Source organism: Cellulosimicrobium sp. 22598 (assembly GCF_052044445.1).
GTDB lineage: Bacteria > Actinomycetota > Actinomycetes > Actinomycetales > Cellulomonadaceae > Cellulosimicrobium > Cellulosimicrobium cellulans_G.
This window is the reverse complement of record NZ_JBQEMZ010000005.1, coordinates 1-57,146: the sequence shown is the minus strand read 5'-3', so window position 1 is coordinate 57,146 and position 57,146 is coordinate 1. Positions and strand designations below refer to the sequence as shown.

Annotated in this window: 48 protein-coding genes and 1 tRNA gene (1 of these 49 running past the window's edge); 23 read left to right on the top strand and 26 right to left on the bottom strand. The window is 75.2% G+C overall.

Annotated elements, in window-relative coordinates:
• Together ACTJIY_RS07065 and ACTJIY_RS07060 are read left to right on the top strand one after the other, a co-directional pair.
• Positions 1-96, top strand: partial view of a universal stress protein gene (locus tag ACTJIY_RS07065; RefSeq protein ID WP_440673980.1) — the 3' end only. Its footprint begins 858 nt before the window's first position; only the last 96 of its 954 coding nucleotides appear in the window; the start codon falls outside the window, past its left edge; its stop codon occupies positions 94-96.
• 50 nt (positions 97-146) lie between these two features.
• Complete coding sequence (locus ACTJIY_RS07060; RefSeq protein WP_440673979.1) at positions 147-1,922, top strand: ABC transporter ATP-binding protein; 1,776 nt, start codon at positions 147-149, stop codon at positions 1,920-1,922.
• Positions 1,923-2,097: 175 nt separating this feature from the next.
• Here the strand turns inward: ACTJIY_RS07060 and ACTJIY_RS07055 are convergent, their stop codons facing one another.
• Positions 2,098-3,960 carry a VaFE repeat-containing surface-anchored protein gene (locus ACTJIY_RS07055; protein ID WP_440673978.1) on the bottom strand — a complete coding sequence of 621 codons (1,863 nt, stop codon included), beginning with the start codon at positions 3,958-3,960 and terminating at the stop codon, positions 2,098-2,100.
• Positions 3,961-4,197: 237 nt separating this feature from the next.
• A complete protein-coding gene (locus ACTJIY_RS07050) occupies positions 4,198-6,273 on the bottom strand; it encodes an ABC1 kinase family protein (RefSeq protein WP_440673977.1) in 2,076 nt (691 codons plus the stop codon).
• 119 nt (positions 6,274-6,392) lie between these two features.
• Here ACTJIY_RS07050 and ACTJIY_RS07045 point away from each other — a divergent pair, with 119 nt between their 5' ends.
• On the top strand, positions 6,393-6,725 hold the full coding sequence (locus ACTJIY_RS07045; RefSeq protein ID WP_253055346.1) for a cupin: 333 nt from the start codon (positions 6,393-6,395) through the stop codon (positions 6,723-6,725).
• Positions 6,726-6,814: 89 nt separating this feature from the next.
• Here ACTJIY_RS07045 and ACTJIY_RS07040 read toward each other — a convergent pair whose 3' ends face one another.
• Positions 6,815-7,297 carry a hypothetical protein gene (locus tag ACTJIY_RS07040; protein ID WP_440673976.1) on the bottom strand — a complete coding sequence of 161 codons (483 nt, stop codon included), beginning with the start codon at positions 7,295-7,297 and terminating at the stop codon, positions 6,815-6,817.
• 113 nt (positions 7,298-7,410) lie between these two features.
• Between ACTJIY_RS07040 and ACTJIY_RS07035 the strand changes: the two genes are divergently transcribed.
• The 7 genes from ACTJIY_RS07035 (at position 7,411) to ACTJIY_RS07005 (ending at position 15,557) form a co-directional block, all read left to right on the top strand.
• Positions 7,411-8,469 carry a LacI family DNA-binding transcriptional regulator gene (locus ACTJIY_RS07035; RefSeq protein WP_440673975.1) on the top strand — a complete coding sequence of 353 codons (1,059 nt, stop codon included), beginning with the start codon at positions 7,411-7,413 and terminating at the stop codon, positions 8,467-8,469.
• Positions 8,470-8,567: 98 nt separating this feature from the next.
• Positions 8,568-9,734: a Gfo/Idh/MocA family protein gene (locus ACTJIY_RS07030; protein ID WP_253055343.1), complete on the top strand. Its 1,167-nt coding sequence runs from the start codon at positions 8,568-8,570 to the stop codon at positions 9,732-9,734.
• A 71-nt stretch (positions 9,735-9,805) separates the two neighbouring features.
• Entirely contained in the window at positions 9,806-11,017 is a 1,212-nt protein-coding gene (locus ACTJIY_RS07025) for a dihydrodipicolinate synthase family protein (protein WP_440674033.1), read from the top strand.
• Between the two features lie 295 nt (positions 11,018-11,312).
• Positions 11,313-13,634: a heavy metal translocating P-type ATPase gene (locus tag ACTJIY_RS07020; RefSeq protein ID WP_440673974.1), complete on the top strand. Its 2,322-nt coding sequence runs from the start codon at positions 11,313-11,315 to the stop codon at positions 13,632-13,634.
• Positions 13,635-13,726: 92 nt separating this feature from the next.
• On the top strand, positions 13,727-14,197 hold the full coding sequence (locus tag ACTJIY_RS07015; RefSeq protein ID WP_440697226.1) for a hypothetical protein: 471 nt from the start codon (positions 13,727-13,729) through the stop codon (positions 14,195-14,197).
• Between the two features lie 65 nt (positions 14,198-14,262).
• Positions 14,263-14,862: a DUF305 domain-containing protein gene (locus ACTJIY_RS07010; RefSeq protein ID WP_440673972.1), complete on the top strand. Its 600-nt coding sequence runs from the start codon at positions 14,263-14,265 to the stop codon at positions 14,860-14,862.
• Positions 14,863-14,960: 98 nt separating this feature from the next.
• Positions 14,961-15,557, top strand: a complete 597-nt coding sequence (locus ACTJIY_RS07005; RefSeq protein ID WP_440673971.1) for an alpha/beta hydrolase family protein — start codon at positions 14,961-14,963, stop codon at positions 15,555-15,557.
• A gap of 17 nt (positions 15,558-15,574) precedes the next feature.
• Here ACTJIY_RS07005 and ACTJIY_RS07000 read toward each other — a convergent pair whose 3' ends face one another.
• Complete coding sequence (locus ACTJIY_RS07000; RefSeq protein WP_353707659.1) at positions 15,575-16,111, bottom strand: rRNA adenine N(6)-methyltransferase family protein; 537 nt, start codon at positions 16,109-16,111, stop codon at positions 15,575-15,577.
• A gap of 158 nt (positions 16,112-16,269) precedes the next feature.
• Here ACTJIY_RS07000 and ACTJIY_RS06995 point away from each other — a divergent pair, with 158 nt between their 5' ends.
• On the top strand, positions 16,270-17,016 hold the full coding sequence (locus ACTJIY_RS06995; RefSeq protein ID WP_440673970.1) for a hypothetical protein: 747 nt from the start codon (positions 16,270-16,272) through the stop codon (positions 17,014-17,016).
• A 4-nt stretch (positions 17,017-17,020) separates the two neighbouring features.
• Here ACTJIY_RS06995 and ACTJIY_RS06990 read toward each other — a convergent pair whose 3' ends face one another.
• The 4 genes from ACTJIY_RS06990 to ACTJIY_RS06975 form a co-directional block, all read right to left on the bottom strand.
• Positions 17,021-17,227, bottom strand: a complete 207-nt coding sequence (locus ACTJIY_RS06990; RefSeq protein WP_440673969.1) for a hypothetical protein — start codon at positions 17,225-17,227, stop codon at positions 17,021-17,023.
• Between the two features lie 302 nt (positions 17,228-17,529).
• Positions 17,530-17,602, bottom strand: a tRNA-Thr gene (locus ACTJIY_RS06985).
• Positions 17,603-17,714: 112 nt separating this feature from the next.
• Positions 17,715-19,262 carry an alpha/beta hydrolase gene (locus ACTJIY_RS06980; protein WP_440673968.1) on the bottom strand — a complete coding sequence of 516 codons (1,548 nt, stop codon included), beginning with the start codon at positions 19,260-19,262 and terminating at the stop codon, positions 17,715-17,717.
• A gap of 89 nt (positions 19,263-19,351) precedes the next feature.
• Positions 19,352-19,945, bottom strand: coding sequence for a hypothetical protein (locus ACTJIY_RS06975; RefSeq protein WP_253055336.1), 594 nt, complete (start codon positions 19,943-19,945; stop codon positions 19,352-19,354).
• Positions 19,946-20,074: 129 nt separating this feature from the next.
• Here ACTJIY_RS06975 and ACTJIY_RS06970 point away from each other — a divergent pair, with 129 nt between their 5' ends.
• From ACTJIY_RS06970 to ACTJIY_RS06960, 3 genes are all read left to right on the top strand, one after another.
• The gene (locus tag ACTJIY_RS06970; protein ID WP_353707587.1) at positions 20,075-21,313 is read left to right on the top strand and encodes a low temperature requirement protein A; all 1,239 of its coding nucleotides are present in this window, start codon (positions 20,075-20,077) and stop codon (positions 21,311-21,313) included.
• Between the two features lie 150 nt (positions 21,314-21,463).
• Positions 21,464-21,838, top strand: coding sequence for an SHOCT domain-containing protein (locus tag ACTJIY_RS06965; RefSeq protein WP_440673967.1), 375 nt, complete (start codon positions 21,464-21,466; stop codon positions 21,836-21,838).
• A gap of 37 nt (positions 21,839-21,875) precedes the next feature.
• A complete protein-coding gene (locus ACTJIY_RS06960; protein ID WP_440673966.1) occupies positions 21,876-22,865 on the top strand; it encodes a TIGR03557 family F420-dependent LLM class oxidoreductase in 990 nt (329 codons plus the stop codon).
• Positions 22,866-22,920: 55 nt separating this feature from the next.
• Here ACTJIY_RS06960 and ACTJIY_RS06955 read toward each other — a convergent pair whose 3' ends face one another.
• Together ACTJIY_RS06955 and tmk are read right to left on the bottom strand one after the other, a co-directional pair.
• Positions 22,921-24,057, bottom strand: coding sequence for a DNA polymerase III subunit delta' (locus tag ACTJIY_RS06955; RefSeq protein ID WP_253055316.1), 1,137 nt, complete (start codon positions 24,055-24,057; stop codon positions 22,921-22,923).
• Positions 24,054-24,809: a dTMP kinase gene (tmk, locus tag ACTJIY_RS06950; RefSeq protein WP_440673965.1), complete on the bottom strand. Its 756-nt coding sequence runs from the start codon at positions 24,807-24,809 to the stop codon at positions 24,054-24,056. The genes ACTJIY_RS06955 and tmk overlap by 4 nt, the downstream gene beginning before the upstream one ends.
• An 89-nt stretch (positions 24,810-24,898) precedes the next feature.
• Here tmk and ACTJIY_RS06945 point away from each other — a divergent pair, with 89 nt between their 5' ends.
• Positions 24,899-25,609, top strand: a complete 711-nt coding sequence (locus tag ACTJIY_RS06945; protein WP_440673964.1) for an HAD-IA family hydrolase — start codon at positions 24,899-24,901, stop codon at positions 25,607-25,609.
• 65 nt (positions 25,610-25,674) lie between these two features.
• On the opposite strand, the gene ACTJIY_RS06940 is transcribed toward ACTJIY_RS06945, so the two are convergent.
• Complete coding sequence (locus ACTJIY_RS06940) at positions 25,675-26,190, bottom strand: MarR family winged helix-turn-helix transcriptional regulator (protein WP_353707585.1); 516 nt, start codon at positions 26,188-26,190, stop codon at positions 25,675-25,677.
• Between the two features lie 88 nt (positions 26,191-26,278).
• On the opposite strand from ACTJIY_RS06940, the gene ACTJIY_RS06935 reads away from it, so the two are divergent.
• A complete protein-coding gene (locus ACTJIY_RS06935) occupies positions 26,279-26,488 on the top strand; it encodes a hypothetical protein (RefSeq protein WP_440673963.1) in 210 nt (69 codons plus the stop codon).
• Between the two features lie 87 nt (positions 26,489-26,575).
• Here ACTJIY_RS06935 and ACTJIY_RS06930 read toward each other — a convergent pair whose 3' ends face one another.
• The gene (locus tag ACTJIY_RS06930) at positions 26,576-27,658 is read right to left on the bottom strand and encodes a Gfo/Idh/MocA family protein (protein WP_440673962.1); all 1,083 of its coding nucleotides are present in this window, start codon (positions 27,656-27,658) and stop codon (positions 26,576-26,578) included.
• A gap of 136 nt (positions 27,659-27,794) precedes the next feature.
• On the opposite strand from ACTJIY_RS06930, the gene ACTJIY_RS06925 reads away from it, so the two are divergent.
• Positions 27,795-28,697, top strand: coding sequence for an ABC transporter ATP-binding protein (locus ACTJIY_RS06925; protein WP_440697225.1), 903 nt, complete (start codon positions 27,795-27,797; stop codon positions 28,695-28,697).
• Positions 28,694-31,381, top strand: coding sequence for an ABC transporter permease (locus tag ACTJIY_RS06920; protein ID WP_440673960.1), 2,688 nt, complete (start codon positions 28,694-28,696; stop codon positions 31,379-31,381). The genes ACTJIY_RS06925 and ACTJIY_RS06920 overlap by 4 nt, the downstream gene beginning before the upstream one ends.
• 69 nt (positions 31,382-31,450) lie before the next feature.
• On the opposite strand, the gene ACTJIY_RS06915 is transcribed toward ACTJIY_RS06920, so the two are convergent.
• Entirely contained in the window at positions 31,451-32,848 is a 1,398-nt protein-coding gene (locus ACTJIY_RS06915; RefSeq protein ID WP_253055309.1) for an MFS transporter, read from the bottom strand.
• 1 nt (position 32,849) lies between these two features.
• Complete coding sequence (locus tag ACTJIY_RS06910) at positions 32,850-33,404, bottom strand: MarR family winged helix-turn-helix transcriptional regulator (protein WP_440673959.1); 555 nt, start codon at positions 33,402-33,404, stop codon at positions 32,850-32,852.
• Between the two features lie 88 nt (positions 33,405-33,492).
• Here ACTJIY_RS06910 and ACTJIY_RS06905 point away from each other — a divergent pair, with 88 nt between their 5' ends.
• The 3 genes from ACTJIY_RS06905 to ACTJIY_RS06895 all read left to right on the top strand — a co-directional run bounded on the left by ACTJIY_RS06905 (position 33,493) and on the right by ACTJIY_RS06895 (position 36,030).
• Positions 33,493-34,005 carry a PadR family transcriptional regulator gene (locus ACTJIY_RS06905; protein ID WP_440673958.1) on the top strand — a complete coding sequence of 171 codons (513 nt, stop codon included), beginning with the start codon at positions 33,493-33,495 and terminating at the stop codon, positions 34,003-34,005.
• The gene (locus ACTJIY_RS06900; RefSeq protein ID WP_440673957.1) at positions 34,002-34,739 is read left to right on the top strand and encodes a hypothetical protein; all 738 of its coding nucleotides are present in this window, start codon (positions 34,002-34,004) and stop codon (positions 34,737-34,739) included. The genes ACTJIY_RS06905 and ACTJIY_RS06900 overlap by 4 nt, the downstream gene beginning before the upstream one ends.
• A gap of 145 nt (positions 34,740-34,884) precedes the next feature.
• Positions 34,885-36,030 carry a glycerol dehydrogenase gene (locus ACTJIY_RS06895; RefSeq protein WP_440673956.1) on the top strand — a complete coding sequence of 382 codons (1,146 nt, stop codon included), beginning with the start codon at positions 34,885-34,887 and terminating at the stop codon, positions 36,028-36,030.
• Positions 36,031-36,048: 18 nt separating this feature from the next.
• On the opposite strand, the gene topA is transcribed toward ACTJIY_RS06895, so the two are convergent.
• From topA to ACTJIY_RS06880, 3 genes are all read right to left on the bottom strand, one after another.
• A complete protein-coding gene (gene topA, locus ACTJIY_RS06890) occupies positions 36,049-38,811 on the bottom strand; it encodes a type I DNA topoisomerase (RefSeq protein ID WP_439159022.1) in 2,763 nt (920 codons plus the stop codon).
• Positions 38,812-38,974: 163 nt separating this feature from the next.
• Positions 38,975-40,108, bottom strand: coding sequence for a phosphatase PAP2 family protein (locus ACTJIY_RS06885; protein ID WP_440673955.1), 1,134 nt, complete (start codon positions 40,106-40,108; stop codon positions 38,975-38,977).
• 62 nt (positions 40,109-40,170) lie between these two features.
• Complete coding sequence (locus ACTJIY_RS06880) at positions 40,171-41,898, bottom strand: ABC transporter substrate-binding protein (protein WP_440673954.1); 1,728 nt, start codon at positions 41,896-41,898, stop codon at positions 40,171-40,173.
• 136 nt (positions 41,899-42,034) lie between these two features.
• Here ACTJIY_RS06880 and ACTJIY_RS06875 point away from each other — a divergent pair, with 136 nt between their 5' ends.
• Positions 42,035-42,742 carry a TetR/AcrR family transcriptional regulator gene (locus ACTJIY_RS06875; RefSeq protein ID WP_253055303.1) on the top strand — a complete coding sequence of 236 codons (708 nt, stop codon included), beginning with the start codon at positions 42,035-42,037 and terminating at the stop codon, positions 42,740-42,742.
• Between the two features lie 92 nt (positions 42,743-42,834).
• Here ACTJIY_RS06875 and ACTJIY_RS06870 read toward each other — a convergent pair whose 3' ends face one another.
• From ACTJIY_RS06870 to ACTJIY_RS06860, 3 genes are read right to left on the bottom strand one after another with little or no spacing between them, the layout of a single operon-like run.
• Positions 42,835-46,488, bottom strand: a complete 3,654-nt coding sequence (locus ACTJIY_RS06870; RefSeq protein ID WP_440674032.1) for an ATP-binding protein — start codon at positions 46,486-46,488, stop codon at positions 42,835-42,837.
• A complete protein-coding gene (locus ACTJIY_RS06865; RefSeq protein WP_253055302.1) occupies positions 46,488-47,255 on the bottom strand; it encodes a DUF4194 domain-containing protein in 768 nt (255 codons plus the stop codon). The genes ACTJIY_RS06870 and ACTJIY_RS06865 overlap by 1 nt, the downstream gene beginning before the upstream one ends.
• Positions 47,252-48,931 (bottom strand): DUF3375 domain-containing protein, encoded by a 1,680-nt coding sequence (locus ACTJIY_RS06860; protein ID WP_439159026.1) that lies wholly within the window; start codon positions 48,929-48,931, stop codon positions 47,252-47,254. The genes ACTJIY_RS06865 and ACTJIY_RS06860 overlap by 4 nt, the downstream gene beginning before the upstream one ends.
• 399 nt (positions 48,932-49,330) lie before the next feature.
• On the opposite strand from ACTJIY_RS06860, the gene ACTJIY_RS06855 reads away from it, so the two are divergent.
• On the top strand, positions 49,331-50,032 hold the full coding sequence (locus tag ACTJIY_RS06855; RefSeq protein ID WP_440673953.1) for a vitamin K epoxide reductase family protein: 702 nt from the start codon (positions 49,331-49,333) through the stop codon (positions 50,030-50,032).
• Positions 50,033-50,165: 133 nt separating this feature from the next.
• On the opposite strand, the gene ACTJIY_RS06850 is transcribed toward ACTJIY_RS06855, so the two are convergent.
• The 6 genes from ACTJIY_RS06850 to ACTJIY_RS06825 form a co-directional block, all read right to left on the bottom strand.
• A complete protein-coding gene (locus ACTJIY_RS06850; RefSeq protein ID WP_440673952.1) occupies positions 50,166-51,662 on the bottom strand; it encodes a S1 family peptidase in 1,497 nt (498 codons plus the stop codon).
• A 118-nt stretch (positions 51,663-51,780) separates the two neighbouring features.
• A complete protein-coding gene (locus ACTJIY_RS06845; protein WP_353707574.1) occupies positions 51,781-52,752 on the bottom strand; it encodes a LysR family transcriptional regulator in 972 nt (323 codons plus the stop codon).
• A gap of 84 nt (positions 52,753-52,836) precedes the next feature.
• Entirely contained in the window at positions 52,837-54,516 is a 1,680-nt protein-coding gene (locus ACTJIY_RS06840) for a DUF7059 domain-containing protein (RefSeq protein WP_440673951.1), read from the bottom strand.
• 103 nt (positions 54,517-54,619) lie between these two features.
• Positions 54,620-55,147 (bottom strand): hypothetical protein, encoded by a 528-nt coding sequence (locus tag ACTJIY_RS06835; RefSeq protein WP_253055296.1) that lies wholly within the window; start codon positions 55,145-55,147, stop codon positions 54,620-54,622.
• Positions 55,148-55,256: 109 nt separating this feature from the next.
• A complete protein-coding gene (locus ACTJIY_RS06830; protein WP_440673950.1) occupies positions 55,257-55,877 on the bottom strand; it encodes a hypothetical protein in 621 nt (206 codons plus the stop codon).
• 93 nt (positions 55,878-55,970) lie between these two features.
• Complete coding sequence (locus tag ACTJIY_RS06825) at positions 55,971-56,681, bottom strand: DUF981 family protein (RefSeq protein WP_440673949.1); 711 nt, start codon at positions 56,679-56,681, stop codon at positions 55,971-55,973.
• Positions 56,682-57,146: the final 465 nt, after the last annotated feature.

Here is a 57,146-nt window from a genome sequence, read left to right as displayed (position 1 = left end):
TCCGTGAGCCGGCACGCGGTCGAGTACGCGCACTGCCCGGTCACCGTCGTGCGACCCCCGGACGCGACGCACCCCTCGGGCGCGCACGACGCCTGAGGGCTTCGCCCCTCGAAACGATTCGACGCGGCCCGTCCCGCGGGTGGACGATGGGGCGCGTGCAGATCGAGGACACCTACGACGGCTCCCGACCCGTCCGCACCGTCACCCGGCTCTTCGCGCCCCAGCGCGGGCGGCTCGCCGCCGCGGCGCTCGCGTTCGCCGTCAAGCACTCGCCCGTGTGGGTGATCCCGGCGCTCACGGCGACGGTGATCGACGTCGTCGTCGAGCACCGGCCGCTGCGCGAGCTGTGGGTCACGGGCGCGGTCATGCTCGGCGTCGTCGCGCAGAACCTGCCGCTGCACACGCTCTACGTACGGTGGCTCTCGACCGCCGTGCGCACGGTCGAGAACGGGCTGCGCATGGCGCTCTCGCGCCGCCTGCAGGAGCTGTCGATCGGCTACCACCGCCGCGTGAGCGCGGGCGTGCTCCAGGCCAAGATCGTGCGCGACGTCGAGAACGTCGTCGAGGCGTCGCGCACCACGTTCGACTCCGGCATGGCCGCGCTCACGACGCTCGTCGGCGCGGTCGTGCTGACGGCCGTGCGCGTCCCGGAGTTCCTCGTGATCTTCGCGCTCACCGTGCCCGCGGCGGCCTGGCTCGTCGTCGCGATGCGCCGCCGCATGACCACCCGCAACGCGGCGTTCCGGGCCGAGGTGGAGAACATGTCCGCGCGCGTCGCCGAGATGACGCACCTCATCCCCGTGACGCGCGCGCACGCGCTCGAGGAGCGCGAGCTCGACCGCATGGGCTCGGTGCTGCACCGCGTGCGCGAGGCGGGGATCCGGCTCGACGTCGTCAACGGGCGGTTCGGCGCGCTGTCCTGGATCGTGTTCCAGGTGCTCTCCGTCGCGGGGCTCGTCGGCGCGGCGTGGGTCGCGTGGACGCAGACGTTCGCGGTGTCCCCCGGCGACGTCGTCATGCTGTCGAGCTACTTCGTCACGCTCACCGCGTCCGTGACGGGGCTGCTGAGCCTCGCTCCGATCGTCACGAAGGGCCTGGAGTCCGTGCGGTCCATGGGCGAGGTGCTGGGCGAGCCCGACGTCGAGCGCAACGCCGGCAAGCGCGTGCTCGACCACGTCGAGGGTCACGTCGCGTTCGAGGACGTCACGTTCGCGTACGACGACGTCCCCGCGCCGGGCGAGGAGCCCGCCCTCGCGGTCGACCACCTCTCCCTGTCGGCACGGCCCGGCGAGACCGTCGCGCTGGTCGGGGCCTCGGGGTCGGGCAAGTCGACCGTGCTCAACATGGTCATCGGGTTCCTCGCGCCGACGTCGGGGCGCGTCCTCGTCGACGGCGTGGACACCGCGACCGTCGACCTGCGCTCCTACCGCCGGTTCCTCGCCGTCGTGCCGCAGGAGTCGATCCTGTTCGAGGGGTCCGTCCGCGACAACGTCACCTACGGCAGCCCCGAGCTCACCGACGCGGCCGTCGAGCACGCGCTGCGCGACGCGAACGCGTGGGACTTCGTCACCGAGATGGGCGGCCTCGACGCCGTGATCGGCCAGCGCGGCGGGCGGCTCTCCGGCGGTCAGCGCCAGCGCCTCGCCATCGCCCGCGCCCTCGTGCGCGACCCGCGCGTGCTCGTCCTCGACGAGGCGACGTCGGCCCTCGACACGACGTCGGAACGGCTCGTGCAGGAGGCGCTCGGGCGGCTCATGCGCGGTCGCACGACGTTCGTCGTCGCGCACCGGCTCTCCACCGTCCGCGGAGCCGACCGCATCGTCGTCATGGACCACGGCCGCGTCGTCGAGGTCGGCAGCCACGACGAGCTCGTCGCCGCCGGCGGGGCGTACGCGCAGATGCACGCGACGCCCGCGGCCTGAGCGCCGCCGGCCGACCGGCCCGCGATCGCCTCGGCCGGCGGCCCGACCTCGTCCGGACCGTCCGTCCGTCGTGGGGCCGGGGAGAGGGAGGGCGTCGCGCCCGGCACCGAGGGGCCTCGGGACCTGCCCGCACCCCCTGGGCGGGCAGGTCCCGAGCCGGCGTGACCGGGCAGGGTCAGGCTCGCGCTCGCGCGCGTCGGACGAGCACGAAGGCCGTGCCGAGGAGGAGCAGCGCGGCGGCCCCGACGGCGGCGCCGGTCATGCCGACGCCGGTCGCGGGCAGGTCGCCCTCGGTCGGGCTCGCCGCGGTCACCGGCGCGGCGTCGATGGTGACGGTCTGCGCCGCGTCGTCGAGGTCCGTGTGCTCAGCGACCGGGACGGCGGCGGTGTCGGTCCCGGCACGGAGCTCCTCGAAGGCGACGAGCGTCTCACCGGCATGGCCCGCGGGAACGACGAACGAGACGTCGACCGAACCGTTCGGCTCGGCCGGGGTGAACGTCGTCGACCCCGTGATGCCCGTGCCCGTGCCGTCGGACTTGCGCACGAGCTCACCGGTCACGGTGTACTCGGTCCCGGGCACGAGGTTCTGGTAGGAGACCGTGTCGACGACGGTGCCGCCGTCCCACGGCAGCACGCGGTCACCGTCCGCGGAGTCGACGAGCGACGTCCCGATCACCGGGGCCGGCGTCTGCGGCAGCGCCTCGATCGTCACCGTCTGCGCCGCGTCGTCGATGTCCTCGTGCACGGCGACCGGGTCGCCGGTCGTCTCCGTGCCGACGCGCAGCCGCTCGAAGGCGACCAGGGCCTCGCCCGCATAGCCGGCGGGGACGACGAACGAGACCTCGACGGAACCGTTCGCCTCGGCCGGCGTGAACGTCGTCGAGCCCGTGATCCCCGTGCCGGTGCCGTCGGACTTGCGCACGAGCTCACCGGTCACGGTGTGCTCGACCCCCGGCGTCAGGTTCTGATAGGCGATCGTGTCGATCACGGTGCCGCCGTTCCACGGCAGCACGCGGTCACCGTCGGCCGAGTCGACCAGCGAGGTCCCGATCACCGGATCGGCGGCGGCGGGCACGGCGGACCACGACGCCGAGGCCTCCGCGCTCGTCCTGGTGGTGCTCGGGGTCACCAGGACGATCGTCTGCGCGTGATCGCTCCCGGTGGGAGTGCCCCCGGTGACCGTCGGGACCGAGATGATCCTGCCGGTGCTGCTGGAGCCGGCCGCCGTCACCCGGACCACGGCCTCGCCCGCCGTGGTCGAGTCGCGCAGGTCCAGGAAGAGCTCCTGCCCGTCGACGACTCCCGCCAGGTCGACCGGGCTCCCGCTCCCGTCGGTGACCGCGACCGTCGGGTCGACGGACACGGAGACCGTGGGCTGGTTGGTGCTCACGACGAAGGGGCCCACGAGAGACCCCGCGCGCTGGGGTGCGACCGGAGCCGAGATCGACGCGGTCACCTCCAGCTCCGCGGGGGTGAGCCCGGGGCTCGCGTTGGCACCCTCGACGAGGTACCAGTACGCCGCCTCGGAGGCAGGCGTCTCGAAGTTCCACGCCGCGTCCCAGGTGAGGTCGGTGTACCGCCAGATCGCGTACTGCGTCGCCTCGATCGCGTCATTCCGGGAGATCCCGGGAACCCCCGCAGCGACGCCGAACTCCTCCAGGCTCAACGCCGGGTAGCTGTGCGCCAGGACCCAGAGAACCTTGCCCTGGACCGCGGGATCCGTGAAGTAGTTCTCGCCCAGGTACTCGTCGAGGTCACCCACGGTGCCGACGACCCCGGTCCGCGCGGAGACGTCGTGCTCGAGGCAGTACGCCCAGTAGTCCACCTCCCCGGTCGGCGTGCCGTCGGACCGGATCGGGAACAGGCCGGTGCCGCCGTACCCCTCCCTGCCGCCGACATGGACCGTGTCGCCCGGCTCGACGTCAGCCGCTGCCGTGACCGCACCGGGAGCGAGGACCGCACCCAGCGCGAGCACCACGGCGGCGAGCCACCGCCCTTCACGGCGAGCTCTCCGCGCACCCGTGTCTGTCATCACCATCTGGACTCCCTCTGTGCTCGTCTCCGTCGATCGGCTCTTCGTCGGGCTCAGCCCTCTCTAGAGACGCTGCACGTCGGGATCATGACGCGAGACCCCGCGCCGGATACCCCGGACGCCGGGTGAAAACACGGCGCCGCGGTGCACGGGGCGTCCGACGCCGGGAGTGAGGTCCCCGCCGGCCAGGACGATGCCGAGCGAGCCGCACGGACCGGCAGCCGCGACGGGCGTCCCGCCAGGTCAGCGCGTCGAGCCGCCTCCCGGTCCCGTCCCGCGGAACGCGAACACGAGGACGCGCACGGCCAGGACGGTCCCCACGAACCCGAGCGCCGCGCCGAGGACGGCGAAGAGGCGCAGGCCCTCGACGAGCTCGGGGCCGGAGTCCGCGGAGACCAGCACGACCGCCGCCACGACGGCCGCGGCGGCGATGACGGTGGACACGACCTGCTGCACGAGGCCGGTGACGAACGCGCGGTCGTCGGGGTGGGCGAAGGAGCGGACGGTGACGGTGAGCCGCCCGGCCTCGACGTCGCTCGTGATCTTGGCGAGCCGGCGCGGGAGCCGTTCGAGCTCGGGCGCGAGGCCGAGGAAGAGGCTCGTCGCGCGCTCGCGCAGGCCCTCCGGCGTGACGACGCGCCGCACGAGCGGCTGCGCGGTCGCGCGGGCCCCGGCGACGAGGTCGAACCCGGGGTCGATGAGACGCAGCGTCCCCTCGAGCGAGGTGAACGTGCGGAACGCGGCGGCGACCTGCGAGGGGACGGCGAGCCCGGCGTCGGTCACGAGCCGGAAGAGCGCGGTGAACATCGCGCCGCTCGCACCCTCGCCGCGGAACCTCACGATCACCTGCCCGACGGCGCGCTCCAGGCGGCGCACGTCGAGGTCCGCCGGGGCGTCGAGCAGCTCGAGCAGGGCGTCGGTCGCGGCGACGGCGTCGTCGGCGTCGACCGCGAGCAGCACGGCCGCGAGCGCCAGGCGCTCGGGCTCGCCGAGGCGTCCGACGGAGCCCATGTCGAGGAGGCCGAGGCGACCGTCGTCGGTGACGAGCACGTTGCCGGGGTGCAGGTCGGCGTGGAACGTGCCCGCGACGAGCACCTGCTCGAGCGTCGCGGTGAGGAGCCGGGAGGCGAGGTCGGAGCGCACGGCGTCGTCCAGGCCCGCGAGCACGTCCGCGGCGCGGCCGACGGGAGCACCGTCGAGCCGCTCCATGACGAGCAGCGTCGTCCCCGAGAGCTCGGGGTAGACCTCCGGGACGCGGACGCGCGGACCCACCGCCGCGTCGCCGCCGTCGCCGTCTGGACGCCGCTCCCCCACCGCATCCCGCGCGAGCGCCGCGCGCAGCGCGAGCGTGTTCTCCAGCTCGACGGTGTAGTCGAGCTCCTCGCGCAGCGACGCCGCGAAGCCATCCGCGAGGTCGACGACGCCGAGCGACCGCCCCCACGCGGTGTCGCGCTCGATGCGGCGCGCGAGGCGGCCGAGGATCGCCAGGTCCGTCTCGACCTGCGCCCGTGCGCCGGGCCGCTGGACCTTGACCACGACCTCCCGCCCGTCGGGCAGCCGGGCCGCGTGCACCTGCCCGACCGAGGCCGACGCGAGCGGCTCGGGCGAGAACTCGGCGAACGCCTCGTCGATCGGGCACCCGAGCGCTCCCGTGACGGCCGCCTCGACCTGCGGCCACAGCGCGGGCGGGACCTCGCTCTGGAGGGTCGCGAGCGCGTCGGCGAACGTGGCGGGGAGCAGGTCGCGGCGCGTCGAGAGGACCTGGCCGAACTTCACGAACGTCACGCCCGCGTCGCTCAGGGCGTCGCGGAGCGCGGCCGCCTGGCGGCGCTGGTCGGTGCGCGAGAGCCGCGACCCGTCGGGCTGCCGCGCGCCGCGCGTGAGCGCCCCGCCGAGGCCGTGCCGGACGCCGATCGCGAGGATCTGCGCGTACCGGCGGGTCTCGCGACGCCCCTGGCGCAGGCCGCGCAGCGCGCGCCACGGGCCGGGCACCGACCCGGTCGGCACCAGCAGCTCGAGCACGAGCAGCACGCACAGCCCGAGCACGAACGCCCAGGCGAACGCGAGGACGATCGCCACGAGCGCGACGCCGGGCGCGACGGTGAGCGTCCCGTCCGGGCGCGACCAGCCGACGTCGAGCAGGCCGTTGGTGAGCACCCACGACGTGACGGTGAGCATCGCCAGCGCCACCACGGCGGAGCGGATCCAGCCGACCGCGGCCCCCATGACGCGCCGCGCCGTCGCCGCGAGGAGGACGAGCATGACCACCGTGGAGACGACGCCGACGAGACCGATGAAGAATCCGGAGACGACCTGCATGACCGTCACTCTTCCCGACGGTGCCGCGGATCACCACCACACCCCCCGGCGCGCCACCGGGACGCGCACCGCGTCGCCCGGCGCGGCATGATGGAGCTCCCCGACAGGTCGGAGCCCCGATGACGAACGTCGACCTTCTCACCGACGCCCACCTCACCCACGCCCGGACCTCCCCGAACGGGCGCAGCGCCGAGGTCGTGCTGCACGACGGCCCCCTGCGTCAGACGATCCTCGCGCTGCGCGCGGGCGTCGAGCTCGGCGAGCACAACTCGCCGCCCGCGGCGTCGATCCAGGTGCTGCGCGGCCGGGTCCGCGTCACCGCGCTCGGCGAGGGCGACGTCGAGCTGGGCACCGGCGAGCTGCGCGTCCTCACGCACGAGCGCCACGCGGTGGGCGCGCTCGAGGACTCGGCGTTCCTCCTCACGACGGTGACGAGCATCCCGGACGCCTGAGCGACGACGCGCGACCTCCGTCGCGCCGCACCCGGGTTCTCGCGTCACCGGGGCTCGGCCGTGCCGGCGACCCCGGGTTCGGCGGGTCGTCAGCGCCGGACCGCCAGTGCCGCGAGGGTGAGCGCGACGGCGTCCTCCGCGACGGCGCCCGGCCAGTCGGGACGCGACCCGCCGGCGAGGCGTCGCCACGCCGCGCCGCCCCACGTCCCGGCGGCGGCCCCCGCCGCGCCGGCGACCGCGGCGGCGACGACGCCCGCGGGACCCGTGCGGCGTCGGGCCAGCAGGACTCCGCCCAGCGCCCCGCTCGCGAGGCGGAACACCGGTCCGGGCGGGTCGAGGCGGCTCGGCGTCTGCGGAAGCTTGTCGCCCACCAGCTCGCCCGCGACCCCGGCAGCGGCCGTGCCGCGCACGAGCACGCCGACAACACCCGGGTCGTCGCCCCCGACCCAGCCGCCGAGCACCGGCGCCGCGACGCCGAGGCTGCTGCGCGACCCCGCGGCGACGCCGAGCGCGAGCGCCCGGGCGAGGAGCGTCGTCGTGCCGGGTGCGGGTGCTGCGCCATGAGACGTCATCGGGTCCTCCTGCGGCTCGTCGGCCGTGCGGCTCGGTGGGCGGTCCTCCCGAACGTAGCCGCTCCGGGCGCGGCCCACCCGGGCTGCGGGAGCGGTCCCGCTAGCCTGGGTCCGTGCCCGGACCCACCCTGAGCGAGGTCGCGCGCGACGCCGGCGTCTCCCTCGCGACCGCCTCCCGCGCGATCAACGGGAGCGCGAACCGCACGGTGCGCCCCGACCTGCGGGAGCGGGTGCTCGCGTCGGCCCGCCGGCTGGGCTACTCGCCGGACCCGAGCGCGCAGGCCATGGCGCGCGGCCGCACGACGAGCGTGGGCCTCGTGGTGCACGACATCGCGGACCCGTACTTCTCGTCCCTCGCGGCGGGCGTCGCCGACGCGGCCGACCGCGACGGGCTCATCGTCACGCTGACGAGCACACGGCACTCGCCCGAGCGGGAGCGCGCGTTCGTCGAGCTCATGGACCGCCAGCGCGCCCGGGCCGTGGTGCTCGGCGGCGGGCGGCTCACCGAGGACGCCGACGGTGCGCTGCGAGGCGCGCTCGAGCGCTACCGCGCGTCGGGGGGCGGGGTCTCGCTCGTGGGCCAGCCGCTCGGCGACCTCCCCGCGGTGGAGATCGCCAACGCCGACGGCGCCGCGGACCTCGCGCGCGCCCTGCACGGCCTGGGCTACCGCGCGTTCGGCGTGCTCGCGGGGCCGGGGGGCCACCGCACCGCGGTCGACCGGGCGCGCGGCTTCACCGAGGCGCTGGCCGCCCTCGGCTCGCCCGTCGCCGCGGACGCGGTCGTCGAGTGCGCGTTCACGCGCGACGGCGGCCACGGCGGGATGAGCGAGCTGCTCGACCGCCTGGGGAAGGGTCTGCGCGGCAGGGGCACCCCGCCCGTCGCCGTCTTCGCGGTGAACGACGTCATGGCGGTGGGGGCGATGGCCGCGGCCCGCGAGGCGGGCCTGCGCGTCCCCGAGGACGTCGCCGTGGCGGGCTTCGACGACATCGTGACCCTGCGCGACGTCACGCCGGCGCTCACGACGGTCCGCATCCCGCTCGCCGAGGTCGGGGAGCAGGCGCTCGCGCTCGCGCTCGCGCCCTCGCTCGCCCCGTCCGACGACGACGCCGCGCCGCAGCGGGTCGTGGTCCGGGGCGAGGTCGTGCTCCGGGAGTCCACGCCTCCGCTCTGACGCACCCCTGTTGACGCGGGAAAACGGCTCCCCTACGCTCGCGGAAAGCGCATTCCGCCCGCCGCCCTGCCGAGGGCCCGACCGACGACGGAGTCTCGATGACCACCACCCGAACCCTGCGGATCGCGATGAACGGCGTGACGGGCCGCATGGGGTACCGCCAGCACCTCGTCCGCTCGATCCTGCCGATCCGCGAGCAGGGCGGCGTCGAGCTCTCCGACGGCACGCGCCTCCAGGTCGAGCCGGTCCTCGTCGGGCGCAACGAGACCAGGCTCCGCGAGCTCGCCGCGCAGCACGACGTCGAGCACTGGACCACCGACCTCGCCGGCGTGATCGTCGACCCGGCGACCGACGTCGTCTTCGACGCCTCGATGACGGCTCTGCGCGCCAAGACGCTCACCATGGCGATGCAGGCGGGCAAGCACGTCTACACCGAGAAGCCGACGGCCGAGACGCTCGCCGAGGCGGTCGACCTCGCGCGGCTGCGCGAGGAGACCGGGGTGACCGCCGGCGTCGTGCACGACAAGCTGTACCTGCCCGGCCTGGTGAAGCTCCGCCGCCTCGTCGACGAGGGCTTCTTCGGCCGCATCCTGTCCCTGCGCGGCGAGTTCGGCTACTGGGTGTTCGAGGGCGACCACCAGGCCGCGCAGCGCCCCTCGTGGAACTACCGCGCCGAGGACGGCGGGGGCATGACGACCGACATGTTCTGCCACTGGAACTACGTGCTCGAGGGCGTCCTCGGGTCGGTGCGGACGGTCACCGCGCAGACCACGACCCACATCCCCACGCGCTGGGACGAGCAGGGCAGGGAGTACGCCGCGACCGCCGACGACGCCGCGTACGGGATCTTCGAGGTCGAGACGCCGGGCGGGGACCCGGTCGTCGCGCAGATCAACTCGTCGTGGGCCGTGCGCGTCTACCGCGACGAGCTCGTCGAGTTCCAGGTCGACGGCACGCACGGCTCCGCCGTCGCCGGCCTGCGCCGGTGCGTCGCGCAGCAGCGCGCCCACACCCCCAAGCCCGTCTGGAACCCCGACCTGCCCGTCACCGAGCCGTTCCGCGACCAGTGGCTCGAGGTCCCCGCGAACGCCGACCTCGACAACGGCTTCAAGGCCCAGTGGGAGGAGTTCCTGCGCGACGTCGCCGCCGGCCGCCCGCACCGCTACGACCTGCTCTCCGCCGCGCGCGGCGTCCAGCTCGCCGAGCTCGGGCTCCGCTCGTCCGCCGAGGGCCGCCGCCTCGACGTGCCGGAGATCGTGCTGTGACCGCGCCGACGACCGAGGCTCCCGGCGCGCGCGAGCTGCGCGACCGGGACGGCAGCGGCGCCGTCGTGCGCCTGCCCCGCTTCGCCGACGGCGGCCGCGTCGCCGGGACCGAGGTGCGCGAGCTGCTCGTGCCCGGCCCGTGGACGACGCCGGACGCGCCCTTCACGTCGCGCGTCGCCTTCGCGGCCGCGCACGTCGTGCCGCACGTGGGCGCGGAGAACGTGCCCGGCGCGCCCGCCGTCGTCGACTGGGACACGACGCTCGCCTACCGGCACCGGCTCTGGGAGCACGGGCTGGGCGTCGCCGACGCGATGGACACCGCCCAGCGCGGCATGGGCCTCGACTGGGCCGCGACCCGGGAGCTCGTGCGCCGGTCGGCGGCCGAGGCGCGAGCCGTCGGCGGTCGCGTCGCGTGCGGCGCGGGCACCGACCAGCTCGACCCGGCCGTCGTCGCGGGCTGGGAGCCGGGCGACCCCGCCGCGCTCGCCGCGGTCGCCGACGCGTACCGCGAGCAGGTGCACGTGGTCCAGGACGCGGGCGCCCAGGTGGTCGTCATGGCGTCGCGCGCGCTCGCCCGCGTCGCCCGTTCCCCCGAGGAGTACGCGCGCGTCTACGACGCCGTGCTCGCCGAGGCCGACGCGCCCGTGATCCTGCACTGGCTCGGGACGATGTTCGACCCCGCGCTCGCCGGGTACTGGGGCACGGGCGACGACGTCGCCGCGGCCACCGACGTGTTCGTCGACCTGGTCCGCGCCCACCAGGGTCGCGTCGACGGCGTGAAGGTGTCGCTGCTCGACGCCTCGCACGAGAAGGGCCTACGCGCCCGCCTCGCCGCGCTCGACCCCGCCGCAGGAGGCGCCGTGCGCCTCTACACGGGCGACGACTTCCACTACCCGGAGCTCGTGGTCGGCGACGGCCGGGCGCACTCCGACGCGCTGCTCGGCATCTTCGCGGCGATCTACCCCGCCGCGTCGACGGCGCTCGGCGCGCTCGACGCCGGCCACCCCGACCGCGCGCACGCGATCCTCGCGTCGACGGAGGCGCTGGGGCGCCACGTGTTCGCCGCGCCGACGCACTACTACAAGACGGGGATCGCGTTCCTGTCGTGGCTCAACGGCACGCAGCCCGCGTTCCAGATGGTCGGCGGCCTGCAGTCGGGGCGCTCCGTCGCGCACCTCGTCGCGCTCGTCCGGCTCGCCGACCGCGCCGGGCTGCTGCTCGACCCGGACCTCGCCGCACGCCGGACGCGCGCGTTCCTCGAGGCGCACGGGGCGGCGGCGTGACCACCGTGGCGTGCGGCTCGCTCCCGACGCACGCCGCGCCGTCGCGGCCGTGGCCGACCGCTCCGCCCGCCACGCCCTGCCGCACCTGACGGCTCCCGACCGGCACCCGACGAACCACCGGGCCCGCTCAGGCCCACCCTCTCGCGGCCCGTGCGTCGCTCGGCTCTCCCGCCGAGCGGCGCACGGGCTGTCCTGCGTCGGCCCACGACACCCCCGAGGGGGTTGACGAATCGGACATGGCGGGGCATGATCGTGGGCAGAGCATACCCCCTAGGGGTATCTGGGAGGAGGAACGGTGGACCACCGTACGGAGCATGACCACGGGCACGGGCCCGGTCCGGGCACCGACGACGCGCACCAGGGGGCGCACGCCCACCAGGGGGCGCACGCCCACCACGACGCCCACGCACCCGCCGCGCACGCGCCGGCCCACGCGCACGCGGAGCACGACCGCGCGGGCCACGCCGAGCACGACGCGCACGCCGGGCACGACATGCCTGACCACGACGACCATGCCGGGCACGACATGTCCGGCCACGGGGGCCACGCCGGGCACGACATGACGGGCCACGGAGGTCATGGCGACCACGTCGGGCAGTTCCGGCGCCTGTTCTGGGTCATGCTCGTCCTCGCGGTGCCGACCGTCGCGCTGAGCCCGATGTTCGCGATGCTGCTCGGCTACGACCTCCCCGACGCCGCGTGGCTGCCCTGGGTCTCGCCCGTGCTCGGCACGGTCATCTTCTTCTGGGGCGGACGGCCGTTCCTCACGGGCGCGGTGGGCGAGCTCCGCGGTCGCAAGCCCGGGATGATGACGCTCATCTCGCTCGCGATCACGGTCGCGTTCGTGTCCTCGCTCGGGGCGAGCCTCGGGCTGCTCGCGCACGAGCTCGACGTGTGGTGGGAGCTCGCGCTCCTCGTCGTCATCATGCTGCTCGGCCACTGGCTCGAGATGCGCTCGCTCGCCCAGACGGCGTCGGCGCTCGACTCGCTCGCCGCGCTCCTCCCGGACGAGGCGGAGCGGGTCGCCGAGGACGGGAGCGTGACGACGGTCGCGCCGACGGACCTGCGCGTGGGCGACCTCGTCGTCGTCCGCCCGGGCGGGCGCGTCCCCGCGGACGGCGAGGTCGCGTCCGGGTCGGCGGACGTCGACGAGTCGATGATCACCGGGGAGTCGCGGCCCGTGCGTCGTGCCGTCGGGGACGCCGTCGTCGCCGGAACCGTCGCGACGGACGACGCGCTGCGCGTGCGGATCACGGCCGTGGGCGAGGACACCGCGCTCGCGGGCATCCAGCGTCTCGTCGCCGACGCCCAGGCGTCCTCGACCAAGACCCAGCGCCTCGCCGACCGCGCCGCCGGCTGGCTGTTCTGGTACGCGCTCGGCGCGGCCGCCCTGACGATCGGCCTGTGGCTCGTCTTCGGCACGCCCGAGCAGGCGCTGATCCGCGCGATCACCGTGCTCGTCATCGCGTGCCCCCACGCCCTGGGCCTCGCGATCCCGCTCGTCGTGTCGCTCGCGACCGAGCGCGCCGCGAAGGCCGGCGTCCTGGTGAAGGACCGCCTCGCGCTGGAGCGCATGCGCACCGTGGACACGGTCCTGTTCGACAAGACCGGGACGCTGACGGCGGGCGAGCCCGTCGTCGCGCACCTCGCGACCGCGGGCGGCACGACCGAGGACGAGCTCCTCGCGCTCGCCGCCGCCGCCGAGGCCGACAGCCAGCACCCGCTCGCGCGGGCGATCGTCGACCGTGCGTCCGAGCGGGAGATCGACGTCCCGCAGGCGACCGACTTCCGGTCGCTCACCGCGGTCGGCGTCGAGGCGACCGTCCCTACCGCCGGGGGTGCGCGCCGCGTCGCGGTCGGCGGCCCCGCGCTCCTGCGCGAGCGCGGGCTCGACCCCCTGCCCGACGCCGAAGCCTGGGCGCACGACGGCGCGACCGTCCTGCACGTGGTGGCCTCGCCCGCCACGGCCCGTCCGGACACGAGTGCTCACGAGGGCCACGGGCACGCGGCGGGCGAGGTCGTGGGCGCGTTCGCCCTCGCGGACGCGATCCGTCCCGAGTCGCGCGAGGCCGTCGACGCCCTGCACCGGCGCGGCATCAAGGTCGTCATGATCACGGGCGACGCCGAGCCCGTCGCCCGCGCGGTCGGGCGCGAGCTGGGCATCGACCAGGTGTTCGCGGGCGTGCGCCCCGAGGACAAGGACGCGAAGGTCGCGGAGCTCCAGCACGACGGCCGCGTCGTCGCGATGGTCGGCGACGGCGTCAACGACGCCCCGGCGCTCGCGCAGGCGGACGTCGGCATCGCGATCGGCGCGGGCACGGACGTCGCCATCGCGTCGGCCGGGGTGATCCTCGCGAGCTCCGACCCGCGCGCGGTCCTGTCGATCATCGAGCTGTCGCACGCGTCCTACCGCAAGATGCAGCAGAACCTGTGGTGGGCCGCGGGCTACAACATCGCGGCCGTGCCCCTCGCCGCGGGCGTGCTCGCGCCGGTCGGGTTCGTCATGCCGATGGCCGTGGGCGCGATCCTCATGTCCGCCTCGACGGTCATCGTGGCGCTCAACGCGCAGCTCCTGCGCCGCATCGACCTCGACCCGGCGCGGCTCGCCTCCCGGTGACCTCCACGTCGAGCACGAGGTTGCTGTCGTTCTCGCCGCGAGAACGACGGCAACCTCGTGCTCGCGGACGAGGAGGGTCGTGGTCGGCGGTCGTGCTCGTGGGACTGCTGGCGGCCGCGGTGCTGTGGATGCACGTCCTCGCGGGGAGCAGCACGCATCACGGCGTCGCGCTGCCCGACGTCGGACCCGCGCACGGCGGTCCGGTCGCCCTCGACGGTCCGACGGCGTCAGGCGGCACCTTCGCCGGGGACGGCGAGTCCCCGCACGCCGCCACCACGCTCGGCCTGGACGCCGGCACGGCTGCCTCCGGGCTCGGCCGGGACGACGCCACGCCAGCCTCCGGGCCAGGTCCGGCCCTCTCGGCGGGAGCGGACGCGCACGGCGGCACGGGGCCGCTGTGCCTCATGGTGCTCGTCGCGCTGGTGACGCTGGCCGCGCGAGCCGCGCCGCGCCGTCGGACGCCGTGGCACCCGACGCGCGGTGCCGCGCCCGTGCTCGACGTGCGGACCGCGCTCCCGGACCGCCCGCCCGACCTCCGTGCGCTGGGGATCAGCAGGACGTAGGCCGGCGACGGCCCCGTCCTGGGCGCCCACGCGCGCCCGCTGCACCCCACGAACGGAGATCGACCATGACACGCACCGCCCGCACGACCCTCGCCGCGCTCGCGCTCGGCACCACGCTCGCCCTGGCGGGCTGCTCCGACGCCGGCACCGGAGACGCCGGCGAGCAGCCCGCGGGCACGCCCACGAGCACCGCGCCCGCGAGCGCCACGACGGCGTCCGCCGCCGACGTGATGTTCGCGCAGATGATGATCCCGCACCACGAGCAGGCCGTGGAGATGTCCGCGATCGTGCTCGCGAAGGACGGCGTCGACGAGCGCGTCGTCGCCCTCGCCGAGCAGATCGAGGCCGCGCAGGCCCCGGAGATCGAGCAGATGACCGCGATGCTCGACCGCTGGGGCGCCGACCCGTCCGGCGGCGACCACGCCGGGCACATGGGCGGCATGCTCGACGACGACGCGCTCGCCGCGCTCGAGGCCGCGCCCGCCGAGGAGGCCCAGCGCCTCTTCCTGGAGGGCATGGTCGAGCACCACGAGGGTGCCGTCGCCATGGCGCAGGACGTCCTCGCCGAGGGCGAGGACCCCGAGGTGCTGGCGCTCGCGGAGGAGATCGTCGCGACGCAGCAGGAGGAGATCGACGCGATGCGCTCGCTGCTCGCCGAGCTCTGACCCGCCGAGCACGACGTGGGTGTCGTTCTGAACGCCGTCGCGACACCCACGTCGTGCTCGACCGCGAGGAACGTCGTGCTCGCTGCGAGACTGGGCAGGTGACCACGCCGACCCCCGACCGGCCCGTCGCCGGCGTCCTGCTCACGCCGGGCGCCGGCGCGAGCCGCGACCACCGCGCGCTCGTCGCGATCGACGACGCGCTCGCCGCGCTCGACCCGCCCGTACCGGTGCGGCGCGTCGACTTCCCCTACCGGATCGCGGGCAAGCGGATGCCCGACCGGCCGCCCGTCGCGATCGCCCACGTGCGCGCGGAGGCCGAGGCGTTCGCCGCCGAGCTCGGCACGACGACGGACCGCCTCGTGCTCGGCGGCCGCTCGTACGGCGGGCGCATGTGCTCGATGGCCGTCGCCGAGGGCCTGCCCGCGGCCGGGCTCGCGCTCGTCAGCTACCCCCTGCACCCGCCGGGCAAGCCCGAGCGCCTGCGCACCGAGCACTTCCCCGACCTGCGCGTGCCCGTGCTCCTCGTGTCGGGGCGCACGGACCCGTTCGCGACGCCCGACGAGCTCGCCGAGCACACCGCCGCGATCCCCGGCCCGGTCACGCGCGTCGAGCTCCCGGGCGCGCACGACCTCAAGGGCCAGGACGCCGCGGTGTGCGACGCGCTCGTCGCGTGGCTCGCGACGCTCGGTCGCTGAGCTCGACGCGAGAACCCTCAGCGCCGCCGGACGCGGAGCACCGCCGCGTCGACGCGCGGCGGCGGCCGGAACGCCGAGCGCGGCACGGACCGCGCGACCTCGACGGCCCAACGCCGTGCGGCGCGCCCCGCCGTGCCCTCGCCCGCGGCGATGCGCCGCGCGGCCTGCCGCTGCACGACGACGTCCGCCGCGACGAGCGCGGATCCCCGCGCGAGCACGCGAGCGAGCAGCGGCGACGTCAGCCCGAACGGCGGGTTCGCGACGACGCGGAACGGGCGTCGCGGCAGGCGCAGGTCGGCGAGGTCGACCTCCAGGACCGTCACGTCCGCACCGGCGAAGCGCTCGCGCAGGGTATGGGCGCGGCGCGGGTGCAGCTCGACGGCGAGGACTCGCGCGCCCGCGGCCACGAGGTGCCGCGTGAGCGCCCCGTCCCCGGCCCCGAGATCGAGGACGAGCTGACCCGGACGCACCCCGGCGTCGTCGACCACGCGCGCGGCGTGCTCAGCGGTGAGCGGGTGCCATCCCCACTCGCGTCGCGAGGCCGGCCCGGCCACGACGCACCATCGTCATGAAGAACATGACGGCCACGCTAGGACGGCGCGAGCGTCGAGGTCGAGCGATTTGTCCGGGCCCGAAACCGCGCTTTCCGACGGCGCACCCGGACTGCGTACGATGTGCCGCGGACCACGCCCGAGCCGACCCGGAGGTGATGATGCGCGCCGCTGGCCGACTGCTCCCGCTCGCGACCCTGGGGGTCGTCACGGCGGCGCTCGCGGCGGCGCCGGCGGTGGCCGCCGATCGCGACGGCGGCGGAGGGCTCACCGTCACCGTCGACACCGTGTCGTTCGACGCGAGCCGGCTGCACGAGGGGCCGGGGTGGCTCGGGTACGTCGTGACCTCTCCCGACGGGTCGCACGCGCGCCACCTCGGAGACGGCTACTCCCGGGAGGACGCCGCCGACGGCGTGCTGGAGCTCGACGTCCCGCGGCGAGGACAGTACAGCGACGGGTACTGCATCAGCTGGGTCATGGTGACGGGCATCGACCAGCAGTTCGCGGAGTGGAACGGCGACGCCGCCGTCTGCACGACCACCGCCACGCCCGCGCCGACGACGCCGCCCCCCGCTCCCGTGACCGAGGCGCCCGTCGAGGCGCCTCCTGCGGTCGAGGCCCCCGCGCCGGTCGTCGAGGCGCCCGTCGGGACGGCGGACGCGCCCGAGCCGGAGGTGACCGAGGAGCCGACGCAGGAGCCGACGACCGAGGCGCCCGTCGAGCCCTCTCCCGAGCCCACGACGGCCCGGCCGGAGCCGTCACGCACGCCGCTCACGTCAGCCGCGGAGCGCATGGCGCCTCCCCCGCCCGCGGAGGAGGCGTTCCCGACGCTCGCCGTGGTCGGCGTCGGCGGGCTCGTCGCCGCGGCGGCGGGCGGCGCGATCCTGCTGCTGCGCCGCGTCGGCTGAGCGCTCAGCGCGTGCGCGGCGCGGCGCTCCTGGACGCGCGGCGCTGCCACCGCACCAGCTCGTCGACGTCCCCCGCCGTGTAGTCCGGGTCCGACGGGTCGTGCGCCGCGACGGCGGGGCGCGAGAAGCGTGCGGCGCGCCCGGTCAGCGGGCGGGCGGCGCGCGGGGTCGGCGTGTCGGTCTCACGGAGCGTCGCCGGGCTCTCGACCATCGTGGGCCTCGTCTCGTCGGGTGGCATCGGCACCAGCCAAGCCCGGGAACGCGTCCGTCCGGTGACGAGAGTCCGTCCAGCAGGCGAACAGTCGACGGAGGCTGGTCGCGGAGATCTCGTCGCTTCCCGACGGCGGTCAGCCGACCGGGTGCGCGCGGGAGCCACGCCGCGTGGCACGTACCCCGAGACCGCCGCGCCACGAGCCCCGGAGTTTTCAGCGATCAACGCGCTGCTCGCCGCCTCGGGCGCCTGGCCCGGACATGACTGAGGCCCGGAATCGTTGAGATTCCGGGCCTCGTCGGAGCCGCCTAAGGGAATCGAACCCTTGACCTATTCATTACGAGTGAATCGCTCTGCCGACTGAGCTAAGGCGGCGTGCTACGTCCCGGTCCGCTCCGCGAACCGCTGGCAACGAGCGCCTACTGTACCCAACGACCGGGCCAGATTCCAAAGCGGCCCCGTCGGCCGCCGTCGGGCGCCCGTGGCGTCAGCAGCGCAGCCCGTCCTCGGGCACCGTCCCGTCCACCAGGTAGGCGTCGACGGCGTCGCCCACGCACGCGTTCGCGCGGCCGTAGGCGGTGTGGCCCTCGCCCTCCCACGTGAGGAGGACGGCCGAGTCGAGCGTGTCCGCGAGGCCCTCGGCCCACACGTACGGGGTGGCGGGGTCGTTGGTCGTCCCGATGACGACGATCGGCGCGGCGCCCTCGGCGTGGAGGTCGAACTCCTGCTCCACCACGGGGTAGGCCCAGCCGTCGCACGTGAGGCCGCCGAACGCGAAGAAGTAGCCCATGGTGGGCGCGGCCTCCTCGAGGCGCTCGAGCTGGGCCAGCATCGCGTCGGGGTCGTCGTCCTGGCGGCCGTCGAGGCAGTTGACGGCGCGGAATGCCTCCGACGAGTTGGACGCGTACGTGCCGTCGGGGTTGCGGTCGTTGTAGAAGTCGGCGAGGTAGAGCAGCAGGTTGCCCGTGCCCTCCTCGAACGCCTCCGTGAGCGCCTGCGTGAGCACCGGCCAGCTCTGGTCGTTGTAGAGCGTGACGGCGACGCCGTAGAACCCGAGCGTCTGCGTCACGCGGCGGTCCGAGTCGGTCGGCAGCGGGTTCGCCTTCGCGGCGTCGAGGAGCGAGCGGATCTGCCGCATCCCCGCGTCGGTGTCCCCGCGCAGCGGGCAGTCGCCCCCGGCCTGGCAGTCCTCGACGTACGCGCGCAGGGCGTTCTCGAACCCGACCGCCTGCTGCTCGGAGATCGTGTCGGGGTCGAGGCTCGTGTCGATCGCGCCGTCGAGCACGAGGCGCCCCACCTTGTCCGGGAACAGCCCCGCGTACGTCGCGCCGAGCTGCGTGCCGTAGGAGTAGCCGAGGTAGGCGAGCTTCTCGTCACCGAGCACGGCCCGCAGCATGTCCATGTCGCGCGCGGCGCTCTGGGTGTCGACCTGGCCGAGCAGGTCGCCCGTGTTCTCGGCGCACGCGTCGGCCCAGGCCCGCCGGTCCTCCGCGAGCGCCTCGAGCCCCGCCTCGTCGGTGTCGAAGTCGCGGGCCAGGGACTCGTCCTTCGCCGCGTCGTCCAGGCACACCACGGGCGAGGACTGCCCGACGCCGCGCGGGTCGAACCCGACGAGGTCGTAGGCCGCGGTGACACGCTCGCCGACCGTCGGGGCGAGGGTCGTGACGAAGTCGATCCCCGAGGCCCCGGGACCGCCCGGGTTGGTGAGGAGCGAGCCGATGCGCTCCCCCGTCGCGGGCTGGCGCTTCACCGCGAGCTCGATCTCGCCCGCCTCCGGGTCCTGCCACGAGAGCGGGGCGCGCGCCGTCGCGCACTCCCAGCCCGCACCGCAGTCCTCCCAGGCCAGGCTCTGGCCGTAGAACTCCTCGAAGCCCTCCGGGCCGGTCTCGCCCGTGCCGGACGCGGCGGCCGCGACGTCGTCCACGGGGGTCTGCTGCTTGGGCGGCACGGAGCACGCGCCCAGGACGAGGGCCAGCACGAGGGTCGCGGCGCCGGCCAGGGAACGTCGAGCAGCGCGGGAGAGGGGCGTCGTCACCCGCACACGGTAGCCGCTCCCCCGACGCGCGCAGGACGGTCCCGCCGGGGCGGGACCGTCCTTTCACGCGCTCTTCACCGCAGGGGCGGCTACTCCTCGACCCAGGCCGACTCGCCGGTCGTGCCGTCCGCCGCGGGCGGGACGACGACGGTCCCGCGGTCGCCGAGGACGACGCTCACCTCGCCGCTCGCGTCCACGTCGTCGGGCACCCCGACCACCGAGGTCGCCGGCACGTAGTCCATCGTGCACGGCGTGTCCGGGGCGATCTCGACGAACGTCACGACGACGTCGCCCCCCTGGACCGCGGCCTCGTCCTCCGCGAGCACGGGGCACGTGCTCGACCCGTACGTCACGACGAACAGCAGCCCCGGCTCCGCGCTCCACGCTGCGCCCGTCCCACCCTCGGTCGGCGCGTCGACGCCGGGCGGCAGGCCCATGCCGTGCGCGCCCGCCACGACGTCCATCGTCCCGGCGTCGGGCAGGCCTTCCTCCTCGGAGGCGTCGTCCGACGGCTCCTCGGACGCGTCGTCGCTCGGCGCGGTGGACTCCTCGGAGGCGGACGCGTCGTCCCCGCCGCCGTCGGTCTCGGAGGCGCACGCCCCCAGCAGGCCGACCGCGAGGACGAGCGAGAGCGCGGACGCGGTGCGAGCCGTCCGGGAGACGGGGCGGCGGACGGGGACCATGAGCACTCCTCGGTCGGCGACGGTAGCGCGACCATCGTGGGCCCTGGTGGGCGGTCGTGCGCGGCGAACCGCGACGCGCCGGGCGATCGTGACCGGACGGTGACCCGGCGACGGTGGGAGCATCCCAGCATGGACGCTCCGCTCACGACGCCCGGCACCGGGCCCGCCCCCCTGCGCTGGGGCCTGCGCACGGACCTCCGGAGGCACGGCGACGGCGGCGACTCGAGCCGCGTCGGCTACGTCGAGCTCTTCTTCGACCTGGTGTTCGTCTTCGCGGTCACGCAGCTCTCGCACGGCCTCATCGCCCACCCGGGCGCCGAGACCCTCGTGCACACGCTCGTCCTCGGCGTCGCGGTGTGGTGGGTGTGGGTCTTCACGATGTGGGCCACCAACTGGCTCGACCCCGAGCGCGTCCCCGTGCGGGCGATGCTGGTCGTCCTCATGCTGCTCGGCCTGGTGCTCGCGAGCGCGATCCCCGAGGCGTTCGGCGACAAGGCCCTGCTCTTCGCGGTGATGCTCGTGACGATGCAGGTGGGGCGCAGCGCGTTCGTGCTGGTCGCCCTGGGCCGGGTGTGGCCGGAGAACGCGGTGAACTTCGCCCGCATCACCACGTGGTTCGTCGTCTCGGGCAGCCTGTGGATCACCGGGGCGCTCGTCGAGGAGCACCGGCTCGTGCTGTGGGCGGTCGCGTGCGTGATCGACCTGGCGGGACCGCGCGCGATGTTCTGGCTCCCGTGGCTCGGGGCCTCGCGCGCGAGCACGTGGGTCGTCCGGGGCGAGCACATGGCCGAGCGCGTGAGCCTGTTCGTCATCATCTGCCTGGGCGAGTCGATCATCGTGACGGGCGCGGCGTTCGCCGAGCTGCCGCTCGACGCGACGACCGTCTCCGCGTTCTGCTCCGCGTTCGCGAGCACGGTGCTCATGTGGCTGCTCTTCTTCGACCGCTCCGAGCGGCGCGCGACCGAGTACTTCACCTCGCGCGACGAGCGCGGCATGGTGGCCCAGACGGCGTACACCTACGTGCCGTTCGTCATCGTCGCCGGGATCGTGCTCACCGCGGTCGCGGACGAGCTGGTCCTGCTGCACCCGCTGGGGCACGCGGGCCACGCCGACGCGTGGACCGCCGCGCTCGTGTGCGGGGCGGCCGCGACCTACCTCGTGGGCAACGCGCTGTTCCGCCGCGCGGCCGGCGGGCCGTGGTCCCTCCCGCACCTGCTCGGCGCGGCAGCGGTCGGCGCGCTCTACGCGACGCACGGGTGGCTCACGCCCCTCACCCTCAACTGGGTCACCGACGGCATCCTCCTCGCCGTCATCGTCGGCGACGTCGTACGCGCTCGTCGTCGGGTGGCGACGGAGGAACCCGGGTGATCCGCCCCGAGAGACGAGGTACGGCCGCTTCGTGCGCTTCACCCGGCTTTCGCCGGGCGCGAACCCCCCATCGTCGCTAGGTTCGCCCTGTTGGTGCGCGGCAGCCGGCCGTGCTCCGGGTACGGGGATCCGTCGAGAAAGGGCGCGACCGTGGACTTCTGGGACTTCTTCTGGCTCCTCGTCTGGAGCTTCTTCTTCATCGCCTACCTCATCGTGCTCTTCCAGATCATCGCGGACCTGTTCCGTGACCGGGAGCTCTCGGGCTGGTGGAAGGCCGTGTGGATCATCTTCCTCATCTTCCTGCCGATCCTGACGTCGCTCGTCTACCTCATCGCGCGCGGGCGCGGGATGGCGGAGCGGCAGGCGGCGGCGGTCGTCCAGGCGAAGCAGGACACCGACGCGTACATCCGCCAGGTCGCGACCACGTCGCCGGCCGAGCAGATCACGCACGCGAAGTCGCTGCTCGACTCCGGGGCGATCACGCCCGAGGAGTTCGCGCAGCTCAAGACGAAGGCGCTCGCCTGACCGACCTCGTGTGACCGGCCCGTCCCACGATCGAGGCATGACCCGCTTCGGCTACACCCTCATGACCGAGCAGTCCGGCCCGCGCGCGCTCGTCGAGCACGCGGTCGACGCGGAGCGCGTCGGCTTCGAGTTCGAGGTGATGAGCGACCACTACTTCCCGTGGCTCGACGCCCAGGGCCACTCCCCGTACGCGTGGTCCGTCCTCGGCGCGGTCGCCCAGGCGACGGAGCGCGTCGGGCTCATGACCTACGTGACCTGCCCCCTGCTGCGCTACCACCCGGCCGTGGTCGCGCAGAAGGCCGCGACGGTCGCCCTCCTCTCCGACGACCGCTTCACGCTGGGCCTCGGCGCCGGGGAGAACCTCAACGAGCACGTCGCGGGCGAGCGCTGGCCCGCCGTCGGCGAGCGGCACGACATGCTCGAGGAGGCCGTCGAGATCATCCGGTCGTTGCTCGACGGCGAACGTCTCACGTTCGAGGGTGTGCACTACCGCGTCGACTCCGCGCGGCTCTGGGACCTCCCCGACGAGACCGTGGAGATCGGCGTCGCCGTCTCCGGCCCGCAGTCGATCGAGCGGTTCGCCCCGCTGGCCGACCACCTCGTGACCACCGAGCCCGACGCCGACGTCGTCCGGCGATGGTCGGGGGTCCGGGACCGTGCGGACCTCGCGCCGTCGCGCGTCGTCGGGCAGATGCCGATCTGCTGGGACCCCGACGAGGACGTCGCGGTGGCGCGCGCGCACGAGCAGTTCCGCTGGTTCGGGGGCGGCTGGCACGTGAACGCCGACCTGCCCACGACTGAGGCGTTCGAGGCGGCGAGCCAGTTCGTCCGGCCCGAGGACGTGGCGGAGTCGATCCCGTGCGGCCCGGACCTCGACGCGATCGTCGAGGCGGCGTCCGCGTGGTGGGAGGCGGGGTTCACCGACCTCGCGCTCGTCCAGGTGGGCGAGGTCGGGCAGCGTGAGTTCCTCGACCAGGCCGCGGGGCCGCTGCTGGAGAGGCTGCGCGCGGCGGCCCCGGCGGCGTGAGCGTCGGGCGGGCGCGCGCACCGATCGCGGCCGGTCGGGAGGGGCCCGCGGCGGGTCAGCCCTGCGGACGCAGCGCGATGACCATCGCCTCGACCGCGAGCAGCGGCGCGACGTTGCCCTCGAGCCGCTCGCGCGCGACGCCGATCGCGTCCATGCGCCGCACGGTCTGCTCCGGGGTGGAGTCCTCGGCGAGCGTGCGCACCGCCTCCGCGAGCTCGACGTTGACGAGCTCGACCTCCGCCCCGAGCTGCACCACGAGCACGTCGCGGTAGAGCGACAGCAGGTCGACCATCGCGCGGTCGAGCACGTCGCGCTGGTGCCGGGTCGCGCGGCGCTTCTGGTCGGCCTCGAGGTCGCGGAGCTGGGACCGCAGGCGCGGCGGGAGGGTCTCGCCGTCGGCGACGCCGAGCGCGCGCAGCAGCTCGGCCTTCTCGGCCGCATCGCGCTCCTCGGTCGCCGCCTTCGCCTCGGCCTGCGCGAGATCGACGAGCTCCCCTGCCGCGAGCACGGCGTCACCCACCCCGCGCACGCGCCGCGCGAGCGAGAGCACCGACGTCCGGCGGTCGCGGGCGCCCGCGTCGCGGGCCAGCCGGCGCGCGAGCCCGATGTGGCTCTGCGCCGCCCGGGCCGCGACGAGCGCGACGCGCTCGTCGACGCCGTCGCGCTGGACCAGCAGCCCGGCCACGGCCTCGACCGGCGGCACACGGAGCACCACGCCACGGCACCGCGAACGGATGGTCACGAGCACGTCCTGCGGGCTCGGCGCGCAGAGGATCCACACCGTGTGGGGGGCGGGCTCCTCGATCGCCTTGAGCAGCACGTTCGTCGTGCGCTCGGCCATGCGGTCGGCGTCCTCGACGACGATCACCCGCCGCCGTCCCTGCGACGGGCTGCGGCTCGCGACCGTCACGAGGTCGCGCACCTCGTCGATCTTGATGGTCACGAGCTCCGTCGCGACGAGGGTGACGTCGGGGTGGGTCCCGGCGAGCGTCGTGCGGCACGCCTGGCAGCGCCCGCAGCCGCCCTGCTCGCACTGGAGCGCGGCGGCGAACGCGCGCGCCGCGTTCGAGCGGCCCGAGCCGGGCGGGCCGGTGAGCAGCCATGCGTGCGTCATCGCGGCCGGGTCCGTCGCGGCGGCGCGGAGCACCTCGACGGCTTGCTCCTGGCCGACGACGTCGTCCCAGACGGTCACGCGGCCCCGCTCCCCGTCGCGGGCCCGGCCGCGATCCCCGAGCCGGGCTCGTACCCGATCGCGCTGTCCGTGTCGTCGAAGCCGTCGTCGGGCTCGGCGGCGACCGTGTCCTCCGCCTCCTCCACGACCGGCGTGAGCTCGAGCCGGGCCGCGACGTCGACGCGGATCTGCGCCTGGAGGTCGTCGACCGAGGCGGCGGCGTCGAGCACGACCCAACGTTCCGGGTCCGCCGCGGCGCGCGCGAGGAACGCCTCGCGGGTGCGACGGTGGAACTCCGCCCCGGCGCGCTCCAGCCGGTCGTGCTGTCGCCGGATCCGCGCCCCGGCCACGGCCGGGTCGAGGTCGAGCAGGATCGTGACGTCCGGCATGAGGTCCTGCACGGCCCAGCGCGAGATGAGCTCGACCTCGTCCGCGCCGAGCTCGCGCCCGCCCGCCTGGTACGCGACCGACGAGTCGAGGTAGCGGTCCGTCACGACGACCGCGCCGCGCTCGAGGGCCGGGCGCACGAGGCTCGCGACGTGGTGCGCGCGGTCCGCGGCGTAGATGAGCGCCTCGGTGCGCGGGTCCATGTCCTGCCCGTGGAGCACCGCGGCACGCAGCTCCTTGCCGAGCTCGGTGCCGCCGGGCTCGCGCGTCAGCACGACCTCGCGCCCCATGAGCTCGCCGAGCCACTGCCCGAGCAGGCGGGACTGGGTCGACTTGCCGACGCCGTCGCCGCCCTCGAACGAGATGAAGTACCCGGGTGCGCTCACGGCGTCCACCCTATCCGCGGCGTCGGACACCGGGGTCGACCCGCGAGACCGGGCGCACCGCTCCCCGGCCGCGGGCTAGCCTCGGGGACATGCCCGACCCCGCCGCCGCGCCCTGTCCGCTGCCCACCCCCGGCGTCGCGTTCGCCGGGCGCACGTTCGACGCCGTGCTGTTCGACATGGACGGCACGCTCATCGACTCCGTCCCGGCGGTCGACCGGAACTGGCGACGCTGGGCCGCGGAGCACGGCCTGCCCGACCCGGACGAGTTCCAGATCCAGCACGGCACCCCGGCGCGCACGCTCATCGCCGAGCTCCTGCCGGAGGACCGGGTCGAGGCGGCCTACGAGCGCATCCATGCGCTCGAGCTCGAGGACAACGAGGGCGTGACGATCCTGCCCGGGACGCGGGACGCGCTGGCCGTCCTCCCGCCCGCGCGGCAGGCGATCGTCACGTCCTGCACCCGCCCGCTCGCCGCCGCGCGCATGGCGGCGTCCGGTCTCGCCGCGCCGTCGGTCGTCGTGACGGCCGACGACGTCGCGCGCGGCAAGCCCGACCCGGACCCGTTCCTCCTCGGCGCGGAGCGCCTCGGCGTCGACCCGGCGCGCTGCCTCGTCGTCGAGGACGCCCCGGCGGGGATCGCGGCGGCGCGCGCCGCGGGCTGCGCGACGCTCGCCGTGACGGGCACCCACTCGGCCGACGAGCTCGCCGACGCCACGCCCGCGCCCGACGCCCTGGCTGCGGGCCTCGTGGCGGTCCGCTTCGTCGTCGGTCCCGACGGCGTCCGCGTCACCGACGCCTGACTCCCCCGCCGAGGACGGGGTCGGCTCCCGTCCTCGTCCCGTCACGGGCCGGCACCGCACGCTCGTCAGTAGACGCCGGCGCGCAGCGCGGCGGCGACGACCTTCGACGCCGCGGCGTGGACCTCGGCGAGCTCGTCGAGGCTGAGCCCGGTCGCGGCGACGATCGACGGCGGGATGCGCTCCGCGTCCTGGCGGCGCGCCCGCCCCTCGGCGGTGAGGCTCACGCGGACCTGGCGGCCGTCGTCGGGCGAGCGCGACCGGCGCACGTAGCCGAGGGCCTCGAGCCGCTTGAGGAGCGGCGAGAGCGTCCCGGCGTCGAGGTGCAGGCGCGCGGCGAGGTCGCCGACGGTCGAGGTCGTGCCCGCGGCGTCGTCCTGCCAGAGCGCGAGGAGCACGAGGTACTGCGGGTGCGTGATGCCGAGCGGCTCGAGCAGCGGGCGGTACAGCGCGACCATGCCGCGCGCGCCCGCGGACAGCGCGAAGCAGACCTGCGCCTCGAGCGCGAGAGGGTCGGCGAACAGCGTCGCCGCGCCCGGCGCGACCGTCCCGTCGACCGTCCCGTCGACCTCGTCACCCGCCATGGCGCCATGGTACCGAGGATCGCGGTACTCTTGGTACACCAATGATTGGTGCACCAATCATCTGACGAGACCTGCAGCGGAGGACACCGTGGCGCGGAAGAACGACAGGCGCACGCTCGGCATGCGCATCACCGAGGGTTTCCTCCCGATCTTCGGCCCCGCGCAGGTCGGCCGGCAGGACGCGGACGGCCGCGGCGTCTCCGACGTGGAACGCCAACGCGACCAGGAGCTAAAGACGCGCTTCGAACGCGTGACGGGCCCGGACGGCCGCACCTACGTCGTCGAACACACCGACTGACACCCCCGCGAGATCGACCCGAGCGTCCCCAAATCGACCCACCGAGGGTCGATCTCGACCGCTCGGGTCGATCTCGCGCCGGCAGCCTCACTCCCCGGGGTACACGACCCCGATCTGCCGCCGGATCTCGTCGAGCGTCCGCATGACCTCGAGCGTCGAGCCCCAGGACATGCGCGGGCTCTGCGTCTCGCCCGCGGCGACGCGGCGCGCGACCTCGGCCGCCTGGTACTGCTTGCCCTCGCCGGAGAAGCCGTCGTAGTACCAGGACGAGCCGTCGTGCCGGACCACGCGGAACGACGTCGGCGCGTAGAAGTTCCCCTCGACCTCGATGCGCCCCGCGGTCCCCGAGATCACGGCCGTCGTGGCCGTGCGTGACCACAGCGTCGTGGAGAGGGTCGCCTGCGTGTCGCCGTAGCCGAGCACGATGCTCACCTGCCCGTCGACGCCCGTCTCGGTGAGCGCGCCCACCGCGGTGACCGACGACGGCGCGCCCAGCAGGTCGTGCGCGAACGACACCGGGTACACGCCCAGGTCGAGCAACGCACCGCCCGCGAGCTCCGGGGCGTAGAGGCGGTGCGCCGGGTCGAACGCGAACCACTGGCCGTGGTCGGCGCTGAGGTTGACGACGTCGCCTATCTCGCCGCGCGCGATCACCCCGCGCAGCGCGGCCACGTGCGGCAGGAACCGCGTCCACATGGCCTCCATGACGAACACCCCGGCCTCGCGCGCGGCGTCGAGCACCTCGACGGCCTCCGCCTCGTTGCGCGTGAACGCCTTCTCGACGAGCACGTGCTTGCCCGCGGCGATGGCGAGGAGCGCGTGCTCGCGGTGGTGGGAGTGCGGCGTCGCGACGTAGACGACGTCCACCTGCGGGTCCTCGACGAGCTCCTGGTAGCCGTGGTGGGTCGTCGGGACGCCGTGGGCGGTGGCGAAGCGCTCGGCGCGGACGCGGTCGCGCGAGCCGACGGACGCGACGCGGCCCTGCGTGTGGAGGCGCACGGCCTCGGCGAACGACGACGCGATCCCGCCGGCTCCGAGGATGCCCCAGCGGATCGACGGCGCGCTGCGCGGGTCGGGGACCGTGCCGGTCACGTCGGCGGTCAGGTCGGGGACGGGGTGGACGGCGAGCCGTGCCGAGTTCTCGGCGGGCGCCTGGGCGTCGATGCTCATGGCCCCACGCTATCCCGGTGGGATCGCTCCCACGCCCAGGTGTCCACGGAACGTCGGACGACGTGCGGCGCCGCGGGACGACGTCTCCCCCGCGCGGGTGGTGCGGCGCGCGGCGCGGCGCGCCACGATGGGGACCATGACGTCCCCCGCGCCCCGGACCGACGCGCCGACCGACACCCCGGACGTGCCCGAGGCGCGCGCGAGCGCGCGCGGGCTCGTCAAGGTCTACGGGTCCGGCACGACGGCGGTGCGCGCGCTCGACGGCGTCGACGTCGACTTCGCGCGCGGGCGGCTCACCGCGATCATGGGCCCGTCCGGCTCGGGCAAGTCGACGCTCATGCACTGCCTGGCAGGCCTGGACTCGCCGACCTCCGGGAGCGTCGTGATCGACGGGCAGGAGATCAGCCGCCTGTCGCAGCGCCGCCTCACGGCCCTGCGCCGCACGCGCGTCGGGTTCGTCTTCCAGGCGTACAACCTCGTCCCGACGCTCACCGCGGCGGAGAACATCACGCTCCCCCTCGACATCGCGCGCGCCCCCGTGGACCGCGCGTGGTTCGACGAGGTCGTCGACTCCGTCGGGCTGCGCGACCGCCTGCACCACCGCCCGTCCGAGCTCTCCGGCGGGCAGCAGCAGCGCGTCGCGTGCGCGCGGGCGCTCGTCTCGCGGCCGTCGATCGTGTTCGCCGACGAGCCGACCGGCAACCTCGACTCGCGCTCGGCCGGCGAGGTGCTGGCGTTCCTGCGCCGGTCCGTCGACGAGCTCGACCAGACCGTCGTCATGGTCACGCACGACCCGCGCGCGGCGTCGTACGCGCACCGCGTCGTGTTCCTCGCCGACGGCCGCCTCGCCGGCGAGCTGCACGACCCCACGCAGCAGGACATCCTCGACGCGCTCGCGCTCGCGGCGGACGACGACGGCCCTCCGACCGGACCGGCCGCCGCACCCGCGACCTCGGCCCGGCCGGCCGCCGGGCCCACGACCTCGGCCGGGCCCGCGGCGCCCGTCGGGCGGCACGCGGCCCCGGTCGACCCGGCATGATCCGCGTCGCGCTGCGGGGCGTGCGGGCGCACGTCGTGCGGTTCGTGCTCTCCGTGCTCGCCGTGACGCTCGGCGTCGCGTTCGTCGTGGGCACGTTCGCCTTCCGCGGCATGCTCTCCTCGACGTTCGACGACATCATCGCGACGACGCTCACCGCCGACGTCTACGTGCGCGGGTCGCAGGAGGTCACCGGGGACGCGACCGGGCCGGGCGGCGGGAGCGGTGGGAACGGGTTCGCGGGCGACCGCACGCTCGTCTCCGCCGACCTCGCGGGACAGGTCGAGGCGGTCGACGGCGTCGCGCGCGCCGTGCCGGACGTCTCCGGGCCGGTCGTCCTCGTCGCCGCCGACGGGACCGCCGTCGTGACGACGGGACCGCCCAGCACGGCCTTCTCGATCGACCCCGAGGACCCGAGCCTCACCCTGCTCGACGGCGCGTGGCCGGGACCGGGAGAGATCGTCCTGGAGCAGAGCGCGGCGGAGACGGCGGGACTGTCGACCGGTGACGCGACGACGGTCGTGCTGGGCGGCGAACCGACCCCCGTGACGGTGTCCGGCGTCTTCGGGATCGAGGCCGCCGCGGCGGGCGCGGTGCTCGTCGGGATCGACGGGGAGACCGCGCGCGACGTGTTCGCGCCCGACGGGATGGTGCCGCAGCTCGCGGTCTGGGCGACGCCGTCGTCGGGGGCCGTCGACGAGGACGCGCTCGCGCAGCGCGTCGGCGACGTGCTGCCCGAGGGCGCCGAGGCGGTGACGGGCGAGCAGGCGCGCGCCGAGGCCAGCGAGGCCGTCGAGGAGGTGCTCGGGTTCGTCGAGACGTTCCTGCTCGTGTTCGCGGCGATCGCGCTGTTCGTCGGCGCGTTCATCATCGCGAACACCTTCGCGATGTCGGTGCGCGAGCGCCTGCGCGAGCTCGCGCTCCTGCGTGCGCTCGGCGCGTCGCCCGGCCAGGTGTTCACGTCCGTGCTCGTGCAGGCGCTCGTCGTGGGGCTCGTGGGCGGCGGTCTGGGGGTGCTCGCCGGGGCCGGTCTCGTGCGCGTCATCCGGTGGGGCCTCGCCCTCGCGGGCATGGAGTTCTCCGGTCGGGTGCCGCTCGGCACGCCGCAGGTCGTCGCGGCCGTCGGGCTGGGGGCGGTCGTCAGCCTGCTCGCCGCGGTCCTGCCCGCGCGTCGCGCCGCCGCGATCCCGCCCGTCCAGGCGATGCGCGACGACGTCGCCCCGGACCGCGGGACCGGCGTCCGGGCGGTGGGCGGGATCGTGCTCGTCGCCCTGGGCGCCGGGGTCCTGTGGCTCGCCGCGTTCCTCGGGTCGTCGGTCGCCGACGCCCCGACCGGGTGGGCGTGGCTCGACGACCTCAGCCCGCGCGTGCTGCTCGGCGTCGGCGCGGGGCTCGTGCTCGTCGGCGTGCTCGTCGGGTCCCCGGCCGTCGCGCGCGGCGTGCTCACCGTGCTCGCGTGGCCGCTCGTCGTCGCGCTGCGGCCCCTGGGGCGCCTCGCGCGCGGCAACGTGACGCGCAACCCGCGCCGCACCGCGAGCACCGCGGGCGCGCTGCTCATCGGCATGGCGCTCGTGTCCGTCACGGGCGTCATCGCGGCCTCGACCCAGGCGTCCGTGCGCAGCATCGTCGAGAACGAGGTGCGGGCCGACCTCGTCGTCGACTCCGCGACGCTCGTGGTCCCCGACGGCGCGGTCGACGCCGTGACGGCGACGCCCGGCGCCGCGGTCGTCGACACCGTGCGCCTCGGCCTCGCGCCCGTCGCGACGGTCGGCCCCGCGGGGAACGGGACGCCCTCGTCCGACGACGAGCCGGACGGATCGGGCGACGAGCCAGGCGCCGGGGAGGCGCGGGGGACCGACGTGGCGGGCGTGCCCGCCGGCTTCTTCGACACCGCGCTCGACCCCGTGACGCTCGCGGGAGACCCGACGGCGACGCTCGAGGCGGGGGACGTCGTCGTGCACCGGCGCACCGCGCGCGAGCGCGGCTGGGAGGTGGGCGACACGCTGCGCCTCGGCGAGGGCGCGACCGCGGTCGAGGCGCGCGTGGGCGCGGTGATCGACAGCCAGCTCGTCGGGACGGGGATCCTCGTGCGCGACGACGTGTTCGACGCGGTCGTGCCCGCCGCGCAGGCGAGCGTCCGGATCGTCTACGTGTCGGCGGCGGAGGGGGCGTCGGCGGCGGAGGTGGAGGACCTGCGCGCGGCGCTGACGACCGCCGTCGAGCCGTTCCTCGTCGTCACGGTGCTCGACCGCGAAGAGACGGCGTCCGCGTTCGCCGACCAGGTGAACCAGGTGCTCGTGATCCTCTACGCGCTGCTCGCGCTGTCGATCGTCATCGCGCTGCTCGGCATCGTCAACACGCTCGCCCTGTCGATCATCGAGCGCACGCGCGAGATCGGGCTGCTGCGCGCTGTCGGGCTCGGGCGCCTCCAGCTCGCCGGCGTCATCGCGATCGAGTCGGTGCTCACCGCGGTCTACGGGACGGTGCTGGGCGTCGCGACGGGCATCGGGATCGGCGCCGCGCTGCCCGGCGTGCTCGCCGACGAGGGCCTGAGCACGCTCGCGGTGCCCTGGGGCCAGGTCCTCGCGATCCTCGGCGTCGCCGTCGTGATCGGCCTCGTCGCGAGCGTCTGGCCCGCCATCCGCGCCGCCCGCCTCCCGGTCCTGGACGCCGTCACGGTCGACTGACCCGGCACCCCCGCTGAAGTGCTGGATCGTTGTCGTCCCGGTGCGGTCGGGACGACAGACATCCAGCACTCAGCGGATCGTGACCGGCTCTCGGGACGGGGTGCGGTAGCGGCGGAGCGGGGCGTTGCGCCAGGCGACCAGCCCGACGACGGCGCTCGCCGCCAGTCCGCCCACCGCCAGGGCGACCGGGGCGGACGTGAGCGACGCGAGCACGCCGCCGCGGAAGTTGCCGACCTCCGGCCCCGCCACGCCCACGACGTGCTCGACCGACGACACGCGCCCGCGGAACTCGTCCGGCGTCTCGAGCTGGACGAGCGCGCCGCGGGTCACGACGCTCACCGTGTCGGCCGCGCCCGCCACCGCGAGGCACGCGAGCGCGAGCCACAGCGGGCCCGCGAGGCCGAACCCCGCGAGCGCGACGCCCCACGTCGCGGCCGCGGCGAGCTGGAGCACGCCCGCCCGCGGGGCCCGGGTCACCGCACCCGAGAACAGGCCCGCCCCGATGCCGCCGACCGCGACGGCGGACAGGAACAGGCCGAGCGTGCGCGGGTCGCCGTCGAACCGGAGCTCGTTGACGAGCGGGAAGAGCGAGATCGGCATCGCGAGCACCGTCGCCGCGACGTCGGTCGCGAACGAGCCGCGCAGCGTCGGCTTGCGCCACACGATCCACCATCCGCCGGCGGCCGCCCGACGGCGCGGCGCGCGCGCGGCGGTCGGCGCGCCCGTCGCGGTCGGCGCGCCCGTCGCGGTCGGCGCGGTCTGCTCCTCCCCCGCCGCACGGTCGTCGCCAGGTGCGCCGACGGAGGCGACGGCGGGGGCGACGGCGGCCACGGCGTCGGACGGTCCCGGCGGCGCCCCTGAAGGGCTGCCCGGCGGGAGCGGCGGGAGGCGCACGAGCCCGAGCAGGGCGACGACCGCCGCCACGGCCTGCACCCCGTACGCCGCCGGGAGGTCCCAGCGCGCGAGCACCAGGCCGGCGAGCGCGGGGCCCACGAGCATCGCGACCTGGAACGCGAGGTTCTGGAGCGCAAGGCCTGCGGCGACCTGGTCGGGCGGGAGCAGGCGCGGCGGCACCGTGCGCCGGGCCGGGGAACCCAGCGCGTTGCACGCGGCGCCGAGGCTCACGAGGCCGAGGAGCACCCACACGGACCGGTTGCCCGCGAGCGCCTGCGCGACGAGCCCGACCGCGGCGAGCACCTGCCCTGCCGCGGCGAGCCGCATGATCGTGCGCCGGTCGTGCACGTCGGCGAGGTGACCGCCGACGAGCCCGAGCGTGAGGAGCGGGACCGCGGTGGCGAGACCGATCGTGCCCGTCCACAGCGGGCTGTGCGTGAGCTCCCAGACCTGGAGCAGCACGGCGACGCTCGCGATCTGGAACCCCAGCCCGCCGACGGCGGACCCGGCCCAGAGGTCGCGGTACGCGCGGCTGGAGCGCAGAGGGCGGACGTCGAGGACGTGGTCGCGCACCTCAACGGTCCTCGGGCGGGGCGGCGTCGGTACCGGATCCCGCGGGTTCGGCGGCTCCCACCGGCAGGGGGTAGCCCGCCGCATCGAGCCGATCCACGAGCCGCGCGCGCAGCGAGCGGCGGGCGAGGACGCGCTCCAGCTCGACGACGACGGCGCTCAACGCGTGCGGCAGCTCGTCGTCGATCTCGGCGACGGACTCCTCCGTCGCGCGCCACTCCGCCTCCAGGAGCGGGACGAGCGCGCGAGCCTTCTCGGTGAGCGCGACCCGTCGCGTCCGGGCGTCCGGGCCGGGCTCCGTCTCGACCAGTCCCTCGCGCCGCATGGCCGTGACGGTCTGGCTCATCGCCGAGTGCGTCCGCCCGAGCGACTCCGCGAGCCCACGGATGGTCAGCGGGCCGGTGTGGGCGAGCCGGATCAGCGGGTAGACGAACCGCGGCCGCACGCCCTCGATGCCTCGGTCGGTGTAGACCGTGCCGATCTCGTCGTCGAGGCGTCGGAGCACGGCGTGCAGGGAGTCCCACCGGCCGGGGACGGTGGTCGGGTCCCGAGAAGTCATAGCACTGTTATAACAGCACTCATGCGATTGTGGGACGTCCGGCGACCACTAGGTTGCCGCCCTAACTAGATAGCCGTACTGTCTAGCCATGAGGTTCGACGAGCGGCTCGACCGCGAGCTCCTGCGCGGCGTGCTGCCGCTGTGCGTGCTCGCGGTCGTCGCGACCCACGGCCCCACCTACGGCTACGCGATCACGCGGTCGCTCGCCGACGCGGGCCTCGGCACCGTGAAGGGCGGCACGCTCTACCCGCTGCTGCAGCGCCTGGAGGACGACGGCCTCGTCACGACCTCCTGGCACCAGGGCGAGCGCGGGCCGAGCCGTCGGTACTACGCCGTCACGGACCAGGGTCGCGTCGCGCTCGCCGACGCGACCTCCCGCTGGGACGCCGTGACGACGGCGGCGAGCACCCTCGTCGCGGGCCCGTCCGGCACGCCCTCGCCGGACGGTGCGCGCCCGACCGCGGCCCTCGCCCCGCACGCGGGGGCGCGCCCGGACCCCGACCGGGGACCAGGACCGGTCCCGGGGCCGGTCCCAGAGCCGGTCGCGATCCCGGCAGACGCACCTCACCCCGACCCCACCCCGAGAAGGACCCCTCGATGAGCGACACGACCCGCTACACGATCGAGCGCCGCCACGCGCCGCACGTCGACCCGCGCTGGGCCGAGGCGCTCCTGCTGGAGCTGCGGCTCCAGGGGGTCGCCGGAGCACGGATCGGCGCCGTGCTCGCCGAGGTGGACGCGCACGTCGTCGACTCCGGCGAGACCGCGCGGGAGGCGTTCGGCGATCCCGTGGCGTACGCGCGCTCGCTCGACCTGCCCGAGGACCCCGCGCAGTCGAGCTCCTCGATCGGCCGCACGGTGGCCGCCTCCGCCGTGCAGACGGTCGGGATGCTCGGCGTGCTGTGGTCGCTGCGACCCGCGCTCGACGGCGGCACCCTCGTGGTCCCGGCCGGGATGCTGCTCGTCCTCGTGGCCGCGCTCGCGGGCTTCGTCGGGCTGTGGCGCGCCGGCGACCGGCTGCTGCGCGCCGCCCTCGCCCACCCCGTGCCGACCGTCCTCGGGAACGTGGTCGTGACGGGCGCCCTCGTGGCCGTCGCGGTCACGCTGCGCGCCCCGGTCGCGACCCTCCCTGCGGTCCCGGTCCTGGTCGCGGCCGCCGTCGCGCTCGTCGTGGGGACCGTCTGGGGCCTGCGCGAGCAGGGCTCGGGCGACCCCGTCGTCGACCCGCTCGACGACGCGCCGCACGCCCGCACCGACCGCACCGGGCGCTGGGGCGTGCTGCTCCTGCCCGCCGTGACGGTCGTGCTCGGCACGATCACGCTGCTGGCCGGCTGAACCGGCCGGGACCAAGGTCACGCACCCCGGCGTCCCGGTGGTGGTCCCCGGGGACGCGTGCCACGGTGGGGAAGGCCGGCGGGCACCGGCCTCGCACGGCTGCGGCGCGCCCGACGGCGACCCACCGACTCCACAGGAGGCCACGATGCCCGAGGTTCCCGTCCGCACGCTCATCAGCCCGCTGCGCTACGTCCAGGCCCGCGGTGCGCTCACGCGGCTCGGCGAGTTCGTCCGACCGATCGGCACGAAGCCGCTGCTCGTCGCCGACGACGTCGTGTGGGGCATCGTCCAGGACACGGTCGCCGTGTCCTTCCAGGACCAGGACCTCCCCCGCCACCGCACCGGGTTCGGCACGTACGCCACCGCCGCGGAGGTCGACCGGCTCGCGCGCGAGATCGACGAGCTCGGCGCCGACGTGATCGTCGGCATCGGCGGCGGCTCGACGATCGACGCCGTGAAGGCCGCGGGCCACCTGCGCGGCATCCGCTGGGTCTCCGTGCCGACCGTCGCGTCCACCGACGCCCCGTGCTCCGCCCTGTCCGTCATCTACACCGAGGACGGCGCGTTCGAGGAGTACCGGTTCTTCCCGCACAACCCGGACCTCGTGCTCGTCGACACGGGCCTCGTCGCGAACGCGCCCGTGAAGTTCCTCGTCGCCGGCGTCGGGGACGCGCTCGCGACGTGGATCGAGGCGCGCGCCGTCGCCGAGGCGAACGCGTCGACCATGGCCGGCGGCCTCCCGCTCGTCACGGGCACGGCGCTCGCGCAGCTCTCGTGGGACATCCTCTGGGAGAACGCGCTGCCCGCGATCGACGCGGTGAAGGACCACCTCGTGACACCTGCGGTCGAGAAGGTCGTCGAGGCGAACACGCTCCTGTCCGGGCTGGGCTTCGAGTCCGGCGGCCTCGCCGCGGCGCACGCGATCCACAACGGCCTCACCGCCGCGCCCCAGACCCACGGCCTCACGCACGGCCAGAAGGTGAACATCGGCTCCGTGACGCAGCTCGTGCTGGAGGGCGCGCCGACCGAGGAGATCGAGGAGTTCGTGCGCTTCACGACGCGCGTCGGCCTGCCGAACACGCTCACCGAGATCGGCCTGACCGCGGACGACGTGCACGACCTCACGCGCGTCGCGGAGGCCGCCACCGCGGAGGGCGAGACGATCCACGCCATGCCGTTCCCCGTGCGCGTGCCGGAGCTCGTCGACGCCCTGCGCTCCATCGAGGGCTTCTCCCGCCGCGTCCGCGCCGAGGCGGGCCTCCCCGAGCCGGTCGCGCACACCGCGCACTGACCACGGCCCGAGGCGGGCCTACTTCTTCGCGGGGGCCTTCTTCGCGGCCGGCTTGCGGGCCGTGGTGCGCTTCTTCGCCGGGCCCTGGGCGCGCTTCTCGGCGAGGAGCTCGATCGCGCGCTCGGGGGTGATCGACTCGGGCGTGACGTCGCGGGGCAGCGTGCGGTTCGTCTCGCCGTCGGTGACGTAGGCGCCGAAGCGGCCGTCCTTGACGACGATCGGCTTGCCGCTGTTCGGGTCGTCGCCGAGCTCGCGCAGGGGCGGGGTCGCGGCGCGCTGGCCGCGCCCGCGCTTGGGCTGCTTGTACAGCTCGAGCGCCTCGTCGAGCGTGACGGTGAACATCGACTCCTCGTCGGGCAGCGACCGCGAGTCGGTGCCCTTCTTGAGGTAGGGCCCGTAGCGGCCGTTCTGCGCCGTGATCTCCTCGCCCGACTCGGGGTCCGTCCCGACGACGCGCGGCAGCGACAACAGGCGCAGCGCGTCGTCGATCGTGATCGTGTCGAGCGACTGCGTCTTGAGCAGCGACGCCGTGCGCGGCTTGGGCTGCGCGGCCTTCGCCTTCTTCTGCGCGGCGGCGGACAGGCTCGTGTCGATCGGCGGGAGGTCGAGGACCTCGGTGACGTAGGGCCCGTAGCGTCCGGCCTTCGCGACGACCTCGTTGCCCGAGACGGGGTCGGTGCCGAGCACCTTGCCGTCGTCGGCACCGGCCGCGAGGAGCTCGCGCGCCTTGGCGACGGTCAGCTCGTCGGGGGCGACGTCGTCGGGCACGGACGCGCGCGGCGGGTTCTCCCCCTCCTTGACCGGGACGGAGAGGTCCTCCACGTACGGGCCGTAGCGCCCGACGCGGAGCTGGATGCCCTCGCCGATCGGCACCGAGTTGATGCCGCGCGCGTCGATGTCGCCGAGGTTCGCGACGAGGTCGCGCAGACCCTCGGCGTCCTCGCCCTTCGCGGCGTCGCCGAAGTAGAACTCGGTGAGCCACGCCACGCGGTCGCGGCGCCCGGCGGCGATCTCGTCGAGGTCGGCCTCCATGCGCGCGGTGAAGTCGTAGTCGACGAGCCGGTCGAAGTGCTCCTCGAGCAGCCGCACGACGGCGAACGCGAGCCAGCTCGGCACGAGCGCCTGCCCGCGCGAGAGCACGTACCCGCGGTCCTGGATCGTCGAGATCGTCGACGCGTAGGTCGAGGGCCGTCCGATGCCGAGCTCCTCGAGCGCCTTGACGAGGCTCGCCTCGGTGTAGCGGGGCGGGGCGGACGTCGAGTGCCCGTCGGCCGTGAGGTCGTCCCCGCGCAGCGGGTCGCCCTCGGCCATCTGCGGCAGGCGCGCGTCGTCGTCGCCCTTGGTCCCGACGACGGGCGCGTCCTCCGCGTACCGGTCGACGTCGGAGCTCTCCTCGTACGCGGCGAGGAACCCGCGGAACGTGATGACGGTGCCCGACGCGGCGAACACCGCGTCGCGGCCCGCGACGTCGCCCGCGGCGGCCGAGAGGGTCGCGCCGAGGCGGACGGACGCCGTCGACCCCTTCGCGTCCGCCATCTGCGACGCGACGGTGCGCTTCCACACGAGCTCGTAGAGCTTGAACTGGTCGTCGCTCAGCTCGCGCTTGACCTGCGCGGGCGTGCGGAACGAGTCGCCCGCGGGACGGATCGCCTCGTGCGCCTCCTGCGCGCCCTGGTTCTTCGCGGCGTAGACGCGCGGCTTCTCCGGCACGAACTCGGGGCCGTAGAGCTCGGCCGCCTGGCGGCGGGCCGCCGTCGTGGCCTCCGCCGACAGCGACGGCGAGTCCGTGCGCATGTAGGTGATGTAGCCGTTCTCGTACAGCGACTGCGCGGTGCGCATGGCCTGGCGCGACGACATGCGCAGCTTGCGGCTGGCCTCCTGCTGGAGGGTCGACGTCGTGAACGGCGCCGCGGGACGGCGCGTGTACGGCTTGGTGTCGAGCGAGCGCACGGCGAACGCGGCGTCCGCGAGACCCGCCACGACGGCGCGGGCCGTCGACTCGTCGAGGTGCGCGACGCCGTCGCGCGCCGCCGCCGCCTTGAGCTGCCCCCGGTCGTCGAAGTCGCGGCCCGAGGCGACGCGTGCGTCGCCGACCTGCACGAGCCGGGCGCCGAACGCCTTCCCGGCGTCGGCGGCGGACGCGTCCGCGTGCTCGAACGTCCCCGTGACGTCCCAGTACTCCGCCGCGACGAACGCCATGCGCTCGCGCTCGCGCTCGACGACGAGGCGCGTCGCGACCGACTGCACGCGCCCGGCCGAGAGCCCCTGGGCGATCTTGCGCCACAGCACGGGCGAGACCTCGTAGCCGTAGAGGCGGTCGAGGATGCGGCGGGTCTCCTGCGCGTCGACGAGGTGCTCGTCGAGGTCGCGCGTGTTCTGCAGCGCCCGCTGGATGGCCTCGCGCGTGATCTCGTGGAAGACCATGCGCTTGACCGGGACCTTGGGCTTGAGCGCCTCGAGGAGGTGCCACGCGATGGCCTCGCCCTCGCGGTCCTCATCCGTCGCGAGGTAGAGCTCGTCGGCGTCCTTGAGCGCGCGCTTGAGCTCGGCGACCTTCTTCTTCTTGTCCGCGTAGACCTCGTAGTACGGGTCGAAGCCGTGGTCGACGTCGACCGCGAACTTCCCGTACGGGCCCTTCTTCATGTCCGCGGGCAGCTCGGACGGCTGCGGCAGGTCGCGGATGTGCCCGACGCTCGCCTCGACCTCGTAGTCGTCGCCGAGGTAGCCCTGGATCTTGCGAGCCTTGGCGGGCGACTCGACGATCACGAGCTTGCGTGGCATCCGATCCTGCTTTCGTCCGTGCGTACGTGTCAGTGGTGGGCGCTCCCGCCCGACGGCGACCGGGCACCACCCCGGGCGTGCGGCGCGTCGTGGCCTCGGGGACGACCGTCCGGTCGTCCGCCGTGGCAGCCTACGACGTTACTCCCGTCGCGCCAGCCGCACCCTACCCCCGAACGGCGTGCACGTCCGGGCGAGCCGTGGACTGCCGGACGAGGAGCAGGACGGCGAACGCGGCGGCCGTCACCGCGAGCACGCCCGCCACCCCTCCGGCGTAGGCGGTGACCTCCTGCGCGGCCGTGGTGCCCCAGGTCGCGGGCGTCGCCCGCAGCGCGAGCGCCGCCGCCACCCCGGCCGCCGCGGCGCCGAGCAGGAGGAGGACGGCCATGACCGTCGAGCCCGGCGACGGGCCGGCGCCCGGGTCGAGGGCCGACCGCGGCGTGAAGGCGCACACGAGCGCCGCCCACGCGAGGACGACGAGGACCGCGGCGACGACGTCGCTCGGGCGGTGCCACTGCCCGACGAGCGTCGAGATCCCGGTCGCGGCCGTGTACGCGCCGCCGAGGACCGCCACGAGCGGACGGGCCGCGCGCGGGACGACGAGCAGCAGGGCCGCGGCGACCGACCCGGCGACGGTGGTGTGCCCGCTCGGCAGCGAGTTCTCCCAGTGCCAGCCGCCGATCAGCTCCTCGCGACCGAGGAGCGAGTGCTTGACGAGCTGCGTCGTGACGTTCGCCCCCACGACGAGGAAGGCCACCTGCACGGCGAGGCCCCAGCGCCGGCGCAGGAGCGCGATCCCCATGGCAGCGCCGAGGCCGCCGACGACGAACGCGACCGAGACCGTGTCCAGGACCGGCTCCGCCACCGTCCAGAGCTCGCCCTGGCCGGTGACGGCGCCGTCGAACGCGGCTCGCTCGAGCATCTGCCCCGCGAACGTGTCGACGAAGAACCGCCACACGAGCCACGCCCCCGTGACGGCGAGCACCGCGACGACGGCGGCGACGACGCGCGACGCGGTGCTGGGCCCGTCGGCGTCGGCGGTCGGGACACGACGGGGTGCCGGGTGCGGTCCCCGCGGGCTCGAGGCCACGGGCGGGTACGACGCCCCGGGCGGGTACGACGCCCCGGGCGAGTACGGGGCGCCCGACGGGTACGCGGCGACCGGAGGGGGCGGCGTCACGGGCGGGCGCGGGGCGCCGGAAGGCGCGGGCGGCAGCACCGGCGGCGTCGCCGGGAGCGGTCGCGTGCCCGTCCCGCCGCTGGTCGGCAGCGGCCGGGTCGGGGCGTGGTCGGCTGGCATCCCTCCACCGTAGAGGACGCGTGTGTGCGTTCCGGGAAGAGGACGGGAAGAGGCTCCGCGCGCTACTCCCCTGCGCTCGGGACGAGGCGCGTGAGGATCAGCGACGCGGCCGGGCTGGTCGGCTGCGGCGACGCGTACGGGTCGGCGTCCGACGGGAACCCGGTGTAGGCGACGGTCGAGTACTGGGCGGCCGTCGGGCGCCCGAGGAGCGGGATCGCGGGGACCTGGTCGACGTAGACGTGCTGGATCGTCGCCAGCGCGGCCGCGCGCTCCGCCGCGTCGGTCGAGGAGGCGTAGACCAGGAACGCGGCGTCCGCGTCGGGGTCCTGGAACCGGCCGAAGTTCGCGTCGGCGCTGGTGCCGAGCGGGCGCAGGTGGGCGCCGTTCATCTGGCTGGAGTACGTGTCCCAGGGCGTCGCGCCGCCGTCGGTCCAGTGCATCGACGCCTGGAAGTCGCCCGTGCCGATCTTGTCGAACCACTCGGCCTCGTCCTGCCCCTCCACCGTCGCGACGATGCCGAGCCGCGCGGCCGCGTCCTTGACCGCCTCGAGCTCCCACATGTAGTCGGTCCACCCGGAGGGGTTCGTCAGCGTGAACGTGACGGGCACGCCGTCCTCGTCCTGGAGGACGCCGTCCACCAGGTCGTACCCGGCGTCCTCGAGGATCGCGGTGGCACCCGGGACGTCGACCGTGAGGCGCCGGTCGGCGAGGTCCGGAGCGAGGAACGGCTCGCCGGCCGGCAGCGGCAGCCCGGTCGCGCTGCGCAGCGCGGGCCAGACGCCGGAGGTGGCGTAGTTCGAGATGTCCTCGCGGTCGAGCACGATGTTCAACGCGCGGCGCACGGCGACGTCGTCGAACGGCGGCACCTGCGTGTTGAGGAAGAGCGCGTCGATCGCCAGACCGGTCGGGGCGAACTGGTGGAGGTGCTCGGGGTCGGCGGCGAGATAGACCCGCTCGTAGCCGGGGATGTACGCCCAGCCCCACTGCACCTCGCCGCTCACGTACGCCGCGGTGAGGGAGTCGTTGTCCGGGAACGCGACGTATCGCAGCTCCGGGACGGCGAGCGGACCGCCCCAGTAGTCGTCCCGGGCGACGAGCGTGGCACCGTCGGTCGTGAACTCCTCGAGGACGTACGGCCCCGTGCCGACCGGGTCGACGTTCGGGTCCTCCAGGAGGGTCTCGGCGAGGCGGTCGGCCCACACGTGCTCGGGCACGACGAACGTGTTGATCGCCTTGGTGCGGTTGACGTACTGGCCGCTCCCGAACGTCACGACGACGTCCCTCCCCTCGACGCGCACGTCGTCGTACGGGAGGAGGTCCGGGTTGAGCGCGGGGACGTCCCTGCGGAGCCCGAACGTGAAGGCGACGTCGTCGGGCGTGAGGGGCTCGCCGTCGGACCAGAGCACGCCCTCGCGGACCGTGACCCGCAGCTCCGTGTAGCCCGCGTCCCAGGACCACTCGCTCGCGAGCCAGGGGGTCGGGTCCTGGGCCGGGTCGACGAGGTTGATCTGCGCGAGCGGCTCGTAGAGGACGTTCGCGTAGCCGAGCTTCTGCGCGGCGGACCCGCTGTCGAAGGGGTTGTTGTCCTCCTCGTCCACCGAGTTGGGCATCCCGATCGTCAGCACGGCGGGGACGGCCGTCGGCGTGGGCTCGTCGGTCGGGGCCACGAGACCGCACGCCGCGGCGACGAGCGCGACCGGCACAGCGACGGCGACCGCGACGGCGACCGCGACGGCCGCGCGACGCGGCACGGCGCGGACGGTACGGCAGGTGACGGAACGAGTGGTCACGCGGGGCTCCTCGGCGAGTCCGTGATCTGCGGCGACGCCGGGCGCTCCGTCGCCCTCGACGCCATTCCGGAGGCGATTCAACCACACATTACTAACTCGTCAGTAAGAGCGGGTGGGTCGCAGTATGGTTGCCGTCATGACCGACGCCACCCCCGCGCGGAGCGCCACCGACGCCGCCCCCGCACGGACGCCCCGCCCCCGCCGCACCCGCCCCGCGACGCTCGAGCGCCGCGAGGAGATCCTGCGTGCGGCGATGCGCGTGTTCGGGTCCAAGGGCTACCACCAGGGCTCGCTCGCCGAGGTCGCCGAGCAGGTCGGCATCACGCACGCCGGGGTGCTGCACCACTTCGGTTCCAAGGACCGCCTGCTCACCGAGGTGCTGGAGTTCCGGGACCGCGTCGACGTCGAGCACCTCGAGGGGCAGCACATCCCCGGCGGGCTCGACCTGTTCCGGCACCTGGTCAAGACCGCCGCGATCAACGCCGAGCGGCCCGGGATCGTCCAGGCGTACACCGTGCTCACGGGCGAGGCCGTCACCGACGGCCACCCGGCGAGCGCCTGGGTCACCGAACGCTTCACCGGTCTGCGGGCCGACATCGCGGGCGCGCTGCGCGAGGTGGTCGAGGAGCGCCGCGCCGCGGGCGACACCGAGACGGACTACGAGCTCACCGACGCCGCGCTCGACCTCGCCGCCTCCACGATCATCGGCGCGATGGACGGCCTCCAGACCCAGTGGCTGCTCGACCCCGACGCCGTGGACCTCGCCGAGTCGACCGCGTTCGCGATCGAGGCGATCCTCGCCTCGACCCTCGCCGGGGCCCGGCGACCGCGCCCGCTCGACTGACGGTCGTCGTCGGGCACGGCGTCCGCTCAGGGAACCTCGCCGGGACCAGCGTTCCCCTCGCGCGACCGGAGTCTTCTCGCGTGACCGGGGCTCTACCTCGCGGCGGGCTCGGGCTCCGCTGCGGTCTCGAGTCCGGCGTCCGACGGCGGCGCCTCGCCGGTCGTGCGACCGTCGCGGTAGGCGGCGATCGACAGGGTCCGCAGGCGAGAGGACCGCCCCGAGGGATTGTCGACGAACCCGACGGCCGAGATGTAGGGCTCGATGACGTGGATCTTCTGCAGCGGCGTGACGATGAGCAGCTGCAGCCCGAGGCGGCGGAACAGCTCGAGCGCGAACCGGGTCGACTCGTCCGACCCCCGACCGAACGCCTCGTCGATGACGACGAACCGGAACGCCGTCGACCGCACCGCGCCCCAGTCGAGCTTGAACTGGTAGGCGAGGGACGCCGCGAGCACGGTGTACGCGAGCTTCTCCTTCTGGCCGCCGGACTTGCCGCCGGAGTCGGAGTAGTGCTCGTGCTCGGAGTCGTCGGCGCGCGAGCGCTCCGACGCGGAGAGCACGAACCAGTTGCGGACGTCGGTCACGCGGCGGCGCCACGCCTCGTCGAGGTCCGTCATGCCCTCGCGACCACGGAACCGCTCGACGAGCGCCTTGACCCGCAGGAACCGGTCCTCCGAGTACGACAGCGCGCCGTCGGCGAGCGACCCGTCGCCCTCGGCGAGCGCGCGGTCGTCCTCGGCGAGGATCCCGTCGCCGTCGGTGCACGCGCGCAGGTCCTGCTGGAACTCGCGCACCTCGAGGTTGGGCGTGCGCGACATCTCCAGGCGGATGTACCGGCCCGGGTTGTAGTCGATCGCGCGGAGCGAGTCGTTGATCGTGTCGATCCGGTCGCGGATGACGTCGGCCTGCTTGGCGAGCTCGGCCGCGAAGCCGGCGATGTCGCGGATCGCGTTCGTGTTGAGGTACGCCTTGAAGTCGGCCTCGAACCGCGGGAGGTCGTCGCGCACGAGCCGGTCGTGGATCTCGCGGTAGCCGTCGGCCGAGCGCACGTCCGCGTCGAGCTCCGCCGTCTCGACCGGGTACGCCGACCGGAACGAGGCCATCTGCCCCGCGATCCGCGTCCCGAGGTCCGCGCGCTCGCGCTGCGCCTGCTCGGCCTCGGCGGTGAGCCGCGAGCGCACCGCGTTCTCGACGGCGTCCAGGTCGGCCGTGCGCGTCGGGCCGGTCGCGCCGTCCCGGCCGACACCGTCCCGGTCGGCGCCGGCCGCGCCGACCGCCGCGAGCTCGCGGTCGAACTCCGCGGTGAGGGCGGCCGTCGTCTCCTCGTCGAGCGCCTCGCCCGCGCCGTCGAGCACGGCCCGCGCCCGCTCGCGCGCGGTGCGCGCCTCGTCGAGCGCGTGCCGGTCGGCGCCGAGCGTCGCGACGACGCGGTCGCGCTCGGCCTCGAGCTCGTCGTGGCGGCGCGCGTTGTCGTCGAGCAGCGTCGCGATCCGGCCGAGCTCGTCGCTCGCCTGCTCGAGCCGCCGCTTCTCCTCGGCGAGCTCGGCGATGCGCGCCGTCTCGGCACCGCGGTCGAGCTCGTCCCAGTCCCGGTAGACGTCGAGCCGGCCGAGCGCGGCCGAGCGCGCCTGGAGGTCGCTCCGGGCGGCGGCGGCCTCGTCGCGGCGCCGCGCGAGCGTGTCGCGCCGCGCGGTCACCTCGGCCGCCTGCTCCAGCAGCGCGTCGATCTTGGCCTGCGTCGACCAGCCGAGCACGTAGCCGCGGCGGTCGTCGACGGCACGCGTGTCGTTCTTCTCGTGGTGGTCCGGCGAGTGCTTCACCTGGCCCGCGCGCGTGATCGCGCGCGGGAGGCGGCGGAACGCGTCGAGGTCCGGCGCGCACGCGTGGTCGGCGCGCCGCTCCAGCTCGGCCTCGACCCACGCCGTGAGGGACGGCGCGTCGTCGAGCTGCCGCACGTCGAGCAGGTCGGCGAGCAGCGGGACGTCGTCGCGCGGCGCGGGCCGGGCAGCCGGGACGCGCTCCGGCACCCGGTGGTACACGAGCCGCAGGCCCAGGTGCTCGCGGTCGACCCACGCGGACACGGCGTCGTAGTGCGCGGCCGGCACGAGCAACGAGAGCGCGAAACCGCGCAGCACGCGCTCGGCCGCGCCCTCCCAGTCGGCGTGCTCGGGGCGCACCGCGAGCAGCTCGCCGACGAACGGCACGTCCGCCGGGGAGAGCCCGACGCCGGCGCACAGCCGGTCGCGCACCTCCAGGTGGGTGCGCGGCAGGTTGGATCGGCGGTCCGCGAGGCTCGCGAGCTCGGCCTTGACGTCGGCGGTCTCCTGCTCGACGGCGCGCAGCTCCGCGGCGACCTCGCTCGCCCGCTCCTCCGCCCGGGCGAGGTCGTCGCGCACGCGCACCGCGGCGTCGTCGGCCGCACGCCGCAGCGCGGCGAACGCCGCGGCGTCGACGAGCGCGGCAGCCACGCCTGCCGCCCCTCCGCCGAACCCTGGCTTGCTCCCCACGACGTCCTCGCCCTGGGGAAAGACCCCGGGTTCGGCACCGTCCGGGCCGCCGAGCGTCAGGCCCGCCGCGGCGGCGTAGCCCGCGAGCTGGGCGACGCGGCGCTCGCGCGCGGCGCGCTCGACCTCGCGGCGCGCGACCTCGCCCTCGATCGCCGCGAGCCGGTCGCCGCCGTGCCCCGCGCGCTCGAGCTCGAGCCGCTGCCGCTCGGCCGCGAGGAGCCCCAGCTCGTCACCGACCCGCTGGCGGCGGGACTCGCCGTCCGCGACGCGCTCGTCGAGGGCGCCGATGAGCCCGTCGAGGTCGGCCACCCGCCGCGAGGCCGTGAACGCGCGCAGGGCGTCGCGGCGCGCCACGAGCGCGGCAGACCGCTCCCCCAGCGCGTCGTGCGCGTCGCAGTCCGCGAGCAGCGGCGCGAGCCGCTCGATCTGCGCGGTGGCCCGCACGACGGCGTCGTGCGCGCTCGTGAGGTCGTCGAAGTGCGCGACGAGCCGGTCCGTCCAGCGGTCCGCGTCGAACGGCTCGAGCATGTGCTCGCGCACGAACTCGCCGAGGTCGCCTACCGACTTCATCGACACCGTCTGGTGGAACAGGTCCATGGCCTGCTCCGACGGGATGCCGAGCAGACGACGGAAGTCGCGCCCGTACTCGGGGAAGTGGTCGCGCACCTGGGCGCCCGACTCGCGCAGGCGACGTCGCAGCGCCGCCACGTCGCCGCCGAACCCGGCGAAGTCCTCGGTGATCGTCAGCGGACGGTCCGCGGTGACGAAGAACCGGTCGGGCTGGCCCGACTGCCCCGGCGCGAGCCAGAACACCTGGGCGAGCGTGACCTCCTGGTCGAACCCGCGGTTGGAGAACCGTCCCAGCACGACCGAGTACGTGCCGCGCTCACGCAGCCCGACGTGGCGCGTCGTGCCCGTCGCCTCGTCGCGCTCCGACTTGTAGTGCCCCGCGACGTACGACCGCAGGGACCGCTCGCGCGCGCCCGCCCCGGCCGCCTTGTTGTAGGAGATGCGGTGCGACGGCACGAGCAGCGTCGTCACGGCGTCGACGATCGTCGACTTGCCCGACCCGATGTCGCCCGTGAGGAGCGCGTTGCGCCCGTCGAGGTCGAACGCCCACACGCGCTGGTCGAACGTGCCCCAGTTGAGCACCTCCAGCCGTTCGAGGCGGAAGCCCGCCCGGGCGTCGAGGTCCGCCGCCGGGTCGTGCAGCTCGACCGCGCTGAACAGGCCCTCCATCACGCCACCGTCCTCGTCGTCGTGCTCGCGCTCGTCCCTGCGCCCGTCCCTGCGCTCGTCCCGGTGGCCGCTGCGCCCGCGCGCGACCCCGGTCCCGTCCCGGCGCCGTCCGCGGCGAGCTCCAGGTACTGCGCGAGGCGCGCGTCGAAGTCCGCGAGCCACTGCGCGTCGACGAACGCCTTGAGGATGCGACGCACCTCGTACCGCCGAGCGTCGCCGGAGGCCGGGTCGCCGTCCTCGCCCGGGGCACCCCCGGCGGGCGAGCCGTCCGGGTCGGGGCGGCCCGCCGGGCGCAGGAAGCCCAGCTCGACGACGCGCCGCACGAGCCCGTCCACGCGGTCCACCAGCCTGGCCTCGTTGGCCGCCGCGCCGGCGTCCTGCGCGAGGAACACCCGCAGCAGGTCGACGATCTCCGTGCGCGCGAGCACGAGCCGCGTGTCACCGCCCTCGGAGTCCGCCTGCGCGAGCCGCTTGCGCAGCAGCGCGAGCAGCAGGCTCACGTCGAACGGCAGCTCGCGGCGCGGGATGAGGCGCGGCACGCGCTCGTCGCGCTCGTGCTCGGGCTGCGAGCGCAGGTAGGCGTAGCCGTCGCCCTCGTCGACGACGACCTGCAGGCCCATCATCGCGACCGTGTCGCGCACCTGCGCCTCGCGCGCGAGCAGGTCGCGCCACAGCGCCTCGCCGGACTCGCGGTAGACGACGCCCTTGAGCAGCGACGTCACGACGACGGACAGCTCCGGGTCGCGCGCGGTGCGGGTCGTGCTCACGGGGTCTCCTCCGGGGCCGGGTCGGTGTCGTGGGGCTGCTGGCCTGGCGGGGTGCTCGGCACGGGCACCGGGTCGCGCGGCGGGCCGCCCGCCCCGGTGCGCCGCGCGTAGGTGACGCGCGGTAGGCGAGCGACGCGCACCACGGGGTCCGGCGCCCCGTCCTCGGCGACGGGCCCGGTCGGGGCCTCGCCCTCCCAGCGCACCTCGTCGGTGCGCTCCTCGTCGTGCACGACGACGAAGCGCGGGTCCTCCAGCGACAGGTACGTCACGAGCTCCGCCAGTCCGTGCTCGAGCGGCGCGTCGGCGAGCAGGTCGGCGAGCGCGACCTCCCCCGGGCCGCCCGGCCGGGAGAGCGTCGCGCGGACCGTGCGCGCGAGGCGCTCCGGGTCGACGTGCACCTGGTCGTACAGCGCGTCGACCTCGAAGTCGTCGTCGCCGGCCTCGACGTGGTCCGAGTCGAGCCGGGCCGTGGGGCGCGGCGTGAAGAGCGGTCGCTCGGTCGGCAGGACGATCTCCGGCGCGACGGCGTCGACCGTCATTCCCGGGGGTCCTCCCGCCCTGCGGGCGACGTCGCGCGCGGCGAGCGCCTTGGCCTCCACGCCGCGCAGGATGTCCATGACCCGCCGGTTCTCGAGCCAGACCTGGTCGTCGAGGAAGCGGCGGAGCTGCTCCGAGAGGGTGCGCACGGTCGCCTGCGTGCGCTCGCCGGCGTCGAGCCAGTCGTAGTGCACGCGCCGTAGCCGGCGGTGCTCCTGCTCCCGCGCCGCCGCGTCCGTCGCGGCGGCGTCCACGTCCGGCCCGGGCGCCCCCGGGGCCGGCCGGACGACGTCGGGCGCGATCGCGTCGAGGGACTGCACGCGCTCGACGAGCGCGGCGAACTCCTCCTGGCGGCGACGGTCGAGCAGGAAGTCGTAGAACGCGTGGAACGAGCGGCCCTGGTCGGACTCCGCGATGGCCGTGCGCGACCGCACGACCTCCTCCAGCAGCTCGCCCTTGGCGCCGTCCCAGCCGGTGATGCGCTCGCGCAGCTCGCGGTCGAGCGAGCGGAAGTTCGCCTCGACCTCCCGGAAGTCGGAGAGCAGGTCGGCGGCGGTCTGCGTGAGCTGCTGGTAGCGGTCGCGCTGCGCCGCCGCGTCGAGCACGGCGACGCGCCCGGCACGCACCTGGGCGATCTCGTCGTCGATCGCCGCACGGCGCTCCTCGAGCTCGCGCAGGCGCTCCGCCGGGTCGGTCTGGGTCCCGACGGCGAGCTGGCGCAGGAGCTCGAACACGGTGTTGAGCCGCGACTCGGTGCCCACGAACCCGCGCCCGCGCAGCGACGCGACCCAGCGCACGGCCTGCTCGACGGCGGGCGTCGCGTCGTAGTGGGGCTCGGCCGAGCCCGGTGGGTACCAGGCGCGCAGCCAGCCCTGGTCGGGGTGCGCCCAGTGGTCGACGTACGCCTGCGGGGGTCGCGGGTACCGCGGCTCTGCTCCGGAGGCTCGTGCGGACCGGCCGTCGACCGCCCACAGGTGGTCGTCGAGCCGCGCGACGAGCTCGCTCTCGGGGATCGCGCGCACGTTGTCCTCGACGAACAGGGTGCCGAGGAACGACAGCACGAGCGGCGCCGTGTCCGCGCGCAGGAGCCGCCACGCCGCGCTCGACCGCCGCAGGGAGTCGACGTCGTCGTGCTGCACGCAGGTCCTCTCGGGCGGGTGGGGCTCGGGCCGGTTCGCTCCGCGGGGAGCGCGGGCGCCCCCAGATCTTAGGCGGGGACGCCCCTACCGCCGTGACGACCCACCGTCGTCGCACACCTCGGCCGAGAACGACACGACGCCCCGTCGAGCACGACACGGCGGTCGCTCTCGGCCCCTCGACGTCCCTCATGTCGTGTTCGACCGGTGGCGGGGCGGGTTCGGCGGGTTCGGCGGCCAGGATCCGGGACCATGGTCCCTGTCGGCGGCGGGTGCGGGGTTCGTAACCTGGGTGCGGCGCCGAGCCGGCAGCGCGCCCACCCTGCCGGCCGGCGCCACCTTCTGCCCGCCCGCCGGGGCGTCCCCCGACCCGGCGGGGCCCCGCGGACCCGAGGACCGCCCGTGACCGGAACGACCACCGCCCTGACGGACGAACCGCGCCCGGGCCGGACGCCGTCGGGCCCGGGGGATGCGCAGGACGCGGCGTTCGACCCGTTCACCCGCCCCACCGGCTGGACCCACTCCCGCGGCGTCCTGTTCGGCGAGATGCTGCTGTTCGGCCTGCTCAGCCTCACCGCGGCGTTCGTGCTGTCGTACGACGCCGTGGTCCTGGCCGCCAACCCCACCGCCACGCTCGCGTGCGACGTCAACACCGTGCTGTCGTGCGGGACGGTCGCCCAGTCGTGGCAGGCGCAGGTGTTCGGCTTCCCCAACGCGTTCCTCGGCCTGATCGCGGAGCCCATCGTCATCACGACGGCGGTCGCGGCGCTGGGCGGGACGCGGTTCCCCCGCTGGTTCCTCTTCGCCGCCCAGTGCGTCTACTTCCTCGGCGTCGTGTTCGCCTACTGGCTCTTCTCCCAGTCGATGTTCGTCATCGGCGCGCTGTGCCCGTGGTGCCTGCTCATCACGGTCTCGACCACGCTCGTCTTCGCTTCGCTCCTGCACTGGAACGTCCTGGAGGACAACCTGTACCTGCCGCGGGCCGCGCAGGCACGGCTGCTCGGGTTCGTGCGCTCGGGGGCCTTCGGCTACCTGGTGGCGGCGTGGCTCGTGGGTCTCGCGATCCTCGTGGTGCTCAAGTACGGCCCGGCGCTGCTGGCCTGACGGGACCCCGGCATGCGGCGAGCCACGCCGAACACGTCCCTGCACGCCGTCGAGCACGAGGTTGCTCCCGGAAAGAGGACGGGAACGACAGCAACCTCGTGCTCGACGCGGACGGGGTCAGACGGTCAGGGGCTCAGGGGGTTGTCGTGGCCAGCGAGTAGGCGCCCGAGCCCGCGTAGGCGTGCACGACGAACCGGTAGTAGCCCGCCGCGCCGTCGTACGTCAGGGACTCGTTGGCACCCGGCGACGTGGACTGCGCGACCGTCACCCACGAGTACCCGTTCCACTGCTGCAGGTACAGGTCGTAGTCGCTGCCGGCCGGGCCCGTGACGCAGCCGCGGTGGGAGCCCGCGGTCGCGGCCGTGTAGTACGACCCGTTCGGCTGGACGGCCGTCGCCCCGGCCGAGAGCGTGCCGGTGTACGTCCGGGCGTAGCCGGCGCAGCCGGTCGGGGGCTCGGGGTCGCCGCCCCCGCCGTCGCTCGTGACGAGCGTGAGCCCGTACGCGGAGAGGATCTCCCCGACGGGCTGGAAGTACGTCGTGCCGCCGGTGCTGCAGCTGCCGGACCCGCCGGAGGTGACGCCCTGCGCCTGGTTGCCCGCGAGCAGCGAGCCGCCGGAGTCGCCCGGCTCGGCGCACACGTTCGTGCGGATGAGGCCGGTGATGGTGCCCTGCGCGTACGTGACCGAGGCGTTGTACGCGAGGACCGTCCCGCAGTGCCAGCCGGTGGTCGAGCCCGACCGGCACACCGACGCGCCGACCGGTGCCTGCGTCGCCCCGGCCACGGCCACGCGGCCGCCGGCGTAGTTGTTCACCGCGCCGACCGGCGTGTTGCCCGCGTCGACCTGGACCCAGGCGTAGTCGTTGCCGGGGAAGCTCGACCCGCGGAACGTGCCGGCGGGGCCCGACGTGCGCGCGCCGACCGAGCCGCAGTGCCCGGCGGTGACGAACCCGCCCTGGACCGCGAACCCGACGGAGCACCGCGTGCCGCCACCGATCGTGTAGGCGTTGCCGCCGACGACGTCGATCAGCGGCCGGGGCACCTCGGCCGTCTCCTCGTACGCCACCGCGTCCGCGGGCACGCCCGCCGCCGCGACCTGCGCGGCGACGTCCGACTCGCCACCCTCGCGGACGGAGACGACGACGCGGTTGCGCGTCACGTCGACGTACCAGCCCGGCAGCGCCGCCGGGTCGTCGGCGAGCGCGCCGTCGAGGGTCGCGCGCCAGGACTCGAGGTCCGCGAGCGTGTGGTCCACGGTCACGGCGGTGGCGCCCTCGGCCCGCACCGCACGGGCGTCGGCGGCGTCGGTGACGCCGACGTAGAGGACGTTCGCGGAGTCGTCGACCCAGGCGCCCGCGAAGTCGGCGCCCAGACGACGCTCGAGCGCCGCCTCGGTGCCCGCCGCGTCGGACTGGAAGGCGAGACGCGTCCGTGCGTCCCGCGCGCTGAGGCCCAGGTCGCGCTGCAGCGCACGCTCCAGGCCGGGGGTCGTCTTGGGGACCGCGCGCACCGTCGCGCGCTGGTCCTCGGGGGCGGGCGTGCCCGCGACGGCGTGCGTCGCGGCCGCGCCCGTCAGGAGCGTCGCGGCGGCGGTGACCGCGGCGATCCTCCTGCGGAGTGGTCGTGTCATGTCGTCCATTCCCTTCGCCGGGCCCGGGTGGCCCGGTCGAAGGCCACGCTAGGGAGACGTCCAGCCCACGCCCAGATCGCGATCAGGTCATACGCGGGCGCTATGTGCGGGCTCGCCCCTACGCGATCTCCACCGGGTGCTCGGCACGCCAGCGCCGGTAGCGCGGCGAGCGCTGCACCGCGTCGCGGTGCGCCCCCGCGGCGGCGCGCGCGATCGCGTCGACCGGCAGACGCTCGGCCGCGTCGCGGCGCCAGCCCACGTGGTGCGTCCAGCGCAGCGGGGCGCCGTCGAGCGCGACCGTCCGCACGCCGGGCGCGTCGAGCAGCACGGGCTGGACGAGCGCGACCGCGTGCCCGCCGCGCACCTGGTCGATGCACGACGTCCGGTCCGACTCCCCCATCGCCCGCGGCGTGAACCCCGCCCGCACGCACGCGCTCACGAAGCACCGCTCGAAGCACCCGCTCCCCGGGGCCGTGAGCCACAGCGCGTCGGCCAGCTCGCCCAGCCCGACGGCGTCCCGCGCCGCGACCGGGTGGTACTCGTCGACGAGCACGAAGACGGGGTCCGTCGACACCGCCGTCCAGACGAGGCCCCCGTCCGCGGGCGGGGCCGCGTCGCCGCACATCCCGACCAGCGCCACGTCGAGCGTCCCGCCCGCCAGCCGCTCCGCCGTCTCCTCGACGGACCACGACGTCGCCGTGGTGACGAGGAGGTCGTCCACCCCGAGCGCGCCGGGCAGCGCCGCGTGCAGGCGGCTCGCGAACAGCCCGCCGATCGCGGAGCTCACCGTCCCCACGCGGACGGAACCCGCCGTCGACCGGTCGGAGACGTGCCGCCGCGCGTCGTCGACGAGCGCCGCCATCGCGGGCAGCACGACGCGCGCGTGCCGCAGCACGAGCTCGCCGAGCTCGGTCGGGCGCGCGCCCAGGCGGTCGCGCGTGAACACGCACCCGCCCAGGGTGCGGTCGATCCGGTTGAGCTGGGCGGTGAGGGCGGGCTGCGCGAGGCCGAGCGACGCCGCCGCCTTGGTCACGCTGCCCGACTCGGCCACCACCACGATCATGCGCAGGTGCCGCACCTCGAGGTCCATGCCACCCGAACGTATCGGTGCGGGCCCGCCCTGTCTCGCCTGTCGCGCCCGTCTCGCGACCGCGAACGTCGCCGGACCCGGGTGTCAGCCGACCGGCACCAGGAACCCGTCGCCCACGAGGCCTCGCACGCTCGGCAGCAGCTCGCCCGCGAGGTCGTCCGCCGGCACCTCGAAGAGCGCGGCGATCGCCCCGACGAGCTGCCCGACGGCGAGCTCGCCGTCGCTCGCCCCGACGAGCGCCGCGAGCCCCGTCGACGCCTGGACGGCCCGCCCGAAGCCGTCGCCCTGACGCAGCAGGACGACCGTCGGGTCAGCAGCGCCCGGCGTGTGGAACCGCTCCTCGGTCACGTCGGGCGCGACGGCGAGGCGCGCGCCTGCGAGCGCGGCGTCATCGCGCGCCGTGAGCCAGTCGTGCGCCGCCAGCGCCGCCGCGAGGTGACCGCCGAGGGGCTGGCGGACGGGCCCCGTGCGTTCCTCGAGCCGGCGCAGGGTGGGGCGGGCGCCGTCGAGCGGGCGCCGCAGCGTCACGATCCCGAACCCGACGGCCTCCACGTCGCGGGCCGCGAAGTCGTCGAGCCACGCGGCGTAGGCGGCGGCCCAGGCCCCGGGCTCGCGCTCCGGCGTCGTCCCGCCGTCGCGGATCCACGTCTCCGCGTACTCGGCCGGGTCCTGCACCTCGCGCTGGACCACCCAGCCGTCCAGCCCCGCCTCGTCGAGCCACTCCCCGACGCGCTCGTCCCACGGGACGCCGCGGCGGTGCTCCCAGTTGCCGAGGAGCTGGGCCACGCCGCCCGGCGCGAGGACCGCGGCGACGCCCGTCACGAGGTCGCGCACGACGTCGTCGCCCGCGCGCCCGCCGTCGCGGTACTCGTACTCGGGCAGCGCGCCGGCGCCGCCCGCGCGGGGTGTGATGACGAACGGCGGGTTCGACACGACGAGGTCGAACCGCTCGCCCGTGACGGGCTCGAGCATCGACCCCTCGCGGAACTCGATCGCCGCGCCACGCCCCGTGGCCCCGGCCGCACCCGTGCCGAACGGCACGTTGAACGCCGTGTTGAACGCCGTGTTGAACGCCGCGAACCCGAGGGCTCGCCGCGAGATGTCGGTGCCGACGACCGACCGCGCGTGCCGCGCGGCGTGCAGGGCCTGGATCCCGCAGCCCGTCCCGAGGTCGAGCACGCGTCCGACCGGGGTGCGGACCGTCACCTGCGCGAGCGTCAGGGACGCCCCGCCCGCGCCCAGCACATGGTCGGCCGCGAGCCGGCGACCCGTCGCGAGCTCGCCCAGGTCCGAGGAGAGCCACCACGTCACCGAGCCCGCCGCGTCCGACGCCGCGTAGGGCCGCAGGTCCACGAGTGCGCGCACGGCGTCGTCGTCCGCCGCGCCCGCGGCCTCGACCAGCCCGAGCCACCGGGCGCCGTCGACCCCCGTGCGCCCCAGGGCGGCGTCGACCGCGGCACGCGGGACGTCGTCGCCCAGGAGGAACAGCGCGGCGAGCGCGGCCGTGGGGTCACCCTCGCGTCCCCGCAGCGCGCGCCGCGCGGGCACGGCCTGCTCGCGGTGCAGCGCGGCCGAGGCGACCGGGCCCAGCACCCGCTCGACGCCGTCGACCGTGAAGCCTGCCGCCGCGAGGTCCGCCCGCAGCGTCGTCGCGGCCTCCGCGAGCTCCGCCGGGGCCAGGCCCGCGCCCGGCGGGGGCGGGCTCACGACGGCGTCCGGCCGGGCGGGCGCGGAGGAGGCAGGGGCGGCGTCGGCAGGAGGCATGGGTCCATCCTGGCGGATCCGCGCGCGGGGCGTCCGGTCCGGCCCCGGACGCGCCGGACCCCGGCGCGCCGAGGCGGGCCGGGGTCCGGAGGGAGCAGGGGCGTCAGCAGTTCTGCGTGCCGTACACCGCGACGTTCTGCGCGGAGGTCTGGAACGACTCGTCGGTCATGAGCGACGTGATGGACGACAGGTCGGCGCTGGCCGGGTCGTCCACGGCGGTCTCGAGCGTGTCGGTGAGCTGGCGGAACACGCCCGTGACCGTGTCCCAGTCACCGCTGATCTCGGCGGGGGCCTCAGCCGCCTCGAGGGACGCGGTGAACGTCTCGAACTCGGTGACGGCGCCGGCCGGGTCGCTGGTGTCGATCGAGCCGAGCGTGCTCTGGGCGTCGAGGAGCGTCTGGTAGGCGGTGCAGAAGTCGCCCGAGGCCTCGGCGTCGCCGGTCTCCTCCTCCGTGGTGTCCTCCGACTCCGAGGACTCGTCCTCGGCCGGGGTGGTCTCCTCCGACGCGGTCGTCTCGGAGTCGGTGCTCGCGTCGTCGCCCGAGCCGCCGCAGGCGGCGAGGCCGAGCACGAGAAGGGCGCTCGTCGCGAGGGCGGTCGTGGTCTTCGTGATCGTCAGTCGGTTGCGCATGTGCCCCATGGTTTCCCATGGCGGCGCCTCGCGCGCCCCCAAACCGCCGAGGTGGGGACCGCTCCCCATGTGGCGAGCGCCACGGGGTGAAAGACCTGCCTGCCCTCGATCAGCGGGTGCACCCCGCACGGAAGTAGTCGGTGACCGCCCGGGACGACGACGTGAGGGCGCCCGTGTCGATGCGGCGCCCGACGCGGTCGATCGCCCGGGACAGCTCACCTGTGTCGCGCGCTCCGGTCGCCTCGACCTCGTCGGCGATCATCGTGAGATAGGTCGTCACGACGGCCCAGTCGCGCGCGATCTCGCCGGGCGGCGAGGCCCCGGCGAGGGTGTCGCGGGCCGTCGTGAACCCCTCGACGAGCGCCTCGGGGTGCTCGACGGTGAGGTTCACCTGCGCCTTGGCGGCGGCGCCCCACGCGACCTCCGCGTCCCGGCAGACCGGGTCGACGGCGGTCGCGGCGGCAGGGTCCGCCGTCGTGCCCTCGGCCTCGTCCCCCGGTTCGGCCGCCTCGTCGTCGGGCGTGGTCCCCGGAGCGTCGTCGGCGCCGCCGTCGTCCACCGGGGCGGCGTCCCCGCCCTCCGACGCGGCGGGAGGCGAGGGCACCGCGGCCGGGGCGGCGTCGGGCAACGACACGACGTCGAACGCGCCGCTCGCGACGACGGCCAGGCACAGCCCGGCGACGACGGCGAGGACCGCGGCGTGAGCCACGGCGCGCACCGGTGATTGCATGGCCCCTATGATGACGCCTCGCGCGCGCGAGGCGAACCCCGCGAGCCGTCCTGGCCCACGGGGTCCCGCCCGCCCGCTGGACGGCGGCCCTCGTCAGCCCATCGTGTTGACGATGAGCCCGATGTGGGTGAAGAAGTTCATGGCGCCGAACAGCAGGAACGCGACGCCGGACAGGCCCCATGCCCACCCGATGACGACGCGGACGACCCGGCGACCGGAGCGCACCGCGAACGGGAAGAGGATCGCGCCGACGCCGACGAGCGCGATGAGCCCGGACATGAAGATCGCCTCGACGAGCGGGTAGGCGGCGAACGCGCCCGAGATGCGCTCCTCCGGCGGCGCGGCGAAGAGCTGGTACGTCACGCCGGCGATCGCGATGGCGACGAGCCCGAGGCCCATGCCGAGCACGAACACCGACACGGGGCGCGCGACGGCCTGCAGGTGCTCGGTGGCGTCGGCCCGCTCGAGCGCGGCGCGGCCGCGCGTCCACAGGTAGAACGCGGCGGCGAGGAGCAGCACGCCGAACGCGAGGCTCGTCTCGCCGAAGATGATGTTGTCGAACGGGAAGCCGCCCGCGGCGAGCGGCCACGTGAGCGTCATGTGCAGCCCGGTCGCCGTGAGGATCGTGCCGAGCACGCCGAACGCGAGCGACCACCCCTCGACGACGACCTTCCCCGGCGACCGCAGCAGCTCACGGCCGAGCATGACGAGCAGGATCAGCCCGGCGCCGACGGCGACGGACATCACGGTGTTGTACGTGGGCATCTGCGCCCAGTCGATGACGATCCCCTCGGCGGCGACCATCTCTGTCCACTCCTCGTTCGTTCCCACGAGCCGCACTCACGGCCCGAGGTCGATAACCATACGCACGTATAGGTTATTCCCCCGGACCCCCCGGCCCGGCCCCGAGCCCAGCACCGACCGCCCCCCACGACCGACGCGCTCGGCCCACCCCGGCCCGACAACCCGCCGGGCAGGCGCTCCCGGCAGACCGACCAGGCGATCAACGTCCGTCAGACCCCCGGACGAACCAAGCCCCGCCCGCTCGCCGGACGCCCGCGACCGACATCCCGCGACCGCGGCGCCGCGCAGGGACGGTGCGGGAAGGCTCTACGGCGACCGGACGCCGAAGCGGCAACGTGCTAGTGAGACCGACCGACACCGCGGGCGGTCGCCCGGGCGAGGGACGACCAAGGCGAGACGACGCCGGGCGGGGTGGGTGGTGGTGCCGCGTCGTGGCGGGCCTGGCGGGAGCCGCGAGGAACGAGC

Coding starts and splice junctions, on each gene's coding strand:
- ACTJIY_RS06975 (WP_253055336.1), bottom strand. CDS start 19,945: ATGGTCCCCGTCCGCCGCCCCGTCTCCCGGACGGCTCGCACCGCGTCC.
- ACTJIY_RS07060 (WP_440673979.1), top strand. CDS start 147: ATGGGGCGCGTGCAGATCGAGGACACCTACGACGGCTCCCGACCCGTC.
- ACTJIY_RS06995 (WP_440673970.1), top strand. CDS start 16,270: ATGCGCGCCGCTGGCCGACTGCTCCCGCTCGCGACCCTGGGGGTCGTC.
- ACTJIY_RS06990 (WP_440673969.1), bottom strand. CDS start 17,227: ATGGTCGAGAGCCCGGCGACGCTCCGTGAGACCGACACGCCGACCCCG.
- ACTJIY_RS06940 (WP_353707585.1), bottom strand. CDS start 26,190: ATGGCGGGTGACGAGGTCGACGGGACGGTCGACGGGACGGTCGCGCCG.
- ACTJIY_RS06845 (WP_353707574.1), bottom strand. CDS start 52,752: ATGGACCTCGAGGTGCGGCACCTGCGCATGATCGTGGTGGTGGCCGAG.
- ACTJIY_RS06895 (WP_440673956.1), top strand. CDS start 34,885: ATGCCCGAGGTTCCCGTCCGCACGCTCATCAGCCCGCTGCGCTACGTC.
- ACTJIY_RS06870 (WP_440674032.1), bottom strand. CDS start 46,488: ATGGAGGGCCTGTTCAGCGCGGTCGAGCTGCACGACCCGGCGGCGGAC.
- ACTJIY_RS06925 (WP_440697225.1), top strand. CDS start 27,795: ATGACGTCCCCCGCGCCCCGGACCGACGCGCCGACCGACACCCCGGAC.
- ACTJIY_RS06850 (WP_440673952.1), bottom strand. CDS start 51,662: ATGACACGACCACTCCGCAGGAGGATCGCCGCGGTCACCGCCGCCGCG.
- ACTJIY_RS07050 (WP_440673977.1), bottom strand. CDS start 6,273: ATGCAGGTCGTCTCCGGATTCTTCATCGGTCTCGTCGGCGTCGTCTCC.
- ACTJIY_RS06885 (WP_440673955.1), bottom strand. CDS start 40,108: ATGCCAGCCGACCACGCCCCGACCCGGCCGCTGCCGACCAGCGGCGGG.
- ACTJIY_RS06840 (WP_440673951.1), bottom strand. CDS start 54,516: ATGCCTCCTGCCGACGCCGCCCCTGCCTCCTCCGCGCCCGCCCGGCCG.
- ACTJIY_RS06910 (WP_440673959.1), bottom strand. CDS start 33,404: ATGACTTCTCGGGACCCGACCACCGTCCCCGGCCGGTGGGACTCCCTG.
- ACTJIY_RS06825 (WP_440673949.1), bottom strand. CDS start 56,681: ATGGTCGCCGCCGAGGGGATCGTCATCGACTGGGCGCAGATGCCCACG.
- ACTJIY_RS06875 (WP_253055303.1), top strand. CDS start 42,035: ATGACCGACGCCACCCCCGCGCGGAGCGCCACCGACGCCGCCCCCGCA.
- ACTJIY_RS06945 (WP_440673964.1), top strand. CDS start 24,899: ATGCCCGACCCCGCCGCCGCGCCCTGTCCGCTGCCCACCCCCGGCGTC.
- ACTJIY_RS07040 (WP_440673976.1), bottom strand. CDS start 7,297: ATGACGTCTCATGGCGCAGCACCCGCACCCGGCACGACGACGCTCCTC.
- ACTJIY_RS06970 (WP_353707587.1), top strand. CDS start 20,075: ATGGACGCTCCGCTCACGACGCCCGGCACCGGGCCCGCCCCCCTGCGC.
- ACTJIY_RS06830 (WP_440673950.1), bottom strand. CDS start 55,877: ATGCAATCACCGGTGCGCGCCGTGGCTCACGCCGCGGTCCTCGCCGTC.
- ACTJIY_RS06930 (WP_440673962.1), bottom strand. CDS start 27,658: ATGAGCATCGACGCCCAGGCGCCCGCCGAGAACTCGGCACGGCTCGCC.
- ACTJIY_RS07055 (WP_440673978.1), bottom strand. CDS start 3,960: ATGGTGATGACAGACACGGGTGCGCGGAGAGCTCGCCGTGAAGGGCGG.
- ACTJIY_RS06905 (WP_440673958.1), top strand. CDS start 33,493: ATGAGGTTCGACGAGCGGCTCGACCGCGAGCTCCTGCGCGGCGTGCTG.
- ACTJIY_RS07030 (WP_253055343.1), top strand. CDS start 8,568: ATGACCACCACCCGAACCCTGCGGATCGCGATGAACGGCGTGACGGGC.
- ACTJIY_RS06960 (WP_440673966.1), top strand. CDS start 21,876: ATGACCCGCTTCGGCTACACCCTCATGACCGAGCAGTCCGGCCCGCGC.
- ACTJIY_RS07045 (WP_253055346.1), top strand. CDS start 6,393: ATGACGAACGTCGACCTTCTCACCGACGCCCACCTCACCCACGCCCGG.
- ACTJIY_RS06900 (WP_440673957.1), top strand. CDS start 34,002: ATGAGCGACACGACCCGCTACACGATCGAGCGCCGCCACGCGCCGCAC.
- topA (WP_439159022.1), bottom strand. CDS start 38,811: ATGCCACGCAAGCTCGTGATCGTCGAGTCGCCCGCCAAGGCTCGCAAG.
- ACTJIY_RS06920 (WP_440673960.1), top strand. CDS start 28,694: ATGATCCGCGTCGCGCTGCGGGGCGTGCGGGCGCACGTCGTGCGGTTC.
- ACTJIY_RS06835 (WP_253055296.1), bottom strand. CDS start 55,147: ATGCGCAACCGACTGACGATCACGAAGACCACGACCGCCCTCGCGACG.
- ACTJIY_RS07010 (WP_440673972.1), top strand. CDS start 14,263: ATGACACGCACCGCCCGCACGACCCTCGCCGCGCTCGCGCTCGGCACC.